The sequence below is a fragment of the Tardiphaga robiniae genome (genome assembly GCF_013359755.1).
GTDB classification, from domain to species: Bacteria; Pseudomonadota; Alphaproteobacteria; order Rhizobiales; family Xanthobacteraceae; genus Tardiphaga; species Tardiphaga robiniae.
The window spans coordinates 342,039-398,918 of sequence record NZ_JABMCJ010000094.1 but is presented as its reverse complement, the minus strand read 5'-3'; the positions used below and the strand labels follow the sequence as shown (position 1 = coordinate 398,918).

Here is a 56,880-nt window from a genome sequence, read left to right as displayed (position 1 = left end):
CAGACCCATGAAAACACGACCGGTGCGCGAAATTAATATTTGGTGAAACAGACCCTTGGCGGTTGTTTCGCCAATACGCGACGGATGGGCGCGGACCGCGCCGGGAACGGATTTATGGCTTGATCTGTTGGCGGAACAGGGCAACCGTGAAAGCCCTTTCCGACCGGGCGCGCGGCGACCAAGGCCGGAGCCCCGCACCATCGAACAGCCTCAATGCAAACCCAGTAGATTTTTCATGAAACATGCTGCGCCCCTGTTCGCCTTGACCATGCTGACGGCCATTTCGGTCGCCCACCGCCCCGCTTTGGCGGCTGATCCCGTCTTCCCGCCGGGTGTCCGTGTGGGTCTGGCCCCGCTGGTTGGCCTCGCCCCGGCAAAGACCTTTGTCGGCTTCGAGACCTCCGATCAGGGCGTCAAGGTGCTTGTAACCGAACTGCCGGCCGCCGCCTTCAACGAGGTTGAGACCGCGTTCAAGGCCAATCCGGCGGGCATGGTCGCGAAGCCGGAAAGCATAGAGACCACAGCCGGAAAGGCCTTCTACACGATCGAGAATGCCAAGGACGCGACCGGCAATGTCAGGCGCTATTCGATGATCGTCGGCGGCGGGACCTTCTCCGGCTATGTCGCCGTGCAGGTCCCGGAAAACGCCCAGAAAATCTACACCGACGACGCGGTGCGCCAGATGCTCTCATCCGCCGTGGTCCGCAAGGAAGTCCCGCTGGCCGAGCAGCTCGGCCTGATGCCGTTCAAGGTCGCCGAAATGAGCGACTTCAAAACTGTCCGTACGCTGGCGCCCGGCGCCGCTTTGTTGCTTGCCGACTCGACTGACGAGAACAGCATAGAAACGAGCCCTTTCATGGTGATCGGCAGCCTGGCCTCGGCGCCGGAAAAGGCCGAAGATCGCGGCCGCTTTGCTCAGCAGGCAGCAGGCACGATTCCCGGCCTGCGCGAAGGCCGCATCACCATGTCGGAGCCGCAACGGATCGACGGCATGGCAGGCTGGGAGACCCGTATCGACGCCGTCAGCGGCAAGAACAACACGCCGGTCAGCGTTGTGCAGTGGCTGCGCTTCGGCGGCGGCAAGGTCACCATGCGCATTATCGCGAGCGCCCCACGTGACGATTGGGCCAAGGCGTTTCCGCGCTTCCGCGCCGTGCGCGACGGTATCGAGCCGCGCTAAAGAACGCACGGCCGTCCTCACGGCCCGCTTTACGATCTCCCCGTGACCTGATTTGCTGGGCCAATTCGGTACGGGGAATTTCGCGATGCTCAACAGACGTCAGGTTCTCGGGGGGCTTGGAGCCGTAGCCATGACCAGCCTAGCTCCCAAAACATTATCCGCCGCCGGCAAGGTCAGTCTCGATCGCACATCCGTTCTGCTGGTGATCGACGTGCAGAACTGCTTCCTGCCGGGCGGCAGCTTGGCCGTGAAGGACGGCGACAAGGTCGTCCCGATCATCAACGGCATCGCGAAGAAATTCGCCGATGTGGTGATGACACAGGACTGGCACACGCCGGGCCATATCTCCTTCGCATCCAGCCACAGCGGCAAGAAGCCGTTTGAGACCCTTGAGGTGAAATACGGCAAACAGGTGCTGTGGCCGGATCACTGCGTGCAGGGCACTGAAGGGGCTGCGCTGTCGAAGGATCTCGCGATCCCGCATACCGAGCTGATCCTGCGCAAGGGCTTCAACAAGGACGTCGACAGCTATTCGGCGTTTACCGAGGCTGACGGAAAGACCACCACCGGTCTTGCCGCCTATCTGAAAGCCCGCAAATTGCAGCGTGTATTTATCGCCGGCCTCGCCACCGACTTCTGTGTCGCGTGGTCCGCCCTTGATGCGCGAAAAGCAGGTTTCGATGTCTATGTGATCGAAGATGCCTGCCGCGGCATCGACACGCAGGGCTCGCTGGCCAAGGCCTGGGCCGACATGAACAAAGCCGGCGTGAAACGGATTCAGTCAGGCGATCTGGCGGCTTAACTCTCGCTGTCATCGCCCGGCTTGACCGGGCGATCCAGCTCTTACTACGCAGCTTTACTCCGACGCTACAGGCGCCGCCTTGGCCCCACCCTTCGACACGCCGACCAGCGCCGGGCGCAGTACGCGTTCGCCGATGGTGTAACCGGCCTGCACGACCTGAACGACGGTGCCCGCGGGCACCGAGGCATCGGGCACTTCGTACATCGCCTGCTGGAAGTTCGGATCGAACTTCTCGCCCGACGGATCGAACTTCTTCACGCCGTTCTTTTCCAGCGTGTTGAGCAGCGAACGCTCGGTGAGCTCGACACCTTCGAGGAGCGCCTTCAGGCCTGGATCGGCGGCGGCCTTGGTGTCGGCAGGCACGGCATCGAGGGCGCGCTGCAGGCTGTCGGCGATATCGAGCACTTCACGCGCGAAATTGGCGATCGCATAGGTGCGGCCGTCGGCGACTTCCTTCTGGGTCCGCTTGCGCAGATTTTCCATCTCCGCCAGCGTGCGCAGCATCTTGTCGCGCGATTCCGCTGCTTCCTTGGTCAGGGCCTCGACCGAATTCGGTTCCGGATCGTCCGGCATGATGTAGGGCTTGGAGACCACCGGATCGGCGGCCGCTGCCGTCTTGTCCTGATTGTCGTTCTGCCCATTGGAATCAGTCATCACGCTGCCTTCTCAAAAACACGCCAAAATGGTGGGATTGCTGAGCGGGATATCGGGGTTTGAGCGCCGAAAATCAAGCGCAACCGGCCGGATTCGGCCGATCTGTCAGCCGCCGAGCATGCGGCTAACGATGCGCGCCGCGTAATCTACCATCGGGATCACCCGCGCATAGTTCAGCCGGGTCGGGCCGATGACACCGAGAACGCCGACAATATGGCCGGCGCCATCGCTGTAGGGCGCAATGATCGTGGACGAGCCGGACAGCGAGAACAGCTTGTTTTCCGAGCCGATGAAGATGCGGACACCTTCGGCCGTCTCCGCCCGGCCGAGAAGGTCGATCACCTCGCGCTTGGCTTCGAGATCGTCGAACAGGAGGCGAACGCGTTCAAGATCCTCCAGCGCATGGAGATCCTCGAGCAGATTGGCCTGGCCGCGCACGATCAGCTGCCGATCATCCTTCTCGCCACCCGACCAGCTGGCAATGCCGGCGGCAATGACCTTCTGGGTCAGCTGATCGAGCTCGATCTGGTTCTGGGTCAGCGCCGTCTCCAGCTCCAACCGGGCCTCAGCCAGCGTGCGGCCGCGAATCCGGGCATTAAGGAAGTTCGACGCCTCATTCAGCGCCGACGACGGCACGCCCGGCGGCAGGGTCAGCACGCGGTTTTCGACCTGGCCATCCTCGGCGACCAGCACGACCAGCGCCTTTTCGGGCTCCAGACGGACGAATTCGATGTGTTTCAGCCGCACATTGGACTTGGCGGTCAAAACCACCGCCGCCGCGCGGGTCAGCCCGGACAGCTGCGTCAGCGCCTCGCCGAGCGCCGCTTCCACCGTCTGCGAGCGCCCCACCGAAGACAGTTGCTGCTGGATCGACTGCCGTTCGGGCTCGGTGAGGTCACCGACCTGCATCAAGGCATCGACGAAGAACCGCAGCCCGAGTTCGGTTGGCAGCCGGCCGGCAGACGTGTGTGGCGCATAGATGAGGCCGAGCTGCTCCAGGTCCGACATGACGTTGCGGACCGAGGCTGGCGACAGCGGAACCGTGATCAGGCGTGAAATATTGCGCGAACCGACAGGTTCGCCGGTGGCGAGATAGCTCTCGACGATCTGCCGGAAGATCTCACGCGATCGCTCATTGAGCTGGGCGAGCCCGGCATGCGGCGAAATCAGGCCGATCGGATCGTGGTGGGCCACAGGGTACTCCTTGAGAACCTAATCTGTCGCTCCGGCGGGCCGGATACAAGCACCATTGCGGTTGTGGAACCTGCCCCGCCCTTGCCGCTGCGGTCTGTGGCCCCTAAAAGCACCGCGAACAGGCTTCTCTGGACATTTGGAAGGATTTTCTCATGCGGCCAAGCCGTCGTGCGCCCGATGAACTGCGCGCCGTGTCGCTGGAACGCGGCGTGGTCAAATATGCCGAAGGCTCCTGCATGGTGAAATTCGGTGACACCCACGTGCTGGTGACCGCCACGCTGGAGGAGCGCCTGCCACCATGGCTTAAGGGCCAGGGCCGCGGCTGGGTCACCGCCGAATACGGCATGCTGCCCCGCGCCACGCTGGAACGCACCCGCCGCGAAGCCGCATCCGGCAAGCAGGGCGGCCGCACCGTCGAGATCCAGCGCCTGATCGGCCGCTCGCTGCGCGCTGCCGTCGACCTCGAAGCGCTCGGCGAACGCCAGATCACCATCGACTGCGACGTGATCCAGGCCGATGGCGGCACCCGCACGGCGTCGATCACCGGCGCATGGGTTGCGCTGGCCGACTGCATCTCGTGGATGAAGAACCGCAACATGTTCAAGAACGGCGGCGGCAACGTGCTGCGCGACAATATCGCGGCGATTTCCTGCGGCATCTATCAGGGCACCCCGGTGCTCGATCTCGATTATGCCGAAGATTCCGAAGCCGACACCGACGCCAATTTCGTGATGACCGGCGACGGCCGCATCATCGAGGTGCAGGGCACTGCCGAGAAGACGCCGTTCACGCAGGACGAGTTCCTGAAGTTGATGGCACTGGCGCAAAAGGGCGTCGGACGTCTGGTTGAACTGCAGAAAATGGCCATCGCGTGATTCCGCAAGTCATCAAGCAGGCGTAGACTCGCATCATGCATCGTCGAATCACTGGGAAGCTCGTCATCGCCACCCACAATCCCGGCAAGCTTGCCGAGATGCGCGATCTCTTGGCCCCCTACGGCATCGAAGCAGTGTCGGCCAGCGAGCTCGACCTCGCCGAGCCCGACGAGACCGGCGACACTTTCAAGGCCAATGCCGCGATCAAGGCGATTGCCGCGGCCAATGTCGCGCAACTGCCGGCCTTCGCAGATGATTCCGGCCTCGTCGTCGATGCCCTCGACGGCGCACCCGGCATCTTCTCGGCGCGCTGGGCCGGCGAGTCCAAGGACTTTACCGGCGCAATGACGCGCATCGAGCGTTTGCTGCAAGAGCGCGGCGCGACCTCGCCTGACAAGCGCACCGCGCATTTCGTCTCGGCACTCTGCGTGGCGTGGCCCGACGGTCATCTCGAGGAAGTCGAAGCGCATGCGCATGGCACGCTGGTCTGGCCACCACGCGGCACTGCCGGCTTCGGCTACGATCCGACATTCCTGCCCGATGGTTACACCCGCACCTATGGCGAAATGACCGCGGTCGAGAAGCACGGGTTGCCGCCACTCGGCGAGGGCTTGTCGCATCGCGCCAGGGCGTTCGTGAAACTCGCGGAGATCTGCCTTGAACCCCGCTGACGCACAGCAAGACGCTTTCGGCGTCTATGTGCACTGGCCGTTCTGCCTGTCGAAGTGCCCGTATTGCGACTTCAACAGCCATGTCCGTCATCACGCCGTCGATGAAGTACGTTTCGCGCGCGCTTTTGCACGCGAGATCGAAACCACGGCTGCCCGCACGCCAGGCCGCACCGTGACATCGATCTTTCTCGGCGGCGGTACGCCGTCGCTGATGCAGCCGCAAACGGTCGGCGCGGTTCTGGATTCGATCGGAAAATACTGGAACGTCGCCTCCGACGTCGAAGTATCACTCGAAGCCAACCCGACCTCCGTCGAAGCGACGCGCTTTCGCGGTTATCGCGAGGCCGGCGTCAACCGCGTGTCGCTCGGCGTACAGGCACTCGACGATGCGTCGCTGAAGTCGCTCGGACGTTTGCATACGGCGCGCGAGGCACTCGATGCCGTGGCCATCGCGCGCAGCGCGTTCGATCGGTATTCGTTCGATCTGATCTATGCGCGCCCCGACCAGACCCCGCAGATGTGGACCGACGAACTCAAGCTCGCCATCTCGGAAGCCGCCGAGCATCTATCGCTGTATCAGCTGACCATCGAGGAAGGCACGCCGTTCTTCGGGTTGCACGCCGCCGGCAAGCTCAAGACCCCCGACGAGGGCCTCGCGCGCGCACTTTATGACGTGACGCAGGAAGTCTGCGCACAGCAGGGCCTGCCGTTCTACGAGATTTCAAATCATGCCCGCCCTGGCGCGGAGTGCAAACACAACCTCGTCTATTGGCGCGGCCAGGAATATGCCGGCATCGGGCCTGGCGCCCATGGCCGCCTTGACATCGACGGTGTCAGACATGCCATCGCCACCGAAAAGCGGCCGGAAGCCTGGGTAATGCGCGTGGAAGACAACGGCCACGGTGTCACATCGGATGAGTTGCTCAATAGCGAAGAACGCGCCGACGAATATCTGCTGATGGGCCTGCGCCTTGCCGAAGGCATCGATCCCGCGCGCTATCAGATGCTGTCCGGCCGCGCGCTCGACGAGAAGCGCATCGCTATCCTGCGCGAGGAAGGCGCCATCGTTGTGGAAGAGAACGGCCGCCTGCGCGTGACGCAGGAGGGATTCCCTGTGCTTGATGCTGTCGTGGCAGATCTGGCGGCGTAGGTGCTACGCCCCGAAACTCTTCGGTGAGCCCGCCACGGCCTGACCGCCACCGGACGCGACCTTCATCACGGCGAGGCCGCGATCGTTGCCGCCATCGCTGCGGAAACGGAATAGACCATCGATGCCGGCAAAGCCGGATGGATTGGTGAGCGTTTCAGGTGCGAAGCGCTGTCCGCCCTGGGTGCGCGCCAAAGCGGCGACCAGCGCCACCGCATCGTAAGCAAGCGTCGCTGTACGCACGGGATCGCCGCCATATTTCGCGCGATAACGGCCGGCAAATGCACGAAACCCTGCGGGATCCGGCGCGGCATAGAGCCCGCCCTGCAGCGCGGCGCTGTTGAAGACGCGCGGATTGTCCCACAGGCCCGTGCCGAGCAATTGCACGTTGCGCAGATTGGCACCCGCCGCAGTCAAGGCATCAGCCGTCGCCACAACCGCGTCGCCGTCGTCAGCAATGAACAACGCGTCGGCGCCGGTGAGCGATGCGGCAATGTTGCGTGCTGCGCTGGAGCGGTCAGCACCATAGCGCTCAAAAGCGACGACGCGGCCACCCTTGCGCGCGACGGCCTGCTTGAACGCAACTTCGACCACATTGCCATAGGCATTCTCGGGCAGCATCGCCGCAAAGGAGCGTTTGCCCGTGCCCGCGGCGTAATCGACGATGCGATTGACGTCGGACTCGGGCAGGAAGCTGAGCAAATAGACACCACGGCCGGCGACGCTGGAATCGGTCGAGAACGCGATCACAGGCACGTTGCGCGCGCGCGTGAGCTGCGCGGTGGCTGGGACCGACAGGGCGAAGAGCGGCCCGAGAATGATTTCGGACCCTTCATCGAGCGCCTGTTGGGCGGCCTGCTGCGCGCCCTGCGCGCTCCCATTGTCGTCCTTGATCAGCAGTTGAATGCTGGGGTTCTGGAATTCGGCGAGTGCCATCTCAGCGGCATTCTTCATCGACTGCGCGGCGACGCCGGCATTGCCCGAAGCCGACAGCGGCAGGATCAGTCCGACTTTCGTGCCGCCGGTGCCGATGGCTTGCGACTGCTGCGCCGGTCCGGCGGGGGGTCCCGATGGCGCACTGGGTCCGGTGCCAAAGGCATTGGTCAGCGTCGATTGCACACCCGCGCAAGCTCCGAGCAACGGCGCACCCAGCAGCAGGCCGACAGCCGTCCGCCGCGTTGCGCCCGAAGTCGCTCCCTTGCTCCTGGATTTGGGGTCGAACGGATCCGCCATCACTTCTCTTCTTTCGGCCGTTTGAAATCGGCCCGCCTCGTCACCCACTATATAGTGTGAGGCGCGGATTCAGGCATATTGTCGGCAATAAGTTAACCAAAACAAAAGCTTTATGTTGGGCTCTACCCGGTCACCGCGGCCGGATTAGCACGACGGGAATGAACCACAGCCAAACGTCTGAAAAACGGCTGTCCCCCTTTGGCGCAATTCGCTCTACATTGTCGCCATGCGCGCAACACCCCTCTCCTCATCGCCTGCGGACGCCGCGGCGCCATCGGCCAGGACCTTCACGGTCTCCGGCCATCTGCTCATGGCACCGAAAGCTGTTCCGGGGCTGCATCTTGTGGCCACGCCGATCGGCAATCTAGGCGACATCACGCTGCGCGCGCTGGAGACCTTAGCGGGCGTCGATATCATCGCCTGCGAAGACACCCGCATCACGCGCCGGCTCACCGAGCGCTACGGGATCTCCGGTACGCTCAAGCAGTATCACGAGCACAATGCTGAACAGGCGCGGCCGAAGATCCTCGAAAAGCTGGCGCAGGGCGCATCGATCGCGCTGGTGTCCGATGCCGGCACGCCATTGATTTCCGACCCGGGCTTCAAACTGGTGCGGGAAGTGACTGCAGCAGGCTTCAATGTGATTTCGCTGCCAGGGCCGTCCTCGGTGCTGGCCGCGTTGGCCGTGTCGGCGCTGCCGACCGATCGTTTCTTCTTCGAGGGTTTTCTGCCATCGCGGCAGATGGCGCGCCGGTCCCGCCTGACGGAGTTGGCTGCCATCGATGCCACGTTGGTGATGTTCGAATCCGGCAACCGCGTCCAGGATACGCTGGCTGATCTCGCCGACATCATGCGCAACCGCGATGTGGCGATCTGCCGCGAACTCACAAAGATGCATGAAGAGGTCAATCGCGGGCCGATTGCCGATCTGGCCAAGGAGGCCGATGGGCTGGAGACCCGCGGTGAATTCGTGCTCGTCATCGGGCCACCGGCTGCGGATGCGCAGGCCATGACCGAGGACGATCTCGATGCCCTGCTGCGCAGCTCGTTGCAGCGCGACAGCGTCAAGGATGCCGTGGCGCATGCGGTCGAACTGTCCGGCCGGCCGCGCCGCGCCGTCTATGCCCGCGCGCTGGAGCTCGCCAAGGAGATTCACAGGGACTCCGGCGATGGCGAAGACTGACAAAGTCTCCGCGCCGAAACCCGCGGCCAGACCGGCAGCGCCGGAACGCGTTGCCGCGTTCAATACCGGCCTCTCCGCCGAAAGCCGTGCCGCTGCTTTGCTGCTGGCCAAGGGCTACCGCATCCTCGCCCGCCGCTTTCGTACCCCCCATGGCGAGATCGACATTGTCGCCAAGAAACGCAGCCTGATCGCCTTTGTCGAGGTGAAGGCCCGCGCCAGCCTGGACGAGGCCGCCTATGCGGTGACACCACGTCAGCAGGCCCGGATCATGGATGCCGCCCAGGGCTGGCTGATGGCGCATCCCGAACATGCAGAATTCGACCTGCGTTTCGACGTCGTGCTGATTGCGCCAAGACATTTGCCACGCCATCTGTTAGCGGCATTCGACGCCAGTACCTGAATTTTCGCTTTCCCGACCACAATTCCGGACCCCAGCATGACCTTGAACGTCGCCGTCCAGATGGACCCCATTGCGCGCATCAATCACAAGGGCGATTCGACCTTCGCGATGTTGCTGGAAGCCCAGAAGCGTGGCCACAAACTGTCCTATTACACGCCGGACAAGCTCTCGCTGCGCGGCAATGACGTGGTAGCGCCAGTGCAATCGCTGTCGGTGCGCGACGTCGAAGGCGATTACTTCACCCTCGGTGAGCCCACCCGCACCACCATGGAATCCTTCGACGTGGTACTGCTGCGCCAGGACCCGCCATTTGATCTCGCTTACATCACCTCGACGCATCTTCTGGAGCGCATCCATCCGAAGACGCTGGTTGTCAATGATCCAGCCTCGGTGCGCAACGCGCCGGAGAAGATCTTTGTGATGGGCTTCTCGGATCTGATGCCGCCGACGCTGATCTCGCGCGACAAGGACGAGATCAATGCATTTCGTGCCGAGCATGGCGCCGTGGTGATGAAGCCGCTGCACGGCCATGGCGGCGCAGCGGTGTTTCGCGTGCTGCCGCAGGACATGAATTTCGGTTCGCTCTACGATCTGTTCTCCGTGACCTTCAAGGAGCAGTGGGTCATCCAGCGCTTCCTCCCCGAAGTGAAGCATGGTGACAAGCGCATCATCCTGATCGACGGCGAATTCGCGGGTGCCGTGAACCGCGTGCCGGCTGAAGACGATTTGCGCTCCAACATGGTGCGTGGCGGTGCCGCTAAGGCCACCGAACTCTCGCCGCGTGAGCGCGAAATCTGCGAACGCGTCGGACCGGCACTGCGTGATCTCGGTCTGCTGTTCGTCGGCATCGACGTGATCGACGGCAATCTCACCGAGATCAACGTGACGTCGCCCACGGGCATTCGCGCCATCGCCAAGCTTGGCGGACCGGATGTCGCGGCGCGGGTCTGGGACGTGATCGAAGCAAGGCGGAAGTAAACTCCGCTCGCGTCAATACTTGACGCAGCAGTTTGAATTCCATTTGTCGCAATTCTCCGCTTGCTGCTTTTGCTTGCCAGTCATGGACGGCAAGCGCAGCATGCCGATGCACGCTCGACCAATCGAGCGGCCCGCTACATGTGGCGGCAAGCAAAAGCATATCAGTGGAGAAACGCATGACTTCAGAAGTTTCGCGAAGGTCCCTGCTCTCGCTCGGCGCAGGATTGGGCGCTAATCTCCTCGCTCCCGGCCTCATCGGCAGTGCATCGGCCAAGGCACCAAAGCTCGGCACACAGGCGCCCTACTTCCACCGTTTCATGTTAGGCAACGCGGAAGTCACCGTTGTCTCCGACGGACCTTTGCCGCTCGGCGATCCCTCCGGCACATTCGTCGGCGTACCCAAGGAAGACGTGCAGAAGATGCTGACGGATAATTTCCTCAGCAGCAGCAATGTCGTGCTCGAACAGAACGCGCCGATCGTCAACATGGGCGACAGACTGATCCTGTTCGACACCGGCATGGGCACGTCGCAACTGTTCGGCAACACCACGGGTCGCCTGCAGAAAAGTATGGCCGAAGCCGGTATCAAGCCCGGCGATATCGATGCCGTGGTGTGCTCGCACGCCCATATCGATCATATCGGCGGCATCGTCGATGCCAATGACAAGCCGCTTTTTCCCAATGCGCAGGTCTATCTCAGCGAGGAAGACTTCAAGTTCTGGACCGACGAAGGCAAGCTCGGTTCGCCGCTCAAGGACTTCATCGTCCATGCACGCAAGAACCTGCTGCCGGTGAAGGATCGCCTGGTGTTCTTCAAGGACGGCCAGGAGTTCCTGCCCGGCGTTACTGCCATGCATGCGCCCGGCCATACGTTCGGCCACCACATGTTCATGATCCAATCGGACGGAAAGTCCTTCGCGTTCCTCGGCGACCTCACCCATCATCAGGTGCTGTTGCTGGAGAAGCCGCGGATGGAGTTCGCCTATGATTCCGATCCGAAGATGGCCGCGGCAACGCGGGTGAAGATGCTCGACATGCTCGCGGCCAACAAGACCGCCGTGATGTCCTATCACTTTGCCTGGCCGGGTTATGGCCATGTGGTCAAATCGGGCGACGGCTTCCGCTATATCGCCGAGCCGATGGTGATGAATCTCTAGCGGAAGTCCTGCGACTTTCCTGCGGCGATCTTGAGACAGTGACCGCCGCAGGAATTCCGCAGCAATTTATCCTCACGCCGCGGATGAGGCGTCCCTCTGACGTCTCTCCGCTCCGCGTTTGTAGATCCGGAACGTGCCACGTCCGGCATCCTTCGCTGCATAGAGCGCCGAATCGGCCATGGCTGCCAATTGCGATGACGTGCAGTTATCGGCCAGCGCGATGCCGACCGATGCGCCAACCCGCAACTGTTGTCCGCGATGATCAATCGGCAGTCCCAACTGCGTGACAATCGCACGCGCCGTCTCCGAGGCTTCCTCGAATTCCGCGTGAGGCCCCAGCAGAACCGCGAATTCGTCACCGCCGAGTCGTGCGACCAGTTCCGCACCGGCACAGATGTTGCGAATTCGATTTGCAACGACGGTCAGGCAGGCATCGCCCGCTGCGTGGCCGAAACAGTCATTGACCGGCTTGAATTCATCGAGATCGATCAACAGCAGCGCGCCGAACGGCTTCACCTTGATGGCCGACGCCGCATCGAACAGCGACAGCTTGGTTTGAAACTGGCTGCGATTGGCGAGGCCGGTCAGCGTATCGAATTCGGCGAGATAGCGATTGCGATCCGCCAGAATTTTCTCTTCGGTGATGTCTTGCTTCATGCCGAAGATGCGGACGGCAACGCCATCGACCGACTCGACAGTGGCCGTGATCCTGATCCAGCGCCGGTTGCCCTTGAAGGTGATGATCTCCGCATCGAGACTGAAGCCCGTGCGATCCTCGATGGCCTTGCTGCGCCGCTTCGTCAGTTCCCTGACGGATTCTTCGGGATAACAGGCGAGCGCCTCCTCGCGAATCGGCGTCGAGCCACGCGGTAGATCGAAGATGTCATAGACAACATCGGTCCAGACCAGCGATTCATCGGAGAGGTCGCATTCCCAGACGCCGATTCGCGCTGCCGCCGAGGAGCGATCGAATATCTTCCGGCTATGCGCCAGCGAAGCAGCCTGTTGATCGATGATGGCCTGCTGGACTTCGATTTGCGCCTTCAGCGCAGCGATCAGGTCGGCGTCATCCGGAGCGTCTGGCGGCATCGACAAGCGATCTGACATCTGCGGGCACCCAGTCTTCGTCTCGAAGCTCATAGGATGCTTTGCATGACGTGTTTAAGATTTTCTACGCCAATGGCCGACTTCAGCCAAAACCAGCATACTTTACCGCTACATTTCGTTCACTGATTGTTCTTGAAGTAGAAGCAACCTTAGGTTACGCTCTCATCTCGAATGAGGGCGGCATGGTTCAGCGGGTTTCCACCGTAGCCTTTGAGGGGATCGAAGCCCGCGCGGTCGACGTGCAGGTTCAGGTCGTGCCCGGCCTGCCGAATTTCCTGATCGTCGGCCTGCCCGACAAGGCGGTGTCCGAAGCGCGCGAACGGGTCCGCGCGGCGCTGGTCGCCTCGGGTCTGGCGCTGCCGGCACGGCGGATCATCGTCAATCTCGCGCCCGCTGACTTACCGAAGGAAGGCAGCCATTACGATCTGCCGATCGCGCTCGGATTGATGGCCGCGATCGGCGCGATTCCGCCAGATGCATTGACGGGCTTCACCGTGCTCGGCGAACTCGGTCTCGATGGCTCGCTCGCTCCGGTCGCCGGCGTGCTGCCGGCTGCCATCGGCGCCAATGCGCGCGACGAGGGATTGATCTGCCCAGAAGCCTGCGGCGCGGAAGCCGCCTGGGCCAGTCCCGATATCCAGATCATCGCCGCGACGTCGCTGATCCAGATCGCCAATCACTTTAAGGGCACGCAGGTTCTGTCGCGGCCGCAGCCGAAGATACATGCGCGTGAGGAAACGCTGCTGGATCTGCGCGACATCAAGGGACAGGAAAGCGCCAAACGCGCGCTGGAGATCGCTGCCGCCGGCGGCCACCATCTATTGATGGCGGGATCGCCAGGTTCCGGCAAATCCATGCTGGCGGCACGGCTGCCATCGATCCTGCCGCCGCTATCGCCGGCGGAACTCCTCGAAGTCTCAATGATCGCGTCGGTGGCCGGCGAGATCAAGGACGGTGCGCTCACCTCACGCCGGCCGTTCCGCGCACCGCATCATTCCGCCAGCATGGCCGCACTCACCGGCGGCGGGTTGCGCGCGCGGCCGGGCGAGATTTCGCTGGCGCATCAAGGCGTGCTGTTTCTCGACGAACTGCCGGAGTTCGATCCGCGCGTGCTGGATTCGCTGCGCGCGCCGCTTGAGAATGGCGAGGTGGCGGTCTCGCGCGCCAATCACCGCGTCACCTATCCCGCGCGCTTTATGCTGGTCGCTGCGATGAATCCATGCCGTTGCGGTCACGCGTTCGAGCCGGGCTTCTCCTGCAAGCGCGGCCGCATCGATCGTTGCACCTCCGATTATCAGGCGCGCATCTCGGGCCCCTTGATGGACCGCATCGATCTGCGCATCGAAGTCCCGGCGGTGACCGCGGCGGATCTCATTCTGCCGCCACCGTCGGAAGGTTCCGCCGAAGTCGCGGCGCGTGTCGCCGCCGCGCGCGATCTGCAGACCATGCGCTATGCGGCGGCGGGATTGCCGGGCACACATACCAATGCCTCCGCGCCGGCCTCTGTGCTGGAAACGGTAGCGCAGCCGGATGCCCAGGGACTGACATTGTTGCGCGATGCCGCCGAAACGATGCGACTGACCGCGCGCGGCTATCACCGCGTGCTGCGCGTGGCGCGGACGCTGGCGGATCTCGACGGCGCCGAGAAAATCGGGCGGCTGCATCTAGCCGAGGCGTTGTCTTATCGCGCGCTGGCGGAGGACGTTCGCCGCGCGGCGTGAATTTCCGGCAACGCCCCTGATGTGGACGTCAACGCGATAGTAACGAGTTTTGTTTACGCTCTGCTCACCATAACCCCGCATTGCGGGGCCAGGGCGAGTACCGTGTCATGCTGCGTTTCAAGATTTTAGCCTCGACGATTCCCCTGGCGCTGGCAGCCTTTCTCGCCCGCGGCGATCTCGTGAGCGGAACGCATCCCTGCATCTCCACCGGTGAGACCACCGTCCAGATCGCCGCCATGCCCTGGCAGGCGCGATCGCATGTCAGCTTCACCAGCGATCCCTTGCAGGCAACCGTCCGTGTGCAGATCGTCGATAGCGCCGAGATTGCCGACTTCGTCGTAGTTGATGATGTCGATGCAGCGGAACCCGATGCCTGTCCCGTCACCGCTGCGACGCGTTTCATCGGTATTGCCGAGACATCGGCGAGTTCGGAGCCCGTTATCTATCTGTCAGAACAGGGCGACGCCGACTACCGGATCTTCGTGAAATCTCGCAGCTTCACGGCGCGCGACGCCGCAGCGCTGATCGTCAGCGCCCACAGCCGCAGCCCGGCGCGGATGGCAGCGGCCAGCCTCTAAGAAGAGGATTAACGCTTCATCAACCATGTCTGCGCGGGCAAATTCAAAACTGCCATCGTGCAAGCACTTGGCAACAACATACCCGCATTGTTTCTGAGATCTGCGATCGCCTGATCGCGGCCTGTATTCGCGTGCAATCGCGAGCCATGATGTGACAAGCCGGAGTGCTGATCTGTGGCGAAAGGTGTCTTCCGGATCAAGGTCTACTTCCGCCGCTTCGCGCGCCGTTTTCCGTGGCTTGCTTTTGTCATCCGCTCCTTCGTGATGTTCTCGGCTGCCTTCGGAGGCGCCTATGGTTTCATCTCAGGTTCGACCTCGAAAGACTCAGGTTACGACCCGCACGCTTTTGCGATCGGCGCCAGCTTCCTGTTCGCGCTGGCCTGCGTCGCCCTGGCCACCATGAGCATCCGCATGCGCTTCATGGGCAAACGGATGCGCAAACTGGCAGCGCATAATGAAGCCTTGGTCGACCGGAACTGGGAATTGAAGGAAGCCGAAGAGCGCGCGCGCAGCCTGTTCGAAGCGCAAGGCGACCTGATCGTGATCCGCAACAGCGAAGGCTGCATCACCTTCGTCAACGATGCCTATTGTGCGCTGGCGGAACAATCGCGCGAAGCATTGATCGGCAGCCGCTTCGAACTCACGCTGCTGGAGCAGGGCGATATCGCCAACGAGTCGAACGGCACCAGCATGCACGATCAGAAGATCGCCACGGCGACCGGTCCGCGCTGGATCGCCTGGCGCGAAGGTCTGGTGCGGATCGATGCGGGCCAGCCCGCCGAGTTGCAATGCGTCGGCCGCGATGTCACCGACCGCACCCAGACCGAGCGCGCCCTCGGTGAAGCCCGTGATCATGCCAATGCCGCCAACCGCGCCAAGTCGCGGTTCCTCGCGATGGCGTCCCATGAAATCCGCACGCCGCTGAACGGCATTCTCGGCATGAGCGGCTTGCTGCTCGATACGCCGCTGACACCCGAACAGACCACTTACGCCAAGGCCGTGAAGACCTCCGGCGATGCGCTGCTGTCGCTGATCGAGGAGCTGCTGGATTACTCCAAGATCGAGGCCGGCAAGATCGATCTGGAACATCGACCCTTTGCACTAGCCGGATTGATCGAGGACATCACCGAATTGCTGGCGCCGCGCGCGCAGGCACGCAATCTCGAAATCGCGGCCTATGTCGATGAGCGATTGCCGCTGACAGTGATGGGCGATGCGGCGCGCCTGCGCCAGGTGCTGCTCAATCTCGCCGGCAATGCCATCAAGTTCACAGCGACCGGCGGCGTAGCGCTGATCGTCGAGCCCGGCATCTGGCCGAACGAAATCTCTTTCCTGGTACGCGACACCGGCATCGGCATCGCGCCGGATGCGCAGCAGCGCATCTTCCGCGAATTCGAACAGGCAGACGAGGGCACTGCGCGCCACTATGGCGGAACGGGTCTTGGCCTCAGCATCAGCGAGCGCATCGTCAAGCGCATGAACGGCCGCATCACGCTGCAAAGCGAGCTCGGCGCCGGCTCGACATTCGAAGTATCGATCCCGCTCGCCGCATCCGACAGCGGCACCGCGACCTTCGTGCCGCCGGATCTCACGGGCCTCTCGGTGATGCTGGTGGCGCCACAAACCATCGAAGCTTCGCTCACAGCCCTGCGACTCGGGCGATGGGGCGCGCAGACCTGCACTGTCTCCGATCTCGCCGTCGCGCAGGCGCTGCTACCCGAACGTTCATGGCACGCCGTCATGATCGATCGCGCTCTTGGTGCTGACGCTGCCGAGCAGCTTGCGAACGCTGCAATTCCGCACGCGCTGCGACGGATCGTGCTGTTCACGCCGGCGATGCGTCATGAGCTGCAGCCCACAACGCCGAGTGCGTTCACCGGCTATCTGGTGAAGCCACTGCGTGCGACCTCGCTCGCCGCGCGCCTGACATTACAGACGGACTCACCGACAATCGCCGCCGATGATCCGTTGGATCGGGATCTGGCCACACCGGAATCAACGGCGGCGATGGCACCCAGCCTCTCGATCCTGGTCGCCGAAGACAACGAGATCAACGCGCTACTGATGCGCTCGTTGCTGACGCGGCTGGGCCACAAGCCCGTCGTGACCACCAATGGCGAAGAGGCACTGGAATCCTGGCTCGCCTCCGATTCCGCAGGCACGCCCTATGATCTCGTCCTGATGGATATCCAGATGCCGAAGCTCGACGGCATCGAGACCACCAAACGCATTCGCGCGCGCGAGGCCGGTCAACGCGTCAGGCGCACCCCGATCCTGGCCCTCACAGCGAACGCGCTGGTCGAAGATCGCTATGCCTGTTTCGAGGCCGGCATGGACGGCTTCCTCATGAAGCCGCTGGACCGCGACAAGCTCGCCGAAGCCCTCAAGGGACTCGCCAAGACGCGGCACGTCGCCGCCTAGCAGCTCCACCTTCGCTGTCACACCCCCGCAACACGCCCGTCACACGGCTGTTGAGCGCCCGTGATGTCTGGTGCGGATAAGCCGCATCGATGATTCGCGTGATGCCTGCGGCACAAGGCGATTGAGTTGGGGATGGCCATGCACGGCAACGAACTGGTGCGACCGAAGCAGGGTTTCATGCAGATGTTGCGGCCCCAGAACATGAGCGCCGCCGCACAGACTGCGATCACCTGGTTCAAACCGCCGCTGCATCTCCATCCCGCCAACGGCATTCCGGTCGCCACGACTTCTCTGGGCCGGATGGGTCCGCTTGAAGTTCGCCTCGCGCAGGACAAGCGCGACGTGAAGCGCGCGCAGCGTCTGCGCTACAAGGTATTCTACAAGAACGGCACAGCGATCGCCGACGCCGCCACCATGCTGGCACGCCGCGACAAGGATGCATTCGACAAGATCTGCGATCACCTTCTCGTCGTCGATCACGATGCCAAGCCTACACTGTCCGGCAAGCAGCCGGTGGTCGGCACCTATCGCCTGCTACGCCATGAGGCGGCCATGCAGAACGGGGGTTTCTATACCGACAGCGAATTCGATCTGTCGGGGATGATCGAGCGCCATGCCGGTCTGCGCTTTCTTGAACTCGGCCGCTCCTGCGTGCTGCCGCGCTACCGCAACAAGCGTACCGTCGAATTGCTGTGGCAGGGCATCTGGAGCTACGTGCGACAGAACAAGTTCGACGTCATGATCGGTTGCGCCAGTTTTGAAGGCACCGATCCGGATCGCCTCGCGCTGCCGCTGTCGTTCCTGCATCACAACGCCCGCGCGCCCGAAGCCTGGCGCGCCCGCGCGCATCCGTCGCGCTATGTCGAGATGAACCGGATGGCCGCGGATGCCATCGACACCAAGGCGGCGCTTCGTGCGCTACCGCCGCTGATCAAAGGCTATCTACGGATCGGCGCCATGATCGGCGACGGCGCCGTGATCGATCATCAGTTCGGCACCACCGACGTTCTGATCGTGATGCCGGTGACGTCGATCGGCGCACGCTATATCGAGCATTTCAGCACGGACACCTCACGCCACGCGGCGTAATCGCTTAGAGACGACGCAGCGCGACGTTTTCCACCACGTGATCCGCGCCCTTTTTGAGGATAAGCGTCGCACGCGGTCGCGTTGGCAGGATGTTGTCTTCGAGATTGGCGAGGTTGGTGCGCTCCCAGATCGCCAGCGCTGTCGCCGTCGCTTCTTCATCCGACAGCAATGCGTAGCGATTGAAGTAGGATCGCGGATCGTGGAATGCGGTGTCACGCAGCGCCAGAAACCGTCTCACATACCAGTCGCGCAGTACCGGCTCATCGGCGTCGATATAGACGGAGAAGTCAAAGAAGTCGGAGACCACAGGCACCGCCTTGCCGTCGCGCGGGAGGCGGCCGGTCTGTAGCACATTGACGCCTTCGACGATCAGGATGTCGGGTTGATCGACCTCGACCCACTTGTTTGGGACCACGTCGTAAGTGAGATGCGAATACACAGGCGCGCGGACGGCATTGCGGCCGGCTTTGATGTCACTGAGAAACTGTAGCAGCGTCGGCAGATCGTAGCTTTCGGGGAAGCCCTTCTTCTGCATGATGCCTTCGCGCTCGAGCACCGCATTCGGATAGAGAAAGCCGTCGGTGGTGACGAGATCGACCTTGGGCCGCGGCGACCATCTTGCGAGCAGTGCCTGCAGCACGCGGGCGGTGGTCGACTTGCCGACCGCCACCGACCCTGCGACGCCGATGATATAGGGCATCTTGCGATCCTCGATGCCGAGGAACTTGCGCTGCGCGTAATACAGACGTTGTGTCGCCGTGACATAGATCGAAAGCAGGCGGGACAGCGGCAGATAAATCTCTTCGACCTCGCGCAGATCGAGGCGATCATACATCGAACGCAGGGCGGCGATCTCGCCGGCCTCCAGCGTCATCGGCGTATCGTCGCGCAGCTTGGCCCACTGCTCCCGCGAGAAATTCCGATAGGGATTGTATTGTTGGTCTGCCCGCATATCCATGAAGCGGTCCCCGTTGTGATCGACGCTGTTACTCGCTCTTGCGCGACGCTTTCTCTTGCAGTCCGGATTGGGACGTGCGCTGACCGAGCGCCACCTCGACCTCCTGAATCGTTATGCCGCGCGCTTTCAGCAGCACCAGCAGATGAAACAGCAGGTCGGCACTTTCATTGATCAGATTGGTGCGATCGTTCTCGACCGCCGCGATCACGGTTTCGACCGCTTCCTCGCCAAATTTCTTGGCGCAATGCTCCGCGCCCTTGTCGAGCAGCTTGCGGGTATAGGACGCGTCGCCACCCGCCGCCGCGCGGGCGTCGATGGTATCGGCAAGGTCATGAAGCGTAAAAGCCATTTCGGCGCCTTGTTGGCTGGGCAGCGCAAACTCCTGCCAGAGATTGACCTAGGGGTCGAGCCGCATCGGCAGTCCAGCCCGGACCATATGCTCCTTGGCCTCGCGAATGGTAAATTCCCCGAAGTGAAAAATCGAGGCCGCCAGCACCGCGGTGGCGTGGCCGTTCCTGATACCTTCGACCAGATGATCGAGATTGCCGACGCCGCCCGAGGCAATGACCGGTACGCCGACACTGTCGGCGATGACCCGGGTCAGTTCGATATCGAAGCCGGAGCGGGTGCCGTCGCGATCCATCGAGGTGAGCAGGATTTCACCCGCGCCCAATGACACGACTTCCTGGGCGAATTCGATGGCATCGATGCCAGTCGACTTGCGGCCGCCATGGGTAAAGATCTCCCAGCGCGAGCCGGATCGCTTGGCGTCGATCGCCACCACGATGCACTGGTCGCCGAACTTCTCGGCGGCTTCCTTGACGAACTGGCGATTGGCCACCGCGGCCGAATTGATCGAGACCTTGTCGGCACCGGCGCGCAGCAGCGTCTTGATATCGTCCACCGTACGCACGCCACCGCCGACGGTGAGCGGCATGAAACAGGCTTCGGCGGTGCGACGGACCACGTCCATCATGGTGCCGCGGTTTTCGTGGGTGGCGTTGATATCGAGGAAAGTGAGCTCGTCGGCGCCAGCGGCGTCATAGGCGATCGCAGCCTCTACGGGATCGCCGGCATCGCGCAGGTCGACGAAATTGACGCCCTTCACGACACGTCCATCCTTGACGTCGAGGCAGGGGATGACGCGGACTTTGAACATGGCTCGGTCCTTATGCCGCCTGCTTGATGAGTTTCAGCGCCTCGGCCGGATCAATCCGCCCGTCATACAGCGCACGGCCGGAGATCGCGCCTTCGAGCTTCGCAGCACGTGGCTCAAGCATGGCCTTGATATCATCGATGGAGGCGAGACCGCCCGAGGCGATAACCGGAATTGAAATCGAATCTGCCAGCGCAATCGTCGCATCCCAATTGATACCCTTGAGCAGACCGTCGCGCGCGATATCGGTGAAGATGATGGCGGCGACGCCGGCATCTTCAAAACGCTGCGCGATTTCCAGTGCAGTGACGGTCGAGGTCTCAGCCCAGCCCTCAACGGCAACCTTGCCGTCGCGAGCATCCAGACCGACGGCGACCTTGCCCGGAAATTTCTTTGCTGCTTCCTTCACCAGAGCTGGATCGCGCACCGCGGCCGTTCCGATGATGACGCGGGTAATGCCCTTGGAGAGCCAGGCTTCCACCGTCTTGAGATCGCGAATGCCGCCGCCGAGCTGCACCGGCATCTTGATGACCTTCAGCATCGATTCCACGGCCTGCGCATTCACCGGCTTGCCGGCAAAGGCGCCGTCGAGATCGACGACATGAAGATATTCGAAGCCTTGAGTCTCGAAGTCGCGCGCCTGTGCGGCGGGATCAAGGTTGAACACAGTGGCGCGCGCCATGTCGCCCTGCTCAAGGCGAACGCATTGGCCGTTTTTCAGATCGATGGCGGGAAATAGAATCACGGCTTCCACTTCAGAAAGTTCGAAATCAGAGCTAGCCCGAAACGCTGGCTCTTTTCGGGATGAAATTGCGTACCGATCGCGGTGTCCTTGCCGACGATGGCAGTGATAGGACCGCCGTAGTCGGCGCGTGCCAGCACATCGGCCTCGTTGACCGCGTTCAGGTGATAGGAGTGCACGAAATAGGCGTGGCGACCCTTCGGCCCGAGTGGCAGGCGCTCCAGCACCGCGTGCTCGCGCACCATGTCGAGCGTGTTCCAGCCCATATGCGGGATCTTCAGGTTCTCTTCGCGCGGCTTGATCTTCTCGACATCGCCGGCGATCCAGCCCAGCCCGTCGGTCGTAACGTGCTCCTTGCCCTTGGTCGCCATCAGCTGCATGCCGACGCAGATGCCAAAAAAGGGTCGAGCCTTGTCGCGCACCGCTTCGGTCATCGCCTCGACCATGCCGTCCAGTGAATCCAGTCCCTTGCGGCAATCCGCGAAAGCGCCGACGCCGGGCAGCACGATGCGATCGGCGCGAAACACCGTTTCAGGATCGCGCGTGACGATAATTTTCTCCGGCACGTCCATGCTGCGCGCGGCGCGCTCGAACGCCTTCGCCGCAGAATGCAGGTTGCCCGAGCCGTAATCGATAATGGCAACGCTCACCGTGTCACCCCCGGTTGCGGGAATAACCCGATGATGTCGTTTTGCGCCGGCGACGGCGGACGCGAGAATGCTTGGCCGGGCGCGTGACGGGTCGGCGGCGGACCGCCGCGATCGCTCGCCCACTGATCGTTGACTGCGTTGTGCTGCGCGGTCCAGCGATCGAAGAAGCGACGCTCGGCGGCATCCTTGTTATCGGCGACGACCACATCGAGCTGACGCCACTTGCCGCGCGACAGCGTCCAGCGGCGCAGGCTGGCGGCCTCGAAGCCCATCAGCAGCGCGAACAGCAGCATCACGACGAAACGGGCGCCGAGATCGACCTTCAACATCGACAGCGCGACTTCGCCGGCGATCGACAGCACGACATAGCCGAGCAGTGCCCACCACAGCCGATGATAGATCAGCCAGATCAGGCCGGCGACGAACGCCCAGAAATGGAATCCATCGCGCACGAACTCGAACTTGTCCGTTGCCGCAAACGGCTCAGGGCCGGCACCGCGAGGTGCGTGAACTGTGTAGACCGGCATGGCAAACTCCGCCCGAAACCGTAGAGGCCGATCAGCCGCCGAGCTGACCCTTGGTGGATGGCACTTCGCCGGCGTTGCGCGGATCGATCGCAACACCCGCCCGCAGCGCCCGCGCCAGACCCTTGAAGCAGGATTCGGCAATGTGATGGCTGTTCTCGCCATATAGGGTTTCGACGTGCAAAGTCACGCCCGCATTGCCGGCAAAGGCGTTGAACCACTCGCGCACCAGCTCGGTGTCGAATTCGCCGATCTTGTGGGTCGGGAAGGTGGACTTGAACACCAGCACCGGCCGGCCGGAAATATCCAGCGCCACCCGGGTCAGGGTCTCGTCCATCGGCATATAGACCGAGGCATAGCGGGTGATCCCGGTCATGTCGCCAAGTGCCTGCTTGACCGCCTGGCCAAGCGCGATACCGACATCCTCTACCGTATGATGGAAATCGACATGAAGGTCGCCGACCGCTTTCACGGTGACGTCGATGCGGGAATGGCGGGCGAGCAGATCGAGCATATGGTCAAAGAAGCCGATTCCGGTGGTCGATTTGGATACGCCGGTACCGTCGAGGTTCACGGAGACCTCGATATCGGTTTCCTTGGTCTTGCGCTTGATCGTCGCCGTGCGCATGAAAACGCCTCTCCGCCTGCTGAAAACGCGCCCTTTTAACAGGGAGATGACACCTTCGCTACCGCGAGAGAGCCGATTCCGGACCGATCTTTGCGCCTATGGTGACCGGAATCCGCGCCCATCGGCCGCTGGCCTATGCTTCCTCGCCGGATTTGCAACGGCCGGTATCCGTGCCTAGATCAGGCGCTCAAGAGGGTTTCCATGAACGCATCTTATTCGGCTTCCCATGACGGATCGTCCCCGGTCTGGCACGGCACCACCATCCTGACCGTCCGCAAGGGCGGTAAAGTCGTGATCGGCGGCGACGGCCAGGTCTCGATCGGCCAGACGGTCATCAAATCCAACGCCAAAAAGGTCCGTAAACTGGGTAAAGGCGACGTGATCGGCGGCTTTGCCGGCGCCACGGCGGACGCCTTCACCCTATTCGAGCGGCTGGAAGCCAAATTGGAACAGTATCCCGGCCAATTGACCCGGGCGGCCGTCGAACTCGCCAAGGACTGGCGCACCGACCGGTATCTGCGCCGGCTGGAAGCCATGATGATCGTCGCCGACAAGGACGTCTCGCTGGTGCTAACCGGCACCGGCGACGTGCTCGAGCCGGAAGCCGGCGTGATGGCCATCGGCTCCGGCGGCAATTACGCGCTGGCGGCAGCGCGGGCGCTGGTCGACACCGACCAGGATGCCGAGACCATCGTGCGCAAGTCGCTCGATATCGCCGCCGATATCTGCGTCTACACCAACCGCAACGTGACGCTGGAAATGCTGGAGGCATGACCGTCGCGGGTCACAATACCCGCGCGTCGTCCGGCAGCGACCTCTCGGTCAAGCAGGGCGTCGTCATCGCACTCGGCCTGCTCGCCCTGCAGGCGACTCTTCTTTATGCGATGGGGCGATTGCCGATCTGCGCCTGTGGCTACGTGAAGCTGTGGCATGGCGTGGTGCTGAGTTCGGAGAATTCACAGCACCTCACCGACTGGTACACATTCTCTCACATTATCCACGGCTTCTTGTTTTACGCCGCCACCTGGCTGCTGTTGCCACGACTGTCCTGGATCGCGCGGCTGATCGTTGCGATGCTCGTCGAAGGCGGCTGGGAGCTGCTGGAAAATTCGAGCTGGATCATCGAGCGCTATCGCGCCGGAACGGTGTCGCTGGATTATTTCGGCGACAGCATCGTCAATTCGCTGGCTGACACACTGTCGATGATCACGGGCTTCATTCTGGCGCGGAAGCTGCCAGTCGCCGCTACCGTCGCGATCGCGCTTCTGTTCGAGATTCTGGTCGGCCTGCACATTCGCGACAATCTCACTTTGAACGTGATCATGCTGATTCATCCATTTGAAGCGATCCGAACCTGGCAGGCCGGGCCACCTATTATCTGATCCGCTTGTCCCCACGCCCTTCTCAACTTACGTAGAGTGACATGACCGACTTTTCTCCCCGCGAAATCGTAAGCGAACTCGACCGGTTCATCGTCGGCCAGCACGACGCCAAGCGCGCGGTATCGATCGCGCTGCGCAATCGTTGGCGGCGCCTGCAACTGACCGGATCGCTCCGCGAGGAAGTGCTGCCAAAGAACATCCTGATGATCGGCCCCACCGGCGTCGGCAAGACCGAGATCGCACGGCGGCTGGCGAAGCTCGCTGGCGCGCCGTTCATCAAGGTCGAAGCGACCAAGTTCACCGAAGTCGGTTACGTCGGCCGCGACGTCGAGCAGATCATCAGGGACCTCGTCGAGGTCGCGATCTCGCTAACCCGCGAGCGCAAGCGCAAGGACGTGCAGGCACGCGCGCAGCTCGCCGCCGAGGATCGCGTGGTTGATGCGCTGGTCGGCGCCACCGCAAGCGCAGCAACGAAAGAGTCGTTCCGCAAGAAGCTCCGCACCGGCGAGCTCAACGACAAGGAGATCGAGATCGAGGTTCAGTCCTCCGGCGGCCCCTCGATGTTCGAAATCCCGGGAATGCCCGGCGCGCAGATGGGCGCGATCTCGATTGGCGATATCTTCGGCAAGATGGGCAAGGGCACCAAGACGCGCCGTCTGCGCGTGGAAGACGCACATGAGCCGCTGGTGAATGAGGAAGCCGACAAGCTGCTCGACAGCGACGCACTCGTGCAGGAAGCGATTTCAGTGGTCGAGAACAACGGCATCGTGTTTCTCGACGAGATCGACAAGATCTGCGTGCGCGACGGCCGCAGCGGCGGCGAAGTCTCGCGCGAAGGCGTTCAGCGCGACCTGCTGCCGCTGATCGAAGGCACCACCGTCTCCACCAAGCACGGCGCGGTGAAGACCGACCACATCCTGTTCATCGCATCCGGTGCATTCCATATCGCCAAGCCGAGCGATCTCTTGCCGGAATTGCAGGGCCGCCTGCCGATCCGCGTCGAGCTCAATGCGCTGACCCGTGATGACATGCGCCGTATCCTCACCGAGCCGGAAGCGTCACTGATCAAGCAGTATGTGGCACTATTGCAGACCGAAGGCGTGACGCTCGAATTCGCCGACGATGCCATCGATGCACTGGCCGACGTTGCCGTTGCCGTGAATTCAACCGTCGAGAATATCGGCGCACGACGTTTGCAGACGGTGATGGAGCGCGTGCTCGACGAGATTTCCTTTGCGGCGCCCGATCGCAACGGCGAGACCATCCGAATAGATGCCGCCTATGTGCAGAAGCATGTGGGGGATCTCGCGAAGAATTCGGATCTGAGCCGGTTTATTTTGTGAGACGAAGCACTGACCTCTCGCTCCCTCGCCCCGCTCTTGCGGGGAGAGGTTAAGAACGCGCCCGCCTGATCCGCACATACAGCGCACCGGCGCCGCCGTGCCCGATATGCGCTTCCTCGAATCCCACCACCAGCGACCGAAACTCCGGCAGGCCCAGCCAGAGCGGCACCTGGCGGCGCAGGACACCGCGTTCGGATTCGGGGCCGGTTGTCCGGCCCTTGCCGGTGATAACCAGCACGAAAGTCATGCCGTCATGGCTGGCGCGATGCAGGAAGGCCGACAGCGCGTGATGCGCGCGCGTCTGTGTCATTCCGTGCAGATCGATCCGCGCGTCGATGTCCTTGCGACCGCGCGAGAGCTGCGAACGTTCGCGACGGCCGAGCGGCGCCAGAGGCGGCACCGGCACCGGCGGCGGCGCAGGCTTTGCGGTTTTGAGGACTGCCGGCGGTGCCGAGGTCATCGTCCTGGGCGCCGCGACTTTCACAAGCGTTGGCCCGTCTTCCTCAAGCTCCGGCTTCACCACACGCTTCTTGCGCAGCGGCTTGACCTGTTTAGCGACCAGTTCCCACAGCGCGCGCTCCTCTTCGCTCAGCACGCGGCGACGGCGCGGCGTCACGGGATCGATGAGTTGCGGTGGACGTGAACGCTTCATTGCCAGGGGAAACGGAAGAGGGACTGCGGCTGCTTCGCTGCGCGACGATACACGCGGTGCCTGGCTTTGGCACGTTTCGGTTTAACTTCCCGCTTCGCTTCAGGTTTTACTTCGGGTTTTTTCTGCGACTTCGCCTCGGCCGCGACTTGAGGCGCGACCGCAGGCCGTGCCTCCGGCAATGGCACTGTCGTAGCCGCGGCCGGCGGGGATGCCGGAGCGGGCGCGACTGCAGCCGCAGCTGGTTTTGCAACTGGCAATGGCGTCGTCATTGTCACGGCTGGCGCCGCGGGCTTCGACGCGACCGATGTATCAGACCTGGACGTATCGGGCCTTGCTGCAGCCTTGTTATCGATCGCGAAATTTTCGACCTTCGATGCTTCGACCGGCTTCGGCTCGGTCTGCGGAAACAGCTTTGCGATTGTCTCCGACGGCCGCGTATCGGGCAGCGGCATGTGATGGCCGCGCACAGAGGGATCGAGACTCTTCGGCACCAGCATAACAAAGCGCGCAGGATGGCGCATCCGGCCGGCGACTCGACCAGCTTCTGCGCCGGCGCCAAAATACAAATCGGCGCGGGCAGGGCCGATAATGGCCGAGCCGGTGTCCTGCGCCACCATCAGGCGACGGAACGGCGTCTTTGCCGTGTCCGAGTCGATAGGCAGATCGCCTTCGATGAAGAACGGTGTGCCATAGACATGCAGCGACTTGTCGACGGCGATGGATCGGCCCGGCGTCAGCGGCACGCCTTGCGCACCGACGGCTTCGTCCTTGTCGGAGAGCTGCACTTCGCGAAAGAAGACATAGGAGCGATTCTGCCGACGCAGTTCGCTCGCGGCATCTGGATTCTCTTCCATATATTGCCGGATACGTTGCATCGACATCTGCTCGCGCGGGATGATGCCGCGATCGATCAGCACGCGACCGACCGGCGTGTAGCGATAGCCATTATGCGCATCGTAATTGATCCGCACCGTGTCACCGTCTTCGAGGCGGACGCGCGCCGAGCCCTGGATCTGCGTGAACAGCAGATCGGTCTGACTCTTCAGCCAGACGATTTCGAGCCCGCGCCCGGCGATGGCGCCGTCTTCGATCTCACCGCGATCATAATAAGGCACGAGTTTGCGACGACCGATCTTGCGGAACACATCGCCGCCATTCGGCATGCTTGCGGATGACTGGCGATAGCCGCGCACAAACAGATTCGACGGGCGGCGATAGACCGGCACGGTGTAAACGTCAGTCTTCGTGCGCGAACCGTCGATCACCGGCTCATAGTAGCCAGTGACGAAACCTTCAGGCTCGCCGAGCCGTGAGATACGCAGCGGCAGAAAATGGTCTTCGAAGAAGGCGCGCGCCTTGGCGCCATCGGAAATCTCGGCAGCTCTCGCAGCCCGGCAGGGATCGCGGAGCGTGGTGCCAAGCGCCTTCGAATCCGTTGGTGAGTTGCGTTGAGCAACGATCGGCTTGCAACTGGTGCGAAAAGCCTGGAAGGCGAGGAGGTGATCGTCCTCGCTCCAGCCGCCAATATCGGCCCAATTCACCGGCGCATATTGGCTGCCTGTGAATTCGAACGGCCATTCCCGCGGCGGATTGTGCCGCGGCACATACACAAATTGTGCAGGATCATTCTTGACGTGCTTGGCGTGACGCCGGACCCGTGCGTCTGCGGAGACAGGGACCAACGCAGCAGCAATCACGCACAGCGCGGCAAGCCGGCCGAGCCTGGCAGCGTTATTGCACGCTGCCGGTGCCAACCAGCTTCCAATTCGGATCGCGCGAAGTGATGTCGCGGGCAAAAGTCCAGACGTCGGTGATGTCGCTGACCTTGTCGGCATTGCCGTCGACCACAGCGCCGGTCTTGTCGCGCGTCACCGAAATCATCTGCGACACGAAACGTACGGTGAGCTGTGCCGCGCGATCGCGCACTTCGGCGCCGACGAGTTCGGCCTTGTCGATGGAGACGAAACGGGTCTCGGTCTTCTGCTCGTTCTTCTCGCGGTCCTTGATGACGGCGTCGAACGAGTCGAACACTTCCGATGACAGCAGATCCTTCAGCGACCGACGATCGCCGTTGGCAAAGGCCAACACGATCATCTCATAGGCGCCCTTGGCGCCGGTGATGAAATGGCGCGGATCGAACGACGAATCCTGGTCGACGATGGCATCGAGACCGGCGGCGAGCGGCGTCCCCGGTTCGGTAATGCCCTTCCAGCGCTCGGCGGGAGAGACGTCGGCGGCCGGTGCCGGCGCAGCCTGATCAATGGGGCCGCCGGGCATCGGCACGACATTGCCTTCGGGCGGCAGAGCATCACGCGCCGCGCGGTCGAAGGGCGGACGCTCTTCGCCGGTGCGCTGTCCGAGCACGTTGCGCAGGCGGATGAAAATGAAGACCGCCAGTGCCAGGAAGATGATGGTGTAAATGTCCACGTCTTATTGCTTTCTGATCGGTGCCGGGCATGCCCGGCGGAAGACTATGCCGCCCATCGCGGTGCTGAAATCGGCTCCCACAGGGTCGGGAGATCGCGTCATGGGCGAACCTGCTCCATGTAGACATGAAACTAAGCCCAGCCAATGGCGCGCCATCGTGTCCGGCTGCGGCAAAGCGGCCTTCGCACCGGCAGCCTCGACCGCAACCGTTTCGATAAATTCTAGCGCGTTTGTCTGTCAGAGGAAATCGGATCGAACGAGGAAAACCCGCACTTTCAGTCATTTAACGTGAATTCGGGGCGAATATGACCGGTTTTGCACCTGGATGCCCAAGCGGTGGGTCAAACCAGCGATTTTCTAGCGTCCAGGTTGTGGCGTGGCATCCTTGTCGAGTGCCGCAGGCCTATGATAGCCACTCGCCGCGATCACCTCATTCGACCGTTCGTGCGGACGCCCGCGACGAACCGGTTCCACCCGCCCGGCAGCGCTTCAGGAGAATTTTCGATGGCAAACGGCAACGGCACCCCTCCGGAGCAGTCCCCCCCTCAGCTTAATGTACTGGCGCAGTACACCAAGGACCTGTCGTTCGAAAACCCGAACGCCCCAGCCTCGCTGGCACCGCAGGCCCAGCAGCCAAACATCAATATCCAGATCAATGTCGGCGCCAACAATCTCTCCGAGAGCGAATATGAAGTGACGCTGTCGGTCGAGGGCAAGGCCGAGAACGCCGGCTCGGTGCTGTTCTCTTTCGAACTGGCCTATGCCGGCGTCTTCCGCATCGTCAACGTGCCACAGGAAAACCTGCACCCGCTGGTTATGATCGAATGCCCGCGCCTACTCTTCCCGTTCGCGCGCGAAATCATCGCCACCGCGGTGCGCGATGGTGGCTTCCCGCCGCTGATGCTCGATCCCGTGGATTTCGTCGGTCTGTACCGGCAGAACCTGGAACGTCAGGCTCAAGCCGACGCTGGTCCGGCAAACTAAGTTGGGGTGCTCCAAACAATAAGCTTACGTCATGGCCGGGCTTGTCCCGGCCATTGTCGTTTTACGACGGCGTTCCCAGAAATTCGTTCCAGATTGCCTTCTCGCCCATCGTTGCGACAAAGGCGCGGTGCTCGGCGCGATCGGCTTCGGTCACGCGCGGCGCAAGTGCGATCTCGCGCTGGCGGCGCGGTGCGTCATTGATGCTACCGGTGCGCTGCGCAGGCGCTTCGTCCGCCAGGATCAGTTGCGACTGCCGGGCGCCAATGAGGTCAATATAGACTTCCGCCAGCAATTCGGAGTCGAGCAGCGCGCCGTGCTTGGTGCGGCGGGAATTGTCGATCGCATAGCGGGCGCAGAGATCGTCGAGCTTGTTCGACACACCGGGATGCTTGCGGCGCGCCAGCAGCAGCGTGTCAACGAGACGCTCGCGCGGCACCGGCGGGCGCTTGATGCGATCGAGTTCGGCATTGATGAAGCCGAGGTCGAACATGCCGTTATGAATCACCAGCGGCGAATCGCCGATGAAGGCCATGAAGTCGTCGACCACTTCGTGAAACAGCGGCTTGGTCGACAGGAACTCGGCCGACAGCCCGTGCACGTTGAATGCTTCCTGAGGCATGTCACGCTCGGGATTGACGTAGACATGGAAGGTCTGGCCGGTCGGCATCCGGTTGAAGATTTCGAGGCAACCGATTTCCACCAGCCGATCGCCCCGGAGGGGATCGAGGCCGGTGGTTTCGGTATCCATGACGATTTCGCGCATCGCAGTAAGCCGGTTGTCGAATCAGGGGGCGGTTACGGTCGCCGTTGCGGCATCTTAACAGCCTCGGCGAGAATTTCACGGATCTGCTCCCGCACGGGGTCCAATCCGTTCGATGTATCCACCACGAAGTCGGCGCGCTTGCGCTTTTCGGCGTCAGGCAGCTGCCGCTCCAGAATGGCGTCGAGTTTCTCGGCCGTCATACCCTCGCGCGCCAGGATGCGCTCGCGCTGCTGCTCGGGATTGGTGGACACGACGACTACCGCATCGACCCGCTTTTCTCCGCCGGTTTCATAGAGCAGGGGCACATCGACCACTGCCACCGGCGCACCCGACTTCTCTGCATCGTCCAGGAATTTTCTGTGATAGGCGCCGAGCAGCGGATGCACGATCTGCTCGAGCCTCTTCATCGCGGCGGCATCGTGCACCACCAGCGGCGATAGCTTCGCGCGATCGACCTTGCCATTCACGGTGGTTCCGGGAAACGCTGCCTCGATCAGCGGTACAGCTTCGCCCTCATAGATCATGTGCACGGTGGCGTCGGCGTCATAGACCGGCACGCCGGCTTCCATGAACAACTTCGCCGTGGTGGATTTCCCCATTCCGATCGAACCGGTCAGCCCCAATACGCGCATCAATTCCTCATAAAAATCAGATCGCGATCATCTCTTCGCCGCGCAGGAAACTCAACAGCGGCAGCAGCGGTAGGCCGAGAATGGTAAAGTGATCGCCTTCAATCAGCTCGAACAGATGCACACCCAGACCTTCGAGCTGATAGGCGCCGACACTCGTCGTCACCCTGTCGCCCGCAGCGTCCAGATAGGCATTGATTGCCGCATCATCCAGCTTGCGCATGGTCATATGCGCCACGGAGACATTGGAGAACAACGTCGCACCATCGCAAACGACGGCAAGCGCTGAATGCAATTCGTGGGTCCGACCGGCGAGGATCGCAAGTTGTTCGGCCGCCTGTTCGCGTCCGGCGGGTTTGCTGAACATCCGATCCCCGAGCGCCAGGATTTGATCGGCGCCAAGAACATAGCGGCCGGGATGACGCAGCGAGATAAAGGCCGCCTTCCGCTCGGCGAGCAAGGCTGCGATCTCGCCCGGCGCCTTCAACCCGGATTTCTGCTGGATGCCGCGCTCGTCGATATCCGCCGGCATCGCATCAAACGTAATGCCAGCATTCGCCAGCAACTCACGACGCGCCAAACTCTGCGACGCCAGGATCAGTGGTTGCACGCCACGCCAAATGGTCATTCGGACATCCTCTGACGCTGGCGATCGGCCAGCAGTTTCATGATGGCTGCCGCGGTTTCCTCGATGGAGCGACGTGTCACTTCCAACAAAGCCCAGCCGTATTTGGCGCTAAGCTTGCGCGCATAGGTGACTTCGTCCGTGACCGACTGGCGATCGATATAATCGTCATTGGCCGTATCGCTGCCAATGCTGAGAAGCCGGTTCTGGCGAATCTGAATCAAGCGCTCCGGCGTCGCGTGCAGGCTGACCACCAGCGGATTTTTCAACGTCTCAAGCTGATGGGGAATGGGGATGCCGGGGACGAGCGGCACATTGGCCGTGCGCACACCACGATTGGCAAGATAGATCGATGTTGGTGTCTTCGACGTGCGCGAGACGCCGACGAGAACCACATCCGCTTCTTCGAGGCCTTCCACATGCTGGCCATCGTCATGCATCATCGAATAATTCAGCGCGTCGATACGTTTGAAATATTCGGCATTGAGCGTGTGCTGCGCTCCGACGCGGCCGGTGGTCGACGCACCGAGATAGGCCTGAAAGAGCTGCATCACTGGCCCGATGATCGATAGGCTCGGGCTGTTGATCTCCTGGCACTTGGCTTCCAACCGGCCAACCAGATCTTTTTCCAGCAGCGTGAAGAGAACGATGCCGGGCGCTTCCTCTATTTCGGAGAGCACGCGATCGAGTTGTTTCTGGCTGCGGACCAGCGGATAGACATGCTCGACTGGCGTGACATTCGCGTATTGCGCCGCGACGGCGCGAGCCACGGTGATCAATGTCTCACCGGTCGAATCGGAGACCAGATGAAGATGAAAATAGCTGCCGGTGGTGGGCACCATGATCGTGTATGTCCTGTGAATCTCTGTGGAGCTTTTCCGGGAAATCGACCATCGCCTCGGCGGGCCCGGGATAACTCGGTTTTTTCTTCACAGGGCTCATGAAGAGGAAAAGCTCTGAGGCTGCTCTGAATGATAATGGGGTTATCCGGGTTTGTCTTGGGATAATCCAGTGCACGGCGACGGTAAGCCTTTGCGCTGCATATCGAACTTGCATGCAGGCCGCTTTGGAGAAATCACGTGGCCATGTGCATAAGCGTGGGACAGTTCCGGGATTGTTTTGGGCGGCTGAAATCCACTGTCACTTAGACTCAAACCTAAGATTCTATAAATATTATTTAAGAGAAGGATGGCTTGCGGATAGTGCGGTGATCCGCTCTGTATCGGCGCGTCCTGCAACGCGGCTTTCCGGTGAAGTGTTCCGGTGTCTGCACGTGCGGTGTGACGCAGTGATGCTGGAAAGAACTTTCGAATGTATGAATGGGCCAAGGCGCTGCATGTGATCGCCGTCATCTCCTGGATGGCGGGCATGTTCTATCTGCCACGACTGTTCGTCTATCACTGCGATGCGGAGATCGGCTCGAAGCAATCCGAGACCTTCAAGGTGATGGAGCGTCGCCTGCTCAAGGCGATCATCAATCCGGCGATGATCGCCGCCTGGATACTCGGCCTGTATCTCGCCTGGGCCGGTCACTGGTTCAGCTCGGGCTGGTTTCACGCCAAACTGACGCTGGTGCTGCTGATGTCTGGCGTTCATGGCTTCCTGAGTGCCCGGGTGCGTGATTTTGCTCAGGACAAAAATACGCGGACTTCTAAATTCTATCGAATTATCAACGAGGTACCCACAATTTTGATGATCCTGATCGTCATTTTGGTGATCGTGAAGCCGTTCTAGGCCAAATTTGTCATCACAACCGCCGTTTCGGCTCCTTGCGCGACACCCTGCGATTTTCTATATTCGCGTCATCCCACCCCACGCAGGCGGATGTGGTTTGTACCGGTTTCGCTTTTTGAACCGGCCACCGCATCAGGTTTGAAGCTCCTTCAGCACCTTCCTCGCTCAAGACTTCCTGGCCAGAGACCTGCGGACTTTCCTGATCTTTTCCAGCGTCCGCATCCGTCTTGGCTACCTCGCGCTCCCTCCCCGACTTTCCACAGGATCCCTCCCAATGCGGGAAATGAAACTCCAGGACCTCAAGGCCAAGACGCCAGCCGAGCTTGTCTCGTTTGCGGAAGAGCTCGGGGTCGAAAATGCCAGCACCATGCGCAAGCAGGAGCTGATGTTCGCGAGCTTGAAGCAGCTGGCGATCAAGGAAACCGACATCATCGGCGAAGGCGTCGTCGAAGTTCTCTCCGACGGTTTCGGCTTCTTGCGGTCGCCCGATGCGAACTACCTGCCGGGTCCGGACGATATCTATGTCTCGCCGTCGCAGATCCGCCGCTTCGGCTTGCGCACTGGCGATACGGTCGAAGGCCATATCCGCAGCCCGAAGGAAGGCGAACGTTATTTCGCTTTGCTCAAGGTCAATACGCTCAACTTCGAAGATCCCGAGAAGTCGAAGCACAAGGTCAATTTCGACAACCTCACCCCGCTGTTTCCGGACCAGCGCTTCCGCCTCGAGCTGGAAGATTCGACCCGCCGCGATCTCTCGGCGCGTGTCATCGACATCGTCGCGCCGATCGGCAAGGGTCAACGCGCACTGATCGTCGCGCCTCCGCGTACGGGTAAGACCGTGCTGATGCAGAACATCGCGCATTCGATCACCGCCAACCACCCGGAATGCTATCTGATCGTTCTTCTGATCGACGAACGTCCGGAAGAAGTCACCGACATGCAGCGTTCGGTGAAGGGCGAAGTCGTTTCCTCGACCTTCGACGAACCGGCCGTCCGTCACGTGCAGGTCGCCGAAATGGTGATCGAGAAGGCCAAGCGCCTGGTCGAACATGGCCGCGACGTGGTCATCCTGCTGGATTCGATCACCCGCCTTGGCCGCGCCTACAACACCGTGGTCCCGTCGTCCGGCAAGGTGCTGACCGGCGGTGTCGACGCCAACGCGCTGCAGCGGCCGAAGCGCTTCTTCGGTGCTGCTCGTAATGTGGAGGAAGGTGGTTCGCTGACCATCATCGCCACCGCGCTGGTCGATACCGGCAGCCGTATGGACGAAGTTATCTTCGAAGAATTCAAGGGCACCGGTAACTCGGAACTCATCCTGGACCGCAAGGTCTCGGACAAGCGGACCTTCCCGGCGATCGATATCTCGCGCTCGGGCACCCGCAAGGAAGAGCTCATCACCGATCCGCAGCTGCTCAAGAAGATGTATGTGCTTCGCCGGATCCTCAATCCGATGGGCACGATGGACGCTATCGACTTCCTGCTCGACAAGCTCCGCAACACGAAGAACAACTCGGAATTCTTCGATTCGATGAATACGTAAGTTTCGGCGCTGTTCGAGCGAACAGCTGCAGGACTGCAAAACGCGCCGTTGCGAAAGCAGCGGCGCTTTTTTGTGTCGGTTCTTTGTACTGGCCGTTGACCGTCATTCCGGGATGTACGGAGGTCGGCGAAGACGCCTGATGCACAGACCCGGAATCACGGATTGTTTTAAATATCTCGGGATTCTGGGTTCAGAATCCCCATTGCATCGCATCGCCCCCATCGGCAAATAGGCGATGCATCCACGCGACCAGACGATCTACGCTTTGTCCTCCGGCCGCCCGCCGACGGCGATTGCGATTGTCCGCGTGTCAGGTCCTCAGGCAGGTGAGGCGCTGACGCGTCTGGCAAGGAAGCTGCCGGCGCCGCGGATGGCCGCCCATGTTCTCCTCTCGGATGACCGGCTCGGCCCGATCGACGATGCGGTGGTGCTGTGGTTTCCGGGGCCAGCGAGCGCGACCGGCGAGGACGTTGCCGAATTTCATATTCATGGCGGGCGCGCGGTATTGGCTTCTTTGTTTGAGGCCCTGGGCGCCATCGACGACTTACGGCCGGCGGAGCCCGGCGAATTCACGCGCCGCGCGTTCGAGAACGGCAAGCTCGATCTGACTGAGGCGGAAGGCCTTGATGATCTGATCCATGCCGATACCGACCGGCAGCGGCGTCAGGCGCTGCGGCAGCTCAAGGGACTGCTCGGCGACAAGGCGCGCAACTGGCGACAGCAGATCATCGAGGCGCTGGCCCTGGTCGAAGTCGGCATCGATTTTTCTGACGAAGGCGACGTATCCGCCGAATTGCTGGCGCCGGCTTTGGCGAAAGCATCGGCGCTGCATCGGGAGATCGAGGAGGTGCTGGCGGCGCAGGGTCGAAGCGAGCGGTTGCGCGACGGTCTGGTGGTGGCCATCGCGGGTCAGCCCAATGTCGGCAAATCGACGCTGATGAATCAGCTCGCCCGGCGCGACGTGGCAATTGTTTCACCGCATGCCGGCACCACCCGCGACGTTATCGAGGTGCAGCTCGACCTCGACGGTTATCCGGTAACTATCATCGACACCGCCGGCATTCGCGAGACGGCCGATCCGGTAGAGGAGGAGGGCGTGCGCCGGGCCCGGGCCCGCGCGGCCGAGGCGGATCTGGTACTATGGCTGGTTGACTCCAGCGCGGAGGTATCCAATCCCGAGCAATGGCTTGCGGAATCTGAAACGCCGGTCTGGGTGGTCCGGAATAAGGTCGATCTGGTCCAGACTGCGTCGGCCAAGCCGGATCTATTGATCGCAATTTCTGCGGAGCGCGGCGATGGTCTTGCACAGCTGTTGGCACTGCTGGTCGACTTCGCCGGTCGGTACTTCGGGAGCGGAGAGGCCGGGCTGATTACCCGGGAGCGGCAGCGTCTTTTGCTGCGCAGCACATCGGATTTGCTGCAGAATGCTGCAGCATCGGCTCAGCAAGGGGAAGAATTCGTCGCCGAGGATATGCGTGCTGCAGCGCAGCAATTGGGACGATTGCTGGGACGTGTCGATGTAGAGGATATCCTCGATAGCATCTTCCGGGACTTTTGTATAGGTAAGTAATATTTCTTTGTTCATTTTTTAATGAATGAATATTGAATCAACTCGGGCGTGGAACTCGGTAAAGCATAGAGATTTCAGCCATCATTGCGAGCGGAGCGAAGCAATCCAGAAGGCCGGGTAGCTGACTTGCAAAAGACAAGACTGCTTCGTTGCAATATGCCCCTCGCAATGATGGCGAAGAAGAATGTGTTTCACGTGAAACAGTCCGGCCTCCATTCTTCCAAAGACACCGTTGTTTCACGTGAAACACTGCCTGTGGATTTCTCTTCAATCCCGGCGGCGCCCGCGCTAGAAGCTGCGGCCATGCAGGACAAGTTTGACGTCATCGTAATCGGGGGAGGCCATGCCGGCTGCGAGGCCGCGGCTGGTGCTGCGCGCATGGGCGCGCAGACGGCACTGGTCACGCACCAGTTCGCGACTATTGGCGCGATGTCCTGCAACCCCGCCATCGGCGGTCTGGGCAAGGGTCATCTGGTCCGCGAGGTCGATGCCCTGGACGGATTGATGGGATGCGTGGCCGATGCCGGCGGCATCCAGTTCCGCATGCTCAATCGCAAGAAGGGTCCGGCCGTTCGTGGCCCGCGCACCCAGGCGGACCGCAAGCTTTACGCTGCAGCGATGCAGGCGGCGATCGTCGCGACCAAGAATCTGAGTGTGGTTGAAGGCGAGGCCGACGACCTGCTGATGTCAAACGGCCGGGTCACCGGCATCCGTCTTGCCGATGGCCGCGAACTCGCTGCCGGATCGGTGGTCATCACCACTGGGACGTTTCTGCGCGGCCTGATCCATCTCGGCGAGAAGAACTGGCCCGCTGGCCGGATCGATGAAGCTCCCGCACTCGGCCTGTCCAAGGCGTTCGAGCGCGTCGGCTTTACCCTCGGACGGCTCAAGACCGGTACGCCACCGCGGCTCGACGGGACCACCATCGACTGGGCGGGGGTAGAGATGCAGTCCGCTGACGATCCGCCGGAGCCGTTCTCGGTCATGACCGAGCGGATCACCAATCCGCAGATTCAGTGCGGCATCACGCGCACCACACCGGCGACCCATGAGGTGATCCGGGCCAATGTGCATCGCTCGCCGATGTATTCCGGCCAGATCAAGAGTTCGGGGCCTCGTTACTGCCCGTCCATCGAGGACAAGATCGTCCGTTTTGGCGATCGTGATGGCCACCAGATCTTCCTGGAGCCGGAAGGCCTTGATGACTCCACGGTCTATCCCAACGGCATCTCTACCTCACTGCCCGAGGAGGTTCAGGCTGCGATCCTGGCCTCGATCCCCGGTCTCGAGCGGGTCCGAATGGTCCGCCCGGGTTATGCGATCGAATATGACCACGTGGATCCCCGCGAACTCGATCCGACGCTGCAGACCAAGCGCGTCCCCGGCCTGTTTCTGGCCGGGCAGATCAATGGCACCACAGGATACGAAGAAGCCGCCGCCCAGGGTCTCGTCGCCGGTCTGAATGCGGCTTTGGTGGCGAGCGGTAGCCAGTTGACCGTATTCGATCGCGCCGATGGCTATCTCGGCGTGATGATCGACGATCTGGTCACGCGTGGGATTACCGAGCCCTATCGGATGTTCACTTCGCGGGCCGAATATCGTCTCACGCTGCGTGCCGACAACGCCGATCAGCGCCTGACCGACAAGGGTATCGCTCTGGGATGTGTCGGCAGCGCTCGTTCGGTCCGGCATGGCACCAAGATGGAAGCGCTCGCCGCCGGTAAGGCCCTGACCCAGGCGCTGTCGATCACTCCTAACGGGGCGGCGAAGCATGGTCTGGTGCTCAATCACGACGGTCAGCGTCGCTCTGCCTTCGATCTCCTGTCCTACCCAGAGACCGAATGGGCCACCGTGATCCGGATCTGGCCAGAATTATCGGCCATTGACCCAGCGATCGGCACCCATATCGAGATCGATGCCAAATATGATGTCTATCTGAAGCGTCAGACCGCGGATGTGGAGGCTTTTCGCCGTGACGAGGGTCTCTCGCTGGTGGATGTCGACTATGATGCGGTCCCCGGACTGTCCAATGAGGCCCGGGCGAAGCTCAAGGCAGCGCTTCCTCACACTGTGGGGCAGGCGGGACGTCTGGATGGTATGACTCCGGCCGCATTGGCCATTCTCGCGGCCTATCTCCGCCGCGAAGCACGCAAGCCGAAGGCTGCTTTGGCCTAGTTGGTTGTTTCACGTGAAACAGGAAGCCGAAATCAACGCGGCTCCGTTGAAGATGGCTTCGCTGGCCGGCGGGGCCAGAAGGCAATAGCTGCGACGGCCACCGTAAAGAGGATCACGGCGACGATCGTCTGGACCACGTCGAAATTGAGTGCATCACGCGAGACGAACAGCGCAGTGATGGGTGCTGCCAGCGTCAGGAAAAGCCGTACGATCACACTCATGGTCATCTGCCTCCAACGATGATTCATTGGAGGCCGGACTCGTCCTGCTCGCATTGATCCTGGTCAACTCACTGTCCTGAATCCTCTATACTGCAAACCCTTGCGCCCTCAGGACGGCATTCAGCTGGTTATCAGAGGTGCTGAACAGGTCGTACAGGACGGCGTAAGGATCGCCTTCAAGCTTGAGAGCACGCGCAAAGGCAGGCTCTGTCTTTACTCCTCCGGCCCGTAACGCGCAGATGGCGGTGTGGAAGGCGGGTCCGCCCAGGGTCAGCAGTCGCTTCTCGACCTCGAAGTGCCGCCAGCCAGCTTGATCCTGTACGGGAGTCGAGCTGACGAAGATTTCGAATGGCCATCCATACGCTTCGAATGTCGCGATCAATGGTCGGCCTTTGGCCGACCATTGATAGATGGCAAAGCTTTCGGACTCGCCGAAGTGCTTCCAGACAAGTTCAACAGCCGCGGACAGGTCGGCGGCGCAACAGACGATATCGATGTCACTGTCGGGCCGGGCGACACCGAGCGGCAGCGTGCCGATCACATGCGGGTCGAATGGCTCGAGGGTACGGAGCAGGCCGGTGCGTCGAAGGGCGCCCTGATAGATCGGTCGCTCATTCATCGGAAATTGCCGCCCGGATTCGTCGCCTCAATCCGGCAATTTGATAGCGGCTGTAATGGACTCGGAGTATGGATGGGTCCCAACAGCTTTTCAGACAATCCAATGGCGCAACGATCCCAGCAAGCGGCTCCCGCTCCCCGGCTCGATGCCGATAAGGCTGCGGCCTTGCGGCTGACACCTGTTTCACGTGAAACGGAAGACAGGCTCGATCGCTATGTCGACCTGTTGCTGCAGTGGCAGGCCAAGACAAATCTGATTTCGCCGGCCACGCTTCCAAATCTCTGGACGCGCCATATCTCGGATTCGCTGCAGCTTCTGAACCTCGCGCCGGATGCAAAGATCTGGCTAGACTTCGGCAGCGGCGGAGGTTTCCCAGGCGTGGTTCTGGCCTGTGCCATGGGTGATGTCGCTGGCGGACATGTTCATCTCGTCGAGCGAAACGCCAAGAAGGCGGCGTTCCTGCGCGAAGCGTTACGTGTGACGCAAGCCCCCGGCACGATTCATCTGGCTGACATCGGGGATAATGTGGATAGATTTCCCGAGCATGTCGATTGCATCACCGCGCGTGCCGTTGCCTCGTTACATATCGTTATCGGTTTCGCCGAGCCCCTGATGAAGCCGGGCACAAAAGCCTTATTTCTCAAGGGTCAAGATGTAGAATCGGAATTGACCGAAGCTACTAGATATTGGAATATAAGCCCGCGCCTGCATGCCAGCCTGACCGGCGGACAAGGCTGGATCGTCGAACTCGACCGGATCGAGCGACTGACCCCGTCCGCAAACCAAAATGGCCACACCAATGACCGTAATTGATCAGCAATATCAAGAGCATACGTCAAATACGGTGCCTGGCCATCCGCGCATCCTGGCGCTGGCGAATCAGAAAGGCGGCGTTGGCAAGACCACCACCGCGATTAATCTCGGCACCGCACTCGCCGCGATCGGGGAGCGCGTGTTGATCGTCGATCTCGATCCGCAGGGTAATGCGTCCACCGGACTCGGCATCGATCGCCGCAATCGCAACTGCTCAACCTACGACGTGTTGATCGGCGAAGCGCCGCTGCGCGATGCCGTCGTTGTCACCGCGGTGCCGCGTTTGCATATTGCCGCATCGACCATGGATCTTTCGGGTCTCGAACTCGAACTCGGCTCGGCCCGCGACCGCGCCTTCCGGCTGCGCGATGCGATCGGCGAGTTGAACAACAATGTCTCGCCGGGCTCCGACTATACTTACGTGCTGATCGACTGTCCGCCGTCGCTCAATCTTCTCACGGTCAATGCGATGGCCGCGTCGGATGCGATTCTCGTTCCGCTGCAGTGTGAGTTCTTCGCGCTCGAAGGTTTGTCTCAATTGTTGCAGACCGTGGAGCAGGTGCGCTCGACGCTGAATCCGAACCTGTCGATCCATGGCATCGTGCTGACCATGTTCGACTCGCGCAACAACCTGTCAAACCAGGTGGTTGCCGATGTCCGCGAATTCATGGGCAGCAAGGTCTACGAGACCATGATCCCGCGTAACGTCCGCATTTCGGAAGCGCCGTCCTACGGCAAGCCGGTGCTGGTCTATGACCTGAAGTGCTCGGGCTCAGAAGCCTATCTGCGGCTCGCGACCGAAGTGATCCAGCGCGAGCGCGACCTGCGCACCGCTCACTGAGCAAGTAGGGTGGGCAAAGCACAGCGTGCCCACAACAGCGGATCGCAAACGATAATGGCAGGCACGGCGCAAGTACGCCTTTGCCCAGCCTGCAACCGAATTTCACGTTTGAGTACGGAGTGGCGCGATGAGTTCGAAGGGATTGGCGATGGCTGATGAAGCGCGTTCGCGGCTGGGCCGCGGTCTTGCAAGTCTGATCGGCGATGTCGGCGGCGAAGCCGCGCATGTCGAGCGTCCTTCGCGCAACCAGCGCAAGGTGCCAATTGAATTTCTCAAGGCCAATCCGCGCAATCCGCGGCGGGCCTTTGCGGATGCGGAACTCAGCGAACTCGCGGCGTCGATCAAGCAGCATGGCGTGATCCAGCCGATCGTGGTGCGGCCGGTGAAGGGTAGCAACGATCGCTTCGAGATCATCGCCGGCGAACGCCGCTGGCGCGCGTCGCAGATCGCCGGTCTGCATGAAGTGCCGATCGTGCCGCTCGACGTGACGGATTCGGCCGCGATGGAAATCGCGATCATCGAAAACGTCCAGCGCGAAGATCTCAATGCGATGGAAGAGGCGCAGGGCTATCACGCGCTCGCCGAGACCTACAAACACAGCCAGGACGAGATCGCGAAAATCGTCGGCAAGAGTCGCAGCCATGTCGCCAACATGATGCGCCTTACCAAGCTGCCGGATGACGTGCAGGACCTGATCGCATCGGGACAGCTCTCCAACGGTCACGCCCGCGCGCTGATCAACCTGCCGGACGCATCGAGCGCCGCGAAACGGATCATCGCCGAGGGACTGAACGTTCGTCAGACCGAAGCGCTTGCGCATGAAGAGGGCGTGCCGGAGCGTGCGCCGCAGAAGCCGCGCACGTCATCTCCCAAGGCGGCGAAGGATGCCGACACGATCGCGCTGGAGAAACGGGTCAGCGACGTGCTCGGGCTGAAAGTGTCGGTGGATCACCGTGATCCCGGCGGGACCGTGATCATCAAGTATCGTGATCTCGATCAGCTCGACGAAATTCTGAAGCGGCTGGATTCGGAAGGCTGATTTCGACGGTGCTGCTTCCTAACCTCGCCCCGCTCTGCGCGGGGAGAGGTCGCCGCGTGTTCGCGGCGGGTGAGGGGCAGCGCACAGAGTTCGCCGCAGAGATATGCTCTCGGGTCGGATCATTTCACTGACGTTTTTGAAGACGAATTGGTGCGATCCGAAAGATCGTGTGTTGGGCTGACTTTGTCCCATGCCCCTCACCCGACCGGCTTCGCCGGTCGACCTCTCCCCGCAAATGCGGGGCGAGGTTAAGGGAGCGCCATCGCTACTTAACCGCGCCGCCTTGCATTCACGGCAATCGACATCAACGCCCTCTGTGCGATCACCGCGCCGAGGGCGTTTTGCTTGCGCACGTCGAGAGCAGCGATGGCAAGCTGCTCGATGATGTTGACCAGCCGCTGCGCCGAGAAATTTCGCAGCGCTGCTTCCACCGTTCCCTTGCGGGAAAAATGCAGCCGCGGAAATCCGCTTTCCACGGCTACTGATGCCGAACTACCAGCCTCCACCAGCAGGCTGGCTTTGTGCAGCAATGCGGCCTGGCGCTGCGCGGCCATCATGATCATGCCCGGATAAGTTCCGGCGATCATCGCCTTGTTGAACTCGACTTCCACCGCGGCGGGATTCCCGGCAAAGGCGCCGTCGACAATTGGATCGATCTTCAGCTCGGACGCGTCGGCGACGACGGCCATCACGTCGTCGAGCGTGACTTCGCCGGTACCATGCGCATAGAGCGTGAGCTTGCGGAGCTCGTTACGCGATGCCTGCCGATCGCCGCCGAGCAGCGACATTAGTGTGGCGCGTGCATCCGGCGCCATGCGGAGATTGGAGACGCGGAGCTCTTCATCGATAAGCTTTGCGAGATCGCGCTCGGTGTCGGGGTAACAGGCGATGGCCACCGCGGTCCTGGCCTTCTCGCAGACTTTCCGCAATGGCGATTCCGGCCGAAGCTCACCAGCCTCGATGACGATGCGGCAATCCTTGATATCGGAGTCAGCGAGCGTGTCGACGCCGCTGGAAAAATTCTTTGAGCCTGCGCGCACACGGATCGCCCGTCGCCCACCGAACAGCGGCACCGTCATGGCTTCTTCGACGAGACGCGACGGCTCGGCGGCCAAATCATCGCCGTCCATGCGAACCAGCGAAAATGGATCATTGGGATCGTCGACCGCGGATTTCATCAGCGCGTCGGCGCGTTCGCGGACGAGTCCAGCGTCAGCTCCGTAGAGCAGAATGATCGGCCGGCCGGCATCCGGCCGCGCCAGAAACGTGTCGATGTCTTTTCCGCGAAGCGCGACCACGCGACGGGCTTAGGTGCCGGCGTAGAAGAACGACGCCAGACGGGTATTGATGTTGTCGGCGATCTCACCCGCCGCACGGTCTTCGGCGTCCCGATAGGCGCGGGCGCGGGCGAAGCGCTGCAACTGGCCCGGGATGTCATAAGTGACACGGGAGAAGGTGCTGCCGGTCAGGACCTGTTTGCCGGTGGCTATCTCGATCAGACCATAGGTCGCATCGATGCCGTAGTTTTCGCTGGTCGGCAGCGCGGTATTCGGATCGACGATCAGCGAGGTCCGGCTCGGATTGAAGCGAATCTTCAGCTGATAGGTCGGCGGCAGGCCGGTGGCGCTGCCGTACATCTTGAACATCAGTGCATTGCGGATATTCACGCCGACGCGCGCTTGCGGCGATGCGTTGGGATAGTCTAGCGGCGGAACCTCGACGCCCTGCAGCTTCTCGCGCAGGCCGGGTTTACCGTCGCCACGCTCGGCATACATCGGCTGGAAGCAGCCGGCCGTCAGCGCCGCCAGGGTGGCGACGACCATGAGCCGGGCGGCAATACGGGATTTAGCCGACAACATTCACGATCCTCTGGGCGACGACGATGACCTTCTTGACGGGTTTGCCGTCGAGAGCTTGTTTTACAGCATCGAGCGCCAGAGCGGCAGCCTCAATTTCCGGGTTCGTCGCTTCCCGGGCCACTGTGACTTCTCCGCGCTTCTTGCCGTTGACCTGTACCGGCAGGGTCATGGTGTCTTCAACCAGCAGATTGGGCTCGATTTGCGGCCAACGGGCTTCCGAGATCATGCCCGGTTGCCCCAGTACGCCCCAGCATTCCTCGGCCAGATGGGGCATCATCGGCGCAAACAGTTGAACAAGAATGACCGAGGCCTCGTGCAGCGCCCAGCAGACGTCCGGGGTCAGAGTTCCCGGCTTCGCTAAAGCTTCGCCCAGCACATTGGAAAATTCGCGGATATGGGCGAGGCAGACATTGAAATGCAGCTTTTCGATCTCGATCGAGACCTTGCTGAGCGCGCCATGGGCCGCCTTGCGGATCGCCAAGGCATCGGGGCCGAATTCGGTGGGACGGGCTGCCGGCGCCGATTTGCCGTGCGCGGCTGATTCGTTGATCTGCCGCCACAGACGCTGCACGAAGCGCGAAGCGCCTTTGACGCCTTCTTCGCTCCAGATGACGTCGCGGTCGGGCGGCGAATCCGACAGCATGAACCAACGGGCGGTATCAGCGCCGTAGGTGCCCATGATGTCGTCGGGGTCGACTGTGTTGCGCTTCGACTTCGACATCTTTTCGATCGGGCCGATGGTGATGTCTTCGCCAGTGGCGATCAGCGTAGCGCGTTGGCCGTTACCGCCAATCTCGATGTTGATCTCGGCCGGTGAGGCGAAGGTGCCGTCCTGTTTCTTGTAGGTCTCGTGCACCACCATGCCTTGCGTGAACATGCCGGCGAACGGTTCGTCGAAATTGACGTGGCCGGTGGCCTTCATGGCGCGGGTGAAGAAGCGGCTGTACAGCAGATGCAGGATCGCGTGCTCGACGCCGCCGATATACTGATCGACAGGCATCATTCGATTGGCAACGGCGGTCGTCGTGGGTGCCGACGTGTTCCATGGATCCGTGAAGCGCGTGAAGTACCAGGACGAATCCACGAAGGTGTCCATGGTATCGGTTTCGCGCCGCGCATCCGCGCCGCAGTTCGGGCACTTCACATGCTTCCACGTCGGATGATGATCCAGTGCATTGCCCGGCTTGTCGAAGGAAACGTCCTCCGGCAGCACGACCGGCAGATCCTTGTCCGGCACCGGCACGATATCGCAGCTCGGGCAGTGGATGATCGGGATCGGGCAACCCCAATAGCGCTGACGTGAGATGCCCCAGTCGCGCAGGCGGAAATTGATCTCGCGCTTGCCCCAGCCGTCCTTCTCGAAAATCTCGAGCGACTTCTTCATCGCTTCTTCGCAGGTCATCACACCGGGTGCACCCACCCAACGGACATACTGCACAGTCTCACTTTTCGCCGGAGCGAAAGCGATGTTACCAACGCGCTCATCGCTACCGACGGGCACGAACACGTCGAGCACCGGCAGGTCGTACTTGCGCGCAAAATCCAGGTCGCGCTGATCGTGTGCGGGGCAGCCGATGATGGCGCCGGTGCCGTAATCCATCAGCACGAAGTTTGCGATATAGAGTGGCAGTGTCCATGACGCGTCGGCGGGATGCGTGACCTTGATGCCGGTGTCAAAGCCGAGCTTCTCGGCTGTGTCGATCTCGGCCTGCGAGGTGCCCATGCGATGGCATTCCTCGATGAAGGCGACAACGTTGGGGTCTTTTTCTGCCAGCGCTTTCGCCAGCGGATGATCCGGCGAGATCGCAGCGAAAGTCGGGCCATACATCGTGTCCGGGCGTGTCGTGAACACCGGCAGTTTGTCGAATCCCGCGGGTGCGCCGATCAGTCCGAACTGGAAATGCAGACCTTCCGACTTGCCGATCCAGTTGCGCTGCATTAGGCGCACCTTGTCGGGCCAGCGATCCAGCGTATCCAGGGCAGACAGCAGCTCGTCGGAATATTTACTGATCTTGAAGAACCACTGGGTCAGCTCGCGCTGCTCCACCAGCGCCCCTGAGCGCCAGCCGCGGCCGTCGATCACCTGCTCATTGGCCAGCACGGTATGGTCGACCGGATCCCAGTTCACCTTGGACTTCTTGCGCTCGGCCAAACCTGCCCGCATGAAATCGAGAAACATCTTCTGCTGATGCTTGTAGTAGGTAGGGTCGCAGGTTGCGAATTCGCGCGACCAGTCCAGCGACAAACCCATGGTCTGCAGCTGCTTTTTCATCGACGCGATGTTCTCATAGGTCCACGCCTTCGGAGCGACTTTGCGCTCGATCGCGGCGTTCTCGGCGGGCAGGCCGAACGCATCCCAGCCCATCGGATGCAGCACGTTCTTGCCCTGCGCGCGCTGGAAGCGCGCAACCACGTCGCCCATCGTATAGTTGCGGACATGGCCCATATGGATGCGCCCCGACGGATAGGGGAACATCTCGAGTACGTAATACTTCTCGCGCGGATCGTCGTTCTTGGTGGCGAAGATCGCCTTGTCGTCCCAGACGCGCTGCCAGCGCGGTTCGGTCTCGCGGGCGTTGTAACGTTCGTTGCTCATGGTGTTTTTGAAATCCGCCGGCCGGTTCGAGCGCTTCTCAGATCATGGACGCGCGAACGAGGTCGCAAACCGGTGCTTGCTCGGGCTGAATTCGCGCTTGAGGCCGGGGACTAGGCCATAAAAGGCTGCGTTAGGTCAATGGTTTAAGACAAGAAACGGGACCAGGGGCGGGCCCGTAGTCTCACCCCGCCAGCGACACGGCCGTGCCATATGCCCGCACAAAGCCGTGCTCCACCACGGTGTTGCGGCCACGCCGTTTGGCGGCGTAGAGCGAGGCATCGGCTGCCTCGATCAAATCGTTCGCCGTCTCCAGCGTAGCTGGCATCGTCGAGGCCACGCCGACACTGACCGTGACCCGCTGATGTGCGCTGGTGGCATGGGAGACCGCCAGGTTCCAGATTGCCGCGCGTACTATTTCGCCGATCTGGATGCCGCGGGCGACCTCGGTGCCCGGCAGCAGCAGGCAGAATTCCTCGCCGCCATAGCGTCCGGCAAAGCCCGAGCAGCGATCGGCCAGGCTGGAGAGAGCTTCGCCGACGCGCGCCAGGCAAGCATCGCCTTCGGGATGGCCATAGGTGTCGTTGAAGAGTTTGAAGTGATCGACGTCGATCATCAGCAGCGTCAGATGGTCGCCGGATTGCTGGGCCTTCAGCCATTCGAAATCGAGGCGGCTCTGGAAGCCGCGCCGATTGGCAAGGCCAGACAGCATGTCGATGGAGGCAAGCACCGTGAGCTGCTCGTTGCTGGCGCGCAATTCGCGTTCGCGACCACGCAACTGCGCCGCCATGCCGTAAAATGCGCGTGCCAGCGGTACGAACTCGGCCGGCAGCTTGTTCCGCGCTACGCGGGCCGACCAGTCGCCGCGACCGAAGCGCTGCGCCATGGTCTCCATCATCTGGATCGGCTTGATGATCAGTCGCTCCGCAACCACCAGCGCGCCAAGCAGAACGAACAGGCAAACGAAGGCGAGCTGCAAATAGGCGGTGCGGATCTCGCGATCGGCAACCGCCGAGACTCGGGCCTCGTCGATGCTGACGATCAATTGCGCGCCGGTACCGGGGATTGTCGCGAATGATACGGTGCGCTGTGAACCGTCACTGGCGCTGAATGACAGCGAACCGGTCTGCTTATCCGTATTGCGCAGATGCGCTTCGATCATCGGCAATAGAGCAAGGTCTTCCATCGGCCGACCAATCGCGCTGGCGTTTGTCGGCGGCGCTGCAAGCACGGTGCCGGCATGATCGACCAGCAGTGTCGTGACACCGGGCCGGTCGCCGAGATTGCCCATGATCTTCGACATCCAGTCGAGATTCACCGCCGCCAGTACCACGGCATCGTCGTCCTTAGTCAGGCCCGGTGCGAGATAGGCCGCCATCACGGTCGGCTGGTTCGTCAAGCGGCTGAACAGATAATCGCTGACGACAAACTCACCGGTCGCAATCGCTTTCTTGAAATAGGGGCGATCGCTGAAATCGAATCTCTGCTCGATGACTTCCGGCCAGGTCGAGCACATGGCGATGCCATCCGCACCGGCCACTGTCAGGCTGCGCAGCCACGGCATATCGCCGCGGAGGCTCGCCCGCATGATGGCGCAGCTCCGATTCACCTGAGCGGCCGACGTATAGATGTAGGCGGATGATTTCAGCACGGCCTCGATCGAGGCGAAGACTTCGCGCTGTGCATCGGCGCTGTGCTGGGCGACGCCAGCGAAATCACGCGCGGCCGTCGCGATCTGGTGGGTACGCGTCGCATCGAGTGAGCGAATTCGCTCCGCCATTAATGGCCCGACCAGAATGAGGGCCAACAGGACCAGTCGAGCGCGAATGCCGAGAGCTCCCCTGAGCCTCGCTTTATTGCGGTTAATACCGATGCGTGACATCTTCGATCCCTAAGCCCCGCGGACATAGGTACTCCAAAGCCTTCAAAAAGCCTTTCCCGGATTCGTTAAACTGCAATGGATCTCAAGAAAGTTCGCGCCTTGGTTGAAAATAAATCCGTGCAAGAGTCGTCGGGCGTAACGTCTTCTTTACCAACCGACGGACTCGCTTCGGTCGAGTACGATATCTTCCGCGCATGTAACGAAGCGCGGCGGGACCGCAGTTCTGTGACGTTGATCGCGGTGTCGAAGACGTTCGAGGCTGACGCAATTGCGCCCGTGATCCAGTCCGGTCAGCGTGTGTTCGGCGAAAATCGCGTCCAGGAGGCAAAATCCAAATGGCCGGCGTTAATCGCCACTCAACCCGCGATTGCGTTGCATTTGATAGGGCCTTTGCAGTCCAACAAGGCCAAGGAAGCGGTTGCCTTGTTCGATGCGATTCACTCGGTCGATCGACCGAGCATTTGCGAAGCGTTAAGCAAGGAGATGAAGGCGCAGCAGCGGACGCCGCAGCTCTTCGTACAGCTCAACACTGGTGAGGAGCCGCAAAAGGCCGGTATCGCGCCGAGCGAGGCTGATGATTTCCTGGCCCGCTGTCGCGATACCTATGGGCTGACGATTTCCGGACTGATGTGCATTCCGCCGGTTGAGGATGCGCCAGCGCCGCATTTCGCGCTGACGGCGAAGATCGCTGCACGTAACGGATTGACCGGGTTGTCGATGGGCATGAGTGCCGACTTCGCCATCGCCATCCAGTTTGGCGCGACTCATGTGCGCGTCGGCTCGGCGATCTTCGGGAAACGGTAGTTCTTCTCTTCACTTCCGTTAATGGGCCGTTGGCGCTTTGCCTGAACTGAAAAGTTCCCGACCGCACGCCTGAAGGTGCGCCATAATGTCGCACTATTCCGTCTCGACTGTGTCCGGACGCGGGATCCCCGCCCCGCGAGAGGGACAGACATGCGACACTTTCGCTCCGTTACCTGGCTTCTGGCCGCGCTGGTCGTGTTCACCATGCCGGTCGTTGCCATGGCGCAGATCATCAGCATCACGATTGCTCCACCGGAACTGCCGGTCTACGAGCAGCCCGCCATTCCCGCGCCCGGCTATATCTGGACGCCCGGCTTCTGGGCCTATGGTCCGGACGGTTACTACTGGGTGCCCGGCACCTGGGTCGAGCCGCCTCAGGTCGGCCTGTTGTGGACGCCGGGCTTTTGGGGCTGGCACGATGGCTATTACGGTTGGAACGCCGGCTATTGGGGAACCCATGTCGGCTTCTATGGCGGCGTCGATTACGGCTACGGCTATAGCGGCGTCGGTTATGGTGGCGGTCGCTGGAATAACGGCGTGTTCGCCTACAATCGGACCGTCAACAATTTCGGCGGTGTCGCGGTGACGAATGTCTACAACCAGACCATCGTCAACAATACGACCAACATCACAAGGGTCAGTTTTAATGGCGGCACGGGCGGCACAACCGCGCAGCCGACGCCGCAGGAGCAGGCCGTCGCGCACCAACCGCACATCGCGGCGACGGCCGTACAAACCCAGCACGAACATATCGCGAGCACCAACAGAGCGCTGCGCGCGTCCGAAAATCATGGGCATCCGGTGATCGCGGCGACTGCCAAACCGGGTGAATTCACCGGCAAAGGGGTCGTGGCAGCGCGGGAAGTCGGGCCGGCGGCGACGCCCGTGCCCGCGGTACTTCCTGCGACCGGCGCCAAACCGCCAGCAAACAGGCCGGTTGCGAACGCAACGCCTGAGAACAAGGGGCCACCGACGACCGTCGCACATGCGACGACCAATGGTGCAGTCCCGCCGAAACCGCTGAACGCCGTAGCCAAGCCACCTGCTATCAGGCCGCCTGTCGCCCCGCACCCGGCGGCTCCCAGGATGGCCGCTGTCGCGAAGCCGCCGGCCCCGCCGCATGTTGCCGCCGCGCGGCCAGTATCGCATCCGGTTGCAACTCATCCGGCGCCCCGTCCGGTTTCTCATCCGCCGGCGAGACCGAAGGCCCCGACGCATAACGATTCGCGTAGGAAGCCGGAGTAACCGATCGATCTGGCCGGGTTATTCTTATCCTCGGTCAGATCTTCACGCCTCGCCTGAAAAATTTGAAGATGGAGTCTGCACCAGATCTACCCAATGACGATGCGCGTCTTCGGCCCGATCCGGGCCAGCAGCCGCAGCATGGCTGGCTTGGTCATGGCGACACAGCCCGCGGTCGGCGCGAATTTCGGGCGGGCCAGATGCAGGAACACTGCACTGCCTCGCCCTGCGATCCGTGGTCGGGTGTTCTGGTCGATCTCGATGATGAAATCGTAGAGATGATCCTCGCGGGCCAGTCGGTCGCCGTCACTTCCACGATCGAGCCGGACCGGTCGATTGTAGTGCCGATCAGACGGATCCTCGCACCAGCCATCCATCGGCGTGATGGGGCGGATCGGCAGAAAGCTACGCGGACGTGGATTGCGGTCGGCCCGCCACCACAGCCGGATGGGGCGAAACGTCCCACGCGGCGTTCCGCCGTCGCCTTCGCGTTTGTTCGCCTTGATTCCGCCGCGGCCGAGCGCGACGGGTATGGTTGTGTGGTCGGTCGTCAGCCATCCACGGAGTCTGTCTCCGGCTGACGCGCGAATGTGAACCATAGTTAGCGGTCGATCACGCAAGCTTGTTCGATAAGTGTCTGAAATAACGAGACTTCCCATCCGAATCGCGAACTCCGCCTTGCTATTTACCGCAAATGTTCTATTTCGCGCTGCAGCAGTACATTCGCCGGGAATGTCGCTGATTTTGCGCTAGAATATGCAGTAACGGCGAAGCCTGTCACGATTTCTGGCCCACTGTTTCAGCGCGGCGAACAACGCTCCGCCGCAGCCGTTCAAAGGATTGTCGCAATGCCCAATGCCCGCAAGATCTTGATCGTGGATGACGATACTGATTTGCGCGAGGCGCTGGTCGAGCAGCTGTCGCTGCACGAAGAGTTCGAGGCCTCCGCTGTCGACACCGGCGCCAAGGGCGCTACTGCAGCCAAGGCCAATTCCCCCGATCTGGTGCTGATGGATGTCGGCCTGCCCGACACGGACGGTCGCGAAGTCGTGCGCAGCCTGCGCAAGGGTGGCTTCAAGGCGCCGATCATCATGCTGACCGGGCATGACACCGATTCCGACACCATTCTCGGTCTGGAATCCGGCGCCAATGATTATGTCGCCAAGCCATTCCGCTTTGCTGTGCTGTTGGCGCGTATTCGTGCGCAGCTCCGTCAGCACGAAGCCAGCGAAGATGCCGTCTTCACCGTCGGTCCCTATAGCTTCCGGCCTGGCTCCAAGATGCTCACCGGTGCCAATGCCAAGAAGGTCCGCCTGACCGAGAAGGAAACGGCGATCCTGCGCTTCCTGTACCGCGCCGGGCAGTTGCCGGTGTCGCGCGAGACGTTGCTGCAGGAAGTCTGGGGCTACAATTCCGGCGTCACCACGCACACGCTGGAAACGCACATCTATCGGCTGCGTCAGAAGATCGAGAAGGACGCCGCCAATCCTGAAATCCTGGTGACGGAAGCCGGTGGCTACAAGTTGGTGCCGTGATACGATTCGGGAGCCGATTCGCCATTAGCTGTTCGGTATCCTCCTTTGCGCGTCCCGATCACACGGTTCTGCATGTCGATCGATGATGATGTAGCCCTGCTTGAGCGCGTCCCGACATTGCGCCTGTTGGGTATCGCCGCTTTGCGCGTGATCGCGATCGGTTCCGAGCAGCAGGAATTTGCGCGGGGCTCGGTGTTGTTTCGGCAGGGCGACGATGCCGATTGCGGCTACGTCGTCCAGAACGGCGCATTCCGCATCAGCCTCGACGACGGCAGCGATCATGAAGTGATCGCAGGCCCCGGCACATTGATGGGCGAACTTGCATTACTGGTGGCGATGCAGCGGCCCTCGACGGCGGTCGCCACGGAATATTCCAGCACGATCCGGATCACACGCAGCCTGTTTCAGCGCGTGCTTGACAGCGATCCCGCGGCCGCGCGCCGTCTGCGTGACGACATGGCGACTCGCGTCAGTCAGCTCGCCAGCGACGTGACGCTGATCGGCGCCAAGCTCAGCCAGTAACTGATATCAAAGCTCCAGCACCGTCGTGACCGGGACGTGATCCGATGGTCGCTCCCAGCCGCGTGCATCTGACGTGACGGTGAAGTCGCGGATCGAATCTTTTAGCGCGGACGACACCCAGATGTGATCGAGGCGGCGGCCGCGATTCGACACCGCCCAGTCGGCGGCGCGGTAGCTCCACCACGTGTAGATCTTTTCCGACAGTGGAATGCGTTCGCGCGCGACGTCGATCCAGTTGCCCTCGCTCTGCACGGCGAGCAGCTTTTCGCATTCGATCGGCGTATGCGACACGATCTTCAGCATCTGCTTGTGCGACCACACGTCATTCTCATGCGGTGCTACGTTGAGATCGCCGACCAGGATATGACGCGCATCGCCGCGCGGATGCAGCGGCTCGCAGGTCTTCATCTCGTCGAGGAACGAGAGCTTGTGCGCGAACTTCGCATTCACGTCCGGATCCGGAACGTCGCCGCCGGCAGGCACATAGAAATCATGCACGATCAGCGGCACGGCCATGCCGGCCTTTTCGCCGAACGATACCGAGATGTGGCGTGAGTCCAGATTGTTGCAGAACACGCGGATGTCGCTGCTCTCGAATGGAAGTTTCGAGACGATGGCGACGCCGTGATAGCCCTTCTGCCCGTTCAGCACGACATGGTCATAACCGAGCTGTTTGAAGCGCTTGAGCGGAAAGGCATCGTCCGGGCACTTGGTTTCCTGCAGACACAGCACATCCGGCTGCATCTCTTCGAGAAACTTGGCGACAAGGTCGATGCGCAATCGCACCGAATTGATATTCCAGGTGGTCAGGGAAAAACGCATGGAAATCCGATGGTGAGACGGCGCAAGCGCGCCTGCTCATCATGAGGGCATCGCCTGCAGCGAAAACTAATTCGCGCCGCTGGTGGGATACTTGGTGAAGTCGATCTTGAACAGCCCCGGGTCGGGCTTTTTCGCGGTATCGAGATTGTAGATCGCGACCGTGGTGTCATAGCCCTGCGGGTCGGTGACGGTCCACTGCTTGAGCTGTCCATCCTTGGTGCCGACCATCAGCATCAGGCGCGAGGTGCCGACCAGCGCGTTCTTTTCCTCAATGGTCACCGACGTATAGAGGTCGTCAGCGCTGACGGCGACCACATTGGTGTCCTTCATCAGATCGATGCGATCGGACAGCAGATAGCGCAACGGTGTCTGCGACAGCGGGTAGATGTCCTGGGTTGCCAGCTTGGAATCGCGGACGGCGAGCGACTGGCCGTCGGACACCATGGCGATGGTCGTCGGTGCATCATATTCGAAACGGACCTTGCCGGGCTTCTGGATGAAGAAGTCACCGGTGGTGCGGCTGCCGTCCGGGCCCACCTGAACAAAGTTACCGCTCAGATTGCTGAGCGATGACAGATAGCTGCTGACCTTGCTCGCCTGCGCCTTCTGATTGGCGTCGAAGCTCATGAAAATGCTGGCGGGAACGTTGCGGCGCGGATCCGGAATGATTGGATTCGGTGGCGTGGATGTCGTCGCCGATGTCTTGGGTGCGATTGCAACTGGCGGCCGAACGGCCGGGGGCTCGGAGGCCGACATCTGGAAACTGCCATTGCTGCGCGCCTGCGGTGCAGGTCGCGGCAATGGGATTGACTGGGCATCGGCCGAGGGCGCCACAATGGCGGCGACAAACGTCGCGACGAGGCCGGCTGCGCCGATGCGCAGGAAAGACCGGTCTGCGGCGTGATGGGTCGGGCGTCTCATCAAGGCGTCGTCCTGCTCGGCGGGTTCGGCGCATTTTACCGCGCTTTGCGTCAGAATGGGTACCGGTTTTGCGGTCCGGCCGGTGGTCTCTTGCGCCCCCGCCGCGGCTGGCGCCGCCAGCGCAGGCGCTAACCCGGAGCTGTGGCGATTTCGCGACTCAAAAGCGGGATTGTCCATCGGCGGGGTCAAACTCTCAGAACCCGCTTTCTTCTTCTTCGATCAGAATCTCGCGTTTACCGGCATGGTTGGGCTGACCGACGATGCCTTCGTTTTCCATGCGCTCGATCAGCGACGCTGCGCGATTGTAACCGATCTGCAGCCGGCGCTGGATGTAGCTGGTCGACGCCTTCCGGTCGCGCTTCACGATGGCAACGGCTTGCTGGAACAGATCGCCACCACCGCCATCGGCACCCATGCCGGTCGAATCGAATACCGCGCCGTCCTCGCCCTCTTCCGGTTCTTCGGCGGTGACCGCCTCGAGATATTCCGGCTCGCCCTGCGTCTTCAGGTGGCGCACCACCTTCTCGACTTCCTCGTCCGACACGAAAGGACCGTGTACGCGCGAGATGCGGCCGCCGCCAGCCATATAGAGCATGTCGCCGCGGCCGAGCAGTTGTTCGGCACCCATCTCACCCAGGATGGTGCGGCTGTCGATCTTCGACGTGACCTGGAAGGAGATACGCGTCGGGAAGTTCGCCTTGATCGTGCCGGTGATGACGTCCACCGACGGACGCTGCGTGGCGAGGACGACGTGGAGACCGGCGGCGCGTGCCATCTGCGCGAGACGCTGCACCAGGCCTTCGATGTCCTTGCCGGCGACCATCATCAGGTCGGCCATTTCGTCGACAATGATGACGATATAGGGCAGCGGCGCGAGATCGAGTTTCTCTTCCTCGTAGATCGCCTTGCCGGTTTCCTTGTCGAAGCCGGTGTGAACGGTGCGCGAGAGCTCCTCGCCCTTGGCCTTGGCTTCCACGAGGCGCGCATTATAGCCGTCGATATTGCGCACGCCGAGCTTGGCCATGCGCTTGTAGCGCTCTTCCATCTCGCGCACGGCCCATTTCAGTGCGACCACGGCCTTCTTCGGATCGGTCACGACCGGCGTCAGCAGATGCGGGATGCCGTCATAGACGGAGAGTTCGAGCATCTTCGGGTCGACCATGATCAGGCGGCACTGATCCGGCCGCAGCCGGTAGACCAGGCTGAGAATCATGGTGTTGATCGCGACCGACTTGCCCGATCCGGTGGTACCGGCGATCAGCATATGCGGCGTACGCGCAAGATCGATGATGATCGACTCGCCGCCGATATTCTTGCCGAGGCAGAGCGGGAGCTTGATGCTGCCGTCATTGGTGTCCTGCACGGTCAGCAGTTCGCGCAAGTAGACGTTTTCGCGATGGGCGTTCGGCAGCTCGATGCCGATGGCGTTGCGACCGGGGACGACGGCGACGCGGGCGGACAGCGCGCTCATGGAGCGCGCGATGTCGTCGGCAAGGCCGATCACGCGCGACGACTTGATGCCGGGTGCGGGTTCGAGTTCGTACAGCGTGACGACGGGGCCGGGATTGGCTTTGACGATTTCGCCGCGCACGCCGAAGTCCTGCAGCACGCCTTCCAGCGCGCGCGAATTGGCTTCGAGTTCGGCCTTGCTGAGCGGCTTGCGATCGGCGGCCTTCGGCGCGGTGAGCATGCCGACGGAGGGCAGTTCGAACTTGCCGTTGGATTTGCGCACCGGCTCCTTGGCCGAGGATTTCTTGCGCGCCTTCGGGGCGGGCTCCTCTTCCTCTTCTTCTTCCTCGTAGTCCTGCTCTTCGTCCTCGTCGTGATCGCTCTCGTCTTCGTCGCGCGGCGCAATTGACGGGCTGTTACGACGACCGCCGAGGTTCGGTTCCTGACGTTCGAAGGAGGCCGCGCGCACCTTGGGCTCGCTTGCAACCATCTTGCCGTAGACCAACGAGAGGAAACGGCCGAGACGCGCCTTCGCGCTCATCACGGCATGCGCCGCCCAGCCAAGCGAGACCGAGATCGAGCTGCGATCGCGGGTTTCGTCTTCCTCGAATGGCTCGTCGTCTTCCTCGATATCGATCTCGGCAAACTCTTCCTTCGCTTGCGCGCCATAGCCGCAGGCGATCAAGAAAGTCACGATCATCGCCGCGCAGAGAATAAAGCCGAGGACGAATCGATAGATGAAGCCGACGGGGCCGAAGACCACCGCGGGCGCGCGAAACAGCGCGTCGCCGACCACGCCACCGACGCCGGTCGGCAGGGGCCACGACCCGCCATGCTGCCAGCAGC

56 protein-coding genes (1 of these 56 cut by a window edge) are annotated in these 56,880 nt (G+C 61.7%); 28 read left to right on the top strand and 28 right to left on the bottom strand.

Annotated features, from left to right (window positions below; all coding sequences use genetic code 11):
* Positions 1-235: 235 nt before the first annotated feature.
* The gene (locus HP556_RS28175; RefSeq protein ID WP_175369368.1) at positions 236-1,180 is read left to right on the top strand and encodes a hypothetical protein; all 945 of its coding nucleotides are present in this window, start codon (positions 236-238) and stop codon (positions 1,178-1,180) included.
* An 85-nt stretch (positions 1,181-1,265) separates the two neighbouring features.
* Positions 1,266-1,982 carry a bifunctional nicotinamidase/pyrazinamidase gene (gene pncA, locus HP556_RS28170; protein ID WP_175369367.1) on the top strand — a complete coding sequence of 239 codons (717 nt, stop codon included), beginning with the start codon at positions 1,266-1,268 and terminating at the stop codon, positions 1,980-1,982.
* Positions 1,983-2,036: 54 nt separating this feature from the next.
* Here the strand turns inward: pncA and grpE are convergent, their stop codons facing one another.
* Positions 2,037-2,636, bottom strand: coding sequence for a nucleotide exchange factor GrpE (gene grpE / locus HP556_RS28165; protein ID WP_175369366.1), 600 nt, complete (start codon positions 2,634-2,636; stop codon positions 2,037-2,039).
* Positions 2,637-2,741: 105 nt separating this feature from the next.
* Positions 2,742-3,830, bottom strand: a complete 1,089-nt coding sequence (hrcA, locus tag HP556_RS28160; protein ID WP_068730256.1) for a heat-inducible transcriptional repressor HrcA — start codon at positions 3,828-3,830, stop codon at positions 2,742-2,744.
* Between the two features lie 152 nt (positions 3,831-3,982).
* Between hrcA and rph the strand changes: the two genes are divergently transcribed.
* Genes rph through hemW form a run of 3 tightly spaced genes read left to right on the top strand, consistent with a single transcriptional unit; the run spans position 3,983 to position 6,526 of the window.
* Positions 3,983-4,705 (top strand): ribonuclease PH, encoded by a 723-nt coding sequence (gene rph / locus HP556_RS28155; protein ID WP_093757824.1) that lies wholly within the window; start codon positions 3,983-3,985, stop codon positions 4,703-4,705.
* Positions 4,706-4,740: 35 nt separating this feature from the next.
* The gene (gene rdgB, locus HP556_RS28150) at positions 4,741-5,376 is read left to right on the top strand and encodes an RdgB/HAM1 family non-canonical purine NTP pyrophosphatase (protein WP_175369365.1); all 636 of its coding nucleotides are present in this window, start codon (positions 4,741-4,743) and stop codon (positions 5,374-5,376) included.
* The gene (gene hemW, locus HP556_RS28145) at positions 5,363-6,526 is read left to right on the top strand and encodes a radical SAM family heme chaperone HemW (RefSeq protein WP_175369364.1); all 1,164 of its coding nucleotides are present in this window, start codon (positions 5,363-5,365) and stop codon (positions 6,524-6,526) included. Before rdgB ends, hemW begins: the two co-directional genes overlap by 14 nt.
* Positions 6,527-6,529: 3 nt before the next feature.
* Here hemW and HP556_RS28140 read toward each other — a convergent pair whose 3' ends face one another.
* Positions 6,530-7,756, bottom strand: coding sequence for a penicillin-binding protein activator (locus HP556_RS28140; RefSeq protein ID WP_175369363.1), 1,227 nt, complete (start codon positions 7,754-7,756; stop codon positions 6,530-6,532).
* Between the two features lie 226 nt (positions 7,757-7,982).
* Here HP556_RS28140 and rsmI point away from each other — a divergent pair, with 226 nt between their 5' ends.
* From rsmI to HP556_RS28120, 4 genes are all read left to right on the top strand, one after another.
* Entirely contained in the window at positions 7,983-8,939 is a 957-nt protein-coding gene (rsmI, locus tag HP556_RS28135; protein ID WP_175369362.1) for a 16S rRNA (cytidine(1402)-2'-O)-methyltransferase, read from the top strand.
* Entirely contained in the window at positions 8,926-9,339 is a 414-nt protein-coding gene (locus HP556_RS28130; RefSeq protein ID WP_175369361.1) for a YraN family protein, read from the top strand. Before rsmI ends, HP556_RS28130 begins: the two co-directional genes overlap by 14 nt.
* Positions 9,340-9,375: 36 nt before the next feature.
* The gene (gene gshB, locus HP556_RS28125; RefSeq protein WP_175369360.1) at positions 9,376-10,317 is read left to right on the top strand and encodes a glutathione synthase; all 942 of its coding nucleotides are present in this window, start codon (positions 9,376-9,378) and stop codon (positions 10,315-10,317) included.
* Between the two features lie 176 nt (positions 10,318-10,493).
* Positions 10,494-11,474 carry an MBL fold metallo-hydrolase gene (locus HP556_RS28120; protein ID WP_175369359.1) on the top strand — a complete coding sequence of 327 codons (981 nt, stop codon included), beginning with the start codon at positions 10,494-10,496 and terminating at the stop codon, positions 11,472-11,474.
* A 72-nt stretch (positions 11,475-11,546) separates the two neighbouring features.
* Here the strand turns inward: HP556_RS28120 and HP556_RS28115 are convergent, their stop codons facing one another.
* Positions 11,547-12,581 carry a diguanylate cyclase domain-containing protein gene (locus HP556_RS28115; protein WP_246297926.1) on the bottom strand — a complete coding sequence of 345 codons (1,035 nt, stop codon included), beginning with the start codon at positions 12,579-12,581 and terminating at the stop codon, positions 11,547-11,549.
* 182 nt (positions 12,582-12,763) lie between these two features.
* On the opposite strand from HP556_RS28115, the gene HP556_RS28110 reads away from it, so the two are divergent.
* The 4 genes from HP556_RS28110 (at position 12,764) to olsB (ending at position 18,390) form a co-directional block, all read left to right on the top strand.
* Entirely contained in the window at positions 12,764-14,302 is a 1,539-nt protein-coding gene (locus tag HP556_RS28110) for a YifB family Mg chelatase-like AAA ATPase (RefSeq protein ID WP_175369357.1), read from the top strand.
* A 107-nt stretch (positions 14,303-14,409) separates the two neighbouring features.
* Positions 14,410-14,880, top strand: coding sequence for a hypothetical protein (locus tag HP556_RS28105; RefSeq protein ID WP_175369356.1), 471 nt, complete (start codon positions 14,410-14,412; stop codon positions 14,878-14,880).
* Positions 14,881-15,054: 174 nt separating this feature from the next.
* Positions 15,055-17,301 (top strand): ATP-binding protein, encoded by a 2,247-nt coding sequence (locus HP556_RS28100; protein ID WP_338117627.1) that lies wholly within the window; start codon positions 15,055-15,057, stop codon positions 17,299-17,301.
* A 138-nt stretch (positions 17,302-17,439) separates the two neighbouring features.
* Entirely contained in the window at positions 17,440-18,390 is a 951-nt protein-coding gene (olsB, locus tag HP556_RS28095; RefSeq protein ID WP_175369619.1) for a l-ornithine N(alpha)-acyltransferase, read from the top strand.
* A 4-nt stretch (positions 18,391-18,394) separates the two neighbouring features.
* Here olsB and coaA read toward each other — a convergent pair whose 3' ends face one another.
* The 7 genes from coaA to hisB are packed head-to-tail and all read right to left on the bottom strand — an operon-like array spanning position 18,395 to position 23,048.
* Positions 18,395-19,348, bottom strand: coding sequence for a type I pantothenate kinase (coaA, locus tag HP556_RS28090; protein ID WP_089263094.1), 954 nt, complete (start codon positions 19,346-19,348; stop codon positions 18,395-18,397).
* 28 nt (positions 19,349-19,376) lie between these two features.
* Positions 19,377-19,697: a phosphoribosyl-ATP diphosphatase gene (locus HP556_RS28085; protein ID WP_175369355.1), complete on the bottom strand. Its 321-nt coding sequence runs from the start codon at positions 19,695-19,697 to the stop codon at positions 19,377-19,379.
* A gap of 48 nt (positions 19,698-19,745) precedes the next feature.
* Positions 19,746-20,507 (bottom strand): imidazole glycerol phosphate synthase subunit HisF, encoded by a 762-nt coding sequence (hisF, locus tag HP556_RS28080; RefSeq protein ID WP_175369354.1) that lies wholly within the window; start codon positions 20,505-20,507, stop codon positions 19,746-19,748.
* A gap of 10 nt (positions 20,508-20,517) precedes the next feature.
* Positions 20,518-21,249 (bottom strand): 1-(5-phosphoribosyl)-5-[(5-phosphoribosylamino)methylideneamino]imidazole-4-carboxamide isomerase, encoded by a 732-nt coding sequence (gene hisA / locus HP556_RS28075; protein ID WP_120288087.1) that lies wholly within the window; start codon positions 21,247-21,249, stop codon positions 20,518-20,520.
* Positions 21,246-21,896 carry an imidazole glycerol phosphate synthase subunit HisH gene (gene hisH, locus HP556_RS28070; RefSeq protein ID WP_175369353.1) on the bottom strand — a complete coding sequence of 217 codons (651 nt, stop codon included), beginning with the start codon at positions 21,894-21,896 and terminating at the stop codon, positions 21,246-21,248. Before hisH ends, hisA begins: the two co-directional genes overlap by 4 nt.
* Positions 21,893-22,423 carry a DUF2628 domain-containing protein gene (locus HP556_RS28065; RefSeq protein ID WP_175369352.1) on the bottom strand — a complete coding sequence of 177 codons (531 nt, stop codon included), beginning with the start codon at positions 22,421-22,423 and terminating at the stop codon, positions 21,893-21,895. The genes hisH and HP556_RS28065 overlap by 4 nt, the downstream gene beginning before the upstream one ends.
* Before the next feature lie 31 nt (positions 22,424-22,454).
* Positions 22,455-23,048 (bottom strand): imidazoleglycerol-phosphate dehydratase HisB, encoded by a 594-nt coding sequence (hisB, locus tag HP556_RS28060; protein WP_175369351.1) that lies wholly within the window; start codon positions 23,046-23,048, stop codon positions 22,455-22,457.
* Between the two features lie 201 nt (positions 23,049-23,249).
* Here hisB and hslV point away from each other — a divergent pair, with 201 nt between their 5' ends.
* From hslV to hslU, 3 genes are read left to right on the top strand one after another with little or no spacing between them, the layout of a single operon-like run.
* A complete protein-coding gene (hslV, locus tag HP556_RS28055; protein WP_068730238.1) occupies positions 23,250-23,822 on the top strand; it encodes an ATP-dependent protease subunit HslV in 573 nt (190 codons plus the stop codon).
* Complete coding sequence (locus HP556_RS28050; protein ID WP_175369350.1) at positions 23,819-24,430, top strand: DUF2585 domain-containing protein; 612 nt, start codon at positions 23,819-23,821, stop codon at positions 24,428-24,430. The genes hslV and HP556_RS28050 overlap by 4 nt, the downstream gene beginning before the upstream one ends.
* A 41-nt stretch (positions 24,431-24,471) precedes the next feature.
* On the top strand, positions 24,472-25,773 hold the full coding sequence (hslU, locus tag HP556_RS28045; RefSeq protein ID WP_068730236.1) for an ATP-dependent protease ATPase subunit HslU: 1,302 nt from the start codon (positions 24,472-24,474) through the stop codon (positions 25,771-25,773).
* A gap of 49 nt (positions 25,774-25,822) precedes the next feature.
* Here the strand turns inward: hslU and HP556_RS28040 are convergent, their stop codons facing one another.
* From HP556_RS28040 to HP556_RS28030, 3 genes are read right to left on the bottom strand one after another with little or no spacing between them, the layout of a single operon-like run.
* Complete coding sequence (locus tag HP556_RS28040) at positions 25,823-26,425, bottom strand: Smr/MutS family protein (protein WP_175369349.1); 603 nt, start codon at positions 26,423-26,425, stop codon at positions 25,823-25,825.
* Positions 26,422-28,179, bottom strand: coding sequence for a murein transglycosylase A (gene mltA / locus HP556_RS28035; protein WP_439075559.1), 1,758 nt, complete (start codon positions 28,177-28,179; stop codon positions 26,422-26,424). The genes HP556_RS28040 and mltA overlap by 4 nt, the downstream gene beginning before the upstream one ends.
* Entirely contained in the window at positions 28,157-28,852 is a 696-nt protein-coding gene (locus HP556_RS28030) for a Tim44/TimA family putative adaptor protein (RefSeq protein WP_068730234.1), read from the bottom strand. Before HP556_RS28030 ends, mltA begins: the two co-directional genes overlap by 23 nt.
* Positions 28,853-29,356: 504 nt before the next feature.
* Between HP556_RS28030 and secB the strand changes: the two genes are divergently transcribed.
* The gene (secB, locus tag HP556_RS28025) at positions 29,357-29,836 is read left to right on the top strand and encodes a protein-export chaperone SecB (RefSeq protein WP_068730233.1); all 480 of its coding nucleotides are present in this window, start codon (positions 29,357-29,359) and stop codon (positions 29,834-29,836) included.
* Positions 29,837-29,897: 61 nt separating this feature from the next.
* Here the strand turns inward: secB and dnaQ are convergent, their stop codons facing one another.
* The 4 genes from dnaQ to HP556_RS28005 are packed head-to-tail and all read right to left on the bottom strand — an operon-like array spanning position 29,898 to position 32,692.
* Positions 29,898-30,599: a DNA polymerase III subunit epsilon gene (gene dnaQ, locus HP556_RS28020; protein ID WP_089263111.1), complete on the bottom strand. Its 702-nt coding sequence runs from the start codon at positions 30,597-30,599 to the stop codon at positions 29,898-29,900.
* Positions 30,600-30,631: 32 nt separating this feature from the next.
* Positions 30,632-31,231: a dephospho-CoA kinase gene (gene coaE / locus HP556_RS28015; RefSeq protein ID WP_175369347.1), complete on the bottom strand. Its 600-nt coding sequence runs from the start codon at positions 31,229-31,231 to the stop codon at positions 30,632-30,634.
* Between the two features lie 16 nt (positions 31,232-31,247).
* Positions 31,248-31,856, bottom strand: coding sequence for a Maf family protein (locus HP556_RS28010; RefSeq protein ID WP_175369346.1), 609 nt, complete (start codon positions 31,854-31,856; stop codon positions 31,248-31,250).
* Positions 31,853-32,692: a pyruvate, water dikinase regulatory protein gene (locus HP556_RS28005; protein ID WP_089263669.1), complete on the bottom strand. Its 840-nt coding sequence runs from the start codon at positions 32,690-32,692 to the stop codon at positions 31,853-31,855. Before HP556_RS28005 ends, HP556_RS28010 begins: the two co-directional genes overlap by 4 nt.
* 472 nt (positions 32,693-33,164) lie before the next feature.
* On the opposite strand from HP556_RS28005, the gene hemJ reads away from it, so the two are divergent.
* From hemJ to mnmG, 4 genes are all read left to right on the top strand, one after another.
* Positions 33,165-33,587 carry a protoporphyrinogen oxidase HemJ gene (gene hemJ / locus HP556_RS28000; protein WP_175369345.1) on the top strand — a complete coding sequence of 141 codons (423 nt, stop codon included), beginning with the start codon at positions 33,165-33,167 and terminating at the stop codon, positions 33,585-33,587.
* 274 nt (positions 33,588-33,861) lie between these two features.
* Positions 33,862-35,127 (top strand): transcription termination factor Rho, encoded by a 1,266-nt coding sequence (rho, locus tag HP556_RS27995; RefSeq protein WP_068730228.1) that lies wholly within the window; start codon positions 33,862-33,864, stop codon positions 35,125-35,127.
* A 235-nt stretch (positions 35,128-35,362) separates the two neighbouring features.
* Complete coding sequence (mnmE, locus tag HP556_RS27990; RefSeq protein ID WP_175369344.1) at positions 35,363-36,697, top strand: tRNA uridine-5-carboxymethylaminomethyl(34) synthesis GTPase MnmE; 1,335 nt, start codon at positions 35,363-35,365, stop codon at positions 36,695-36,697.
* Between the two features lie 303 nt (positions 36,698-37,000).
* Positions 37,001-38,872 carry a tRNA uridine-5-carboxymethylaminomethyl(34) synthesis enzyme MnmG gene (gene mnmG, locus HP556_RS27985; RefSeq protein WP_175369343.1) on the top strand — a complete coding sequence of 624 codons (1,872 nt, stop codon included), beginning with the start codon at positions 37,001-37,003 and terminating at the stop codon, positions 38,870-38,872.
* A 32-nt stretch (positions 38,873-38,904) separates the two neighbouring features.
* Here mnmG and HP556_RS27980 read toward each other — a convergent pair whose 3' ends face one another.
* Both HP556_RS27980 and HP556_RS27975 read right to left on the bottom strand, forming a co-directional pair.
* Positions 38,905-39,093, bottom strand: coding sequence for a hypothetical protein (locus HP556_RS27980; protein WP_175369342.1), 189 nt, complete (start codon positions 39,091-39,093; stop codon positions 38,905-38,907).
* A gap of 85 nt (positions 39,094-39,178) precedes the next feature.
* Positions 39,179-39,712, bottom strand: coding sequence for a DUF4269 domain-containing protein (locus HP556_RS27975; RefSeq protein ID WP_175369341.1), 534 nt, complete (start codon positions 39,710-39,712; stop codon positions 39,179-39,181).
* 102 nt (positions 39,713-39,814) lie between these two features.
* On the opposite strand from HP556_RS27975, the gene rsmG reads away from it, so the two are divergent.
* The 3 genes from rsmG to HP556_RS27960 all read left to right on the top strand — a co-directional run bounded on the left by rsmG (position 39,815) and on the right by HP556_RS27960 (position 42,405).
* Positions 39,815-40,525, top strand: a complete 711-nt coding sequence (gene rsmG / locus HP556_RS27970; protein WP_175369618.1) for a 16S rRNA (guanine(527)-N(7))-methyltransferase RsmG — start codon at positions 39,815-39,817, stop codon at positions 40,523-40,525.
* Positions 40,512-41,366, top strand: a complete 855-nt coding sequence (locus tag HP556_RS27965) for a ParA family protein (RefSeq protein ID WP_068730223.1) — start codon at positions 40,512-40,514, stop codon at positions 41,364-41,366. The genes rsmG and HP556_RS27965 overlap by 14 nt, the downstream gene beginning before the upstream one ends.
* A 148-nt stretch (positions 41,367-41,514) precedes the next feature.
* Positions 41,515-42,405 (top strand): ParB/RepB/Spo0J family partition protein, encoded by an 891-nt coding sequence (locus HP556_RS27960; protein ID WP_175369617.1) that lies wholly within the window; start codon positions 41,515-41,517, stop codon positions 42,403-42,405.
* 269 nt (positions 42,406-42,674) lie between these two features.
* On the opposite strand, the gene holA is transcribed toward HP556_RS27960, so the two are convergent.
* The 4 genes from holA to HP556_RS27940 all read right to left on the bottom strand — a co-directional run bounded on the left by holA (position 42,675) and on the right by HP556_RS27940 (position 48,739).
* A complete protein-coding gene (gene holA, locus HP556_RS27955; protein WP_175369340.1) occupies positions 42,675-43,703 on the bottom strand; it encodes a DNA polymerase III subunit delta in 1,029 nt (342 codons plus the stop codon).
* Between the two features lie 9 nt (positions 43,704-43,712).
* Entirely contained in the window at positions 43,713-44,264 is a 552-nt protein-coding gene (locus HP556_RS27950) for an LPS assembly lipoprotein LptE (RefSeq protein ID WP_089263131.1), read from the bottom strand.
* Positions 44,251-46,860, bottom strand: coding sequence for a leucine--tRNA ligase (gene leuS, locus HP556_RS27945; RefSeq protein WP_175369339.1), 2,610 nt, complete (start codon positions 46,858-46,860; stop codon positions 44,251-44,253). The genes HP556_RS27950 and leuS overlap by 14 nt, the downstream gene beginning before the upstream one ends.
* 181 nt (positions 46,861-47,041) lie before the next feature.
* Complete coding sequence (locus tag HP556_RS27940; RefSeq protein ID WP_175369338.1) at positions 47,042-48,739, bottom strand: diguanylate cyclase domain-containing protein; 1,698 nt, start codon at positions 48,737-48,739, stop codon at positions 47,042-47,044.
* A gap of 75 nt (positions 48,740-48,814) precedes the next feature.
* Here HP556_RS27940 and HP556_RS27935 point away from each other — a divergent pair, with 75 nt between their 5' ends.
* Complete coding sequence (locus HP556_RS27935) at positions 48,815-49,543, top strand: YggS family pyridoxal phosphate-dependent enzyme (RefSeq protein WP_175369337.1); 729 nt, start codon at positions 48,815-48,817, stop codon at positions 49,541-49,543.
* Between the two features lie 150 nt (positions 49,544-49,693).
* The gene (locus HP556_RS27930; RefSeq protein WP_175369336.1) at positions 49,694-50,788 is read left to right on the top strand and encodes a YXWGXW repeat-containing protein; all 1,095 of its coding nucleotides are present in this window, start codon (positions 49,694-49,696) and stop codon (positions 50,786-50,788) included.
* An 86-nt stretch (positions 50,789-50,874) separates the two neighbouring features.
* On the opposite strand, the gene HP556_RS27925 is transcribed toward HP556_RS27930, so the two are convergent.
* Positions 50,875-51,384: a L,D-transpeptidase family protein gene (locus HP556_RS27925; RefSeq protein WP_420878722.1), complete on the bottom strand. Its 510-nt coding sequence runs from the start codon at positions 51,382-51,384 to the stop codon at positions 50,875-50,877.
* Positions 51,385-51,633: 249 nt separating this feature from the next.
* Here HP556_RS27925 and HP556_RS27920 point away from each other — a divergent pair, with 249 nt between their 5' ends.
* Both HP556_RS27920 and HP556_RS27915 read left to right on the top strand, forming a co-directional pair.
* Positions 51,634-52,320, top strand: a complete 687-nt coding sequence (locus tag HP556_RS27920) for a response regulator transcription factor (RefSeq protein ID WP_068730214.1) — start codon at positions 51,634-51,636, stop codon at positions 52,318-52,320.
* Positions 52,321-52,392: 72 nt separating this feature from the next.
* A complete protein-coding gene (locus HP556_RS27915; RefSeq protein WP_089263672.1) occupies positions 52,393-52,842 on the top strand; it encodes a cyclic nucleotide-binding domain-containing protein in 450 nt (149 codons plus the stop codon).
* Between the two features lie 6 nt (positions 52,843-52,848).
* Here HP556_RS27915 and HP556_RS27910 read toward each other — a convergent pair whose 3' ends face one another.
* The 3 genes from HP556_RS27910 to HP556_RS27900 all read right to left on the bottom strand — a co-directional run.
* Complete coding sequence (locus tag HP556_RS27910; protein WP_120287667.1) at positions 52,849-53,664, bottom strand: exodeoxyribonuclease III; 816 nt, start codon at positions 53,662-53,664, stop codon at positions 52,849-52,851.
* Positions 53,665-53,730: 66 nt separating this feature from the next.
* Positions 53,731-54,585 carry an outer membrane lipoprotein carrier protein LolA gene (locus tag HP556_RS27905; protein ID WP_338117626.1) on the bottom strand — a complete coding sequence of 285 codons (855 nt, stop codon included), beginning with the start codon at positions 54,583-54,585 and terminating at the stop codon, positions 53,731-53,733.
* 193 nt (positions 54,586-54,778) lie between these two features.
* Positions 54,779-56,880: the 3' portion of a DNA translocase FtsK gene (locus tag HP556_RS27900; RefSeq protein WP_175369333.1), read on the bottom strand. It continues 385 nt past the right edge of the window; 2,102 of the gene's 2,487 nt are visible here — the last part of the coding sequence; the start codon falls outside the window, past its right edge — the gene reads right to left on this strand; the stop codon is at positions 54,779-54,781.

Coding starts and splice junctions, on each gene's coding strand:
- coaE (WP_175369347.1), bottom strand. CDS start 31,231: ATGCGCGTATTGGGGCTGACCGGTTCGATCGGAATGGGGAAATCCACC.
- coaA (WP_089263094.1), bottom strand. CDS start 19,348: ATGGATATGCGGGCAGACCAACAATACAATCCCTATCGGAATTTCTCG.
- HP556_RS27950 (WP_089263131.1), bottom strand. CDS start 44,264: ATGTTGTCGGCTAAATCCCGTATTGCCGCCCGGCTCATGGTCGTCGCC.
- HP556_RS28175 (WP_175369368.1), top strand. CDS start 236: ATGAAACATGCTGCGCCCCTGTTCGCCTTGACCATGCTGACGGCCATT.
- hemJ (WP_175369345.1), top strand. CDS start 33,165: ATGTATGAATGGGCCAAGGCGCTGCATGTGATCGCCGTCATCTCCTGG.
- mnmE (WP_175369344.1), top strand. CDS start 35,363: ATGCATCCACGCGACCAGACGATCTACGCTTTGTCCTCCGGCCGCCCG.
- leuS (WP_175369339.1), bottom strand. CDS start 46,860: ATGAGCAACGAACGTTACAACGCCCGCGAGACCGAACCGCGCTGGCAG.
- HP556_RS27915 (WP_089263672.1), top strand. CDS start 52,393: ATGTCGATCGATGATGATGTAGCCCTGCTTGAGCGCGTCCCGACATTG.
- HP556_RS27960 (WP_175369617.1), top strand. CDS start 41,515: ATGGCTGATGAAGCGCGTTCGCGGCTGGGCCGCGGTCTTGCAAGTCTG.
- HP556_RS28085 (WP_175369355.1), bottom strand. CDS start 19,697: ATGGCTTTTACGCTTCATGACCTTGCCGATACCATCGACGCCCGCGCG.
- grpE (WP_175369366.1), bottom strand. CDS start 2,636: ATGACTGATTCCAATGGGCAGAACGACAATCAGGACAAGACGGCAGCG.
- hisB (WP_175369351.1), bottom strand. CDS start 23,048: ATGCGCACGGCGACGATCAAGCGCAAGACCAAGGAAACCGATATCGAG.
- HP556_RS27910 (WP_120287667.1), bottom strand. CDS start 53,664: ATGCGTTTTTCCCTGACCACCTGGAATATCAATTCGGTGCGATTGCGC.
- rph (WP_093757824.1), top strand. CDS start 3,983: ATGCGGCCAAGCCGTCGTGCGCCCGATGAACTGCGCGCCGTGTCGCTG.
- HP556_RS28130 (WP_175369361.1), top strand. CDS start 8,926: ATGGCGAAGACTGACAAAGTCTCCGCGCCGAAACCCGCGGCCAGACCG.
- HP556_RS27975 (WP_175369341.1), bottom strand. CDS start 39,712: ATGAATGAGCGACCGATCTATCAGGGCGCCCTTCGACGCACCGGCCTG.
- rsmI (WP_175369362.1), top strand. CDS start 7,983: ATGCGCGCAACACCCCTCTCCTCATCGCCTGCGGACGCCGCGGCGCCA.
- HP556_RS27905 (WP_338117626.1), bottom strand. CDS start 54,585: ATGAGACGCCCGACCCATCACGCCGCAGACCGGTCTTTCCTGCGCATC.
- HP556_RS27925 (WP_420878722.1), bottom strand. CDS start 51,384: ATGGTTCACATTCGCGCGTCAGCCGGAGACAGACTCCGTGGATGGCTG.
- HP556_RS28040 (WP_175369349.1), bottom strand. CDS start 26,425: ATGAAGCGTTCACGTCCACCGCAACTCATCGATCCCGTGACGCCGCGC.
- HP556_RS28110 (WP_175369357.1), top strand. CDS start 12,764: ATGGTTCAGCGGGTTTCCACCGTAGCCTTTGAGGGGATCGAAGCCCGC.
- HP556_RS27920 (WP_068730214.1), top strand. CDS start 51,634: ATGCCCAATGCCCGCAAGATCTTGATCGTGGATGACGATACTGATTTG.
- HP556_RS28140 (WP_175369363.1), bottom strand. CDS start 7,756: ATGGCGGATCCGTTCGACCCCAAATCCAGGAGCAAGGGAGCGACTTCG.
- rho (WP_068730228.1), top strand. CDS start 33,862: ATGCGGGAAATGAAACTCCAGGACCTCAAGGCCAAGACGCCAGCCGAG.
- HP556_RS27935 (WP_175369337.1), top strand. CDS start 48,815: ATGGATCTCAAGAAAGTTCGCGCCTTGGTTGAAAATAAATCCGTGCAA.
- pncA (WP_175369367.1), top strand. CDS start 1,266: ATGCTCAACAGACGTCAGGTTCTCGGGGGGCTTGGAGCCGTAGCCATG.
- rsmG (WP_175369618.1), top strand. CDS start 39,815: ATGGCGCAACGATCCCAGCAAGCGGCTCCCGCTCCCCGGCTCGATGCC.
- HP556_RS28065 (WP_175369352.1), bottom strand. CDS start 22,423: ATGCCGGTCTACACAGTTCACGCACCTCGCGGTGCCGGCCCTGAGCCG.
- HP556_RS28120 (WP_175369359.1), top strand. CDS start 10,494: ATGACTTCAGAAGTTTCGCGAAGGTCCCTGCTCTCGCTCGGCGCAGGA.
- HP556_RS27965 (WP_068730223.1), top strand. CDS start 40,512: ATGACCGTAATTGATCAGCAATATCAAGAGCATACGTCAAATACGGTG.
- secB (WP_068730233.1), top strand. CDS start 29,357: ATGGCAAACGGCAACGGCACCCCTCCGGAGCAGTCCCCCCCTCAGCTT.
- HP556_RS27980 (WP_175369342.1), bottom strand. CDS start 39,093: ATGAGTGTGATCGTACGGCTTTTCCTGACGCTGGCAGCACCCATCACT.
- HP556_RS28010 (WP_175369346.1), bottom strand. CDS start 31,856: ATGACCATTTGGCGTGGCGTGCAACCACTGATCCTGGCGTCGCAGAGT.
- HP556_RS27930 (WP_175369336.1), top strand. CDS start 49,694: ATGCGACACTTTCGCTCCGTTACCTGGCTTCTGGCCGCGCTGGTCGTG.
- HP556_RS28050 (WP_175369350.1), top strand. CDS start 23,819: ATGACCGTCGCGGGTCACAATACCCGCGCGTCGTCCGGCAGCGACCTC.
- mnmG (WP_175369343.1), top strand. CDS start 37,001: ATGCAGGACAAGTTTGACGTCATCGTAATCGGGGGAGGCCATGCCGGC.
- rdgB (WP_175369365.1), top strand. CDS start 4,741: ATGCATCGTCGAATCACTGGGAAGCTCGTCATCGCCACCCACAATCCC.
- HP556_RS28115 (WP_246297926.1), bottom strand. CDS start 12,581: ATGTCAGATCGCTTGTCGATGCCGCCAGACGCTCCGGATGACGCCGAC.
- hisF (WP_175369354.1), bottom strand. CDS start 20,507: ATGTTCAAAGTCCGCGTCATCCCCTGCCTCGACGTCAAGGATGGACGT.
- hslV (WP_068730238.1), top strand. CDS start 23,250: ATGAACGCATCTTATTCGGCTTCCCATGACGGATCGTCCCCGGTCTGG.
- hslU (WP_068730236.1), top strand. CDS start 24,472: ATGACCGACTTTTCTCCCCGCGAAATCGTAAGCGAACTCGACCGGTTC.
- olsB (WP_175369619.1), top strand. CDS start 17,440: ATGCACGGCAACGAACTGGTGCGACCGAAGCAGGGTTTCATGCAGATG.
- HP556_RS28105 (WP_175369356.1), top strand. CDS start 14,410: ATGCTGCGTTTCAAGATTTTAGCCTCGACGATTCCCCTGGCGCTGGCA.
- gshB (WP_175369360.1), top strand. CDS start 9,376: ATGACCTTGAACGTCGCCGTCCAGATGGACCCCATTGCGCGCATCAAT.
- dnaQ (WP_089263111.1), bottom strand. CDS start 30,599: ATGCGCGAAATCGTCATGGATACCGAAACCACCGGCCTCGATCCCCTC.
- HP556_RS27940 (WP_175369338.1), bottom strand. CDS start 48,739: ATGTCACGCATCGGTATTAACCGCAATAAAGCGAGGCTCAGGGGAGCT.